The sequence below is a fragment of the Lactobacillus helsingborgensis genome (genome assembly GCF_003173695.1).
Classification (GTDB): Bacteria; Bacillota; Bacilli; order Lactobacillales; family Lactobacillaceae; genus Lactobacillus; species Lactobacillus helsingborgensis.
In genome coordinates, this window is the sequence record NZ_CP029544.1 from 980416 (window position 1) to 1038086 (window position 57671).

General features: G+C 36.9%; 58 protein-coding genes and 3 other annotated features (1 of these 61 running past the window's edge). Of the genes, 11 read left to right on the forward strand and 47 right to left on the reverse strand.

Features of this window, described 5'->3' with window-relative positions:
• The 7 genes from glyQ to rpsU all read right to left on the reverse strand — a co-directional run.
• Positions 1 to 255, reverse strand: partial view of a glycine--tRNA ligase subunit alpha gene (gene glyQ, locus DLD54_RS04635; RefSeq protein WP_046327155.1) — the 5' end (the start) only. Its footprint begins 663 nt before the window's first position; the window shows 255 of its 918 coding nt (coding positions 1-255); its start codon is at positions 253 to 255; its stop codon lies off the left edge, out of view.
• A 243-nt stretch (positions 256 to 498) separates the two neighbouring features.
• Complete coding sequence (recO, locus tag DLD54_RS04640; protein WP_109918405.1) at positions 499 to 1254, reverse strand: DNA repair protein RecO; 756 nt, start codon at positions 1252 to 1254, stop codon at positions 499 to 501.
• A complete protein-coding gene (gene era, locus DLD54_RS04645) occupies positions 1255 to 2163 on the reverse strand; it encodes a GTPase Era (protein ID WP_109918406.1) in 909 nt (302 codons plus the stop codon).
• Complete coding sequence (gene ybeY / locus DLD54_RS04650; protein ID WP_109918407.1) at positions 2163 to 2687, reverse strand: rRNA maturation RNase YbeY; 525 nt, start codon at positions 2685 to 2687, stop codon at positions 2163 to 2165. The genes era and ybeY overlap by 1 nt, the downstream gene beginning before the upstream one ends.
• Positions 2687 to 3643: a PhoH family protein gene (locus tag DLD54_RS04655; protein WP_038522748.1), complete on the reverse strand. Its 957-nt coding sequence runs from the start codon at positions 3641 to 3643 to the stop codon at positions 2687 to 2689. Before DLD54_RS04655 ends, ybeY begins: the two co-directional genes overlap by 1 nt.
• A gap of 24 nt (positions 3644 to 3667) precedes the next feature.
• Entirely contained in the window at positions 3668 to 4111 is a 444-nt protein-coding gene (locus tag DLD54_RS04660) for a GatB/YqeY domain-containing protein (protein WP_109918408.1), read from the reverse strand.
• Positions 4112 to 4251: 140 nt separating this feature from the next.
• Positions 4252 to 4428, reverse strand: a complete 177-nt coding sequence (gene rpsU / locus DLD54_RS04665) for a 30S ribosomal protein S21 (protein WP_009560161.1) — start codon at positions 4426 to 4428, stop codon at positions 4252 to 4254.
• Between the two features lie 177 nt (positions 4429 to 4605).
• Here rpsU and DLD54_RS04670 point away from each other — a divergent pair, with 177 nt between their 5' ends.
• The 4 genes from DLD54_RS04670 (at position 4606) to DLD54_RS04685 (ending at position 8937) form a co-directional block, all read left to right on the forward strand.
• On the forward strand, positions 4606 to 5433 hold the full coding sequence (locus DLD54_RS04670; RefSeq protein ID WP_046327160.1) for a pyruvate, water dikinase regulatory protein: 828 nt from the start codon (positions 4606 to 4608) through the stop codon (positions 5431 to 5433).
• 95 nt (positions 5434 to 5528) lie between these two features.
• Positions 5529 to 7136, forward strand: coding sequence for an ATP-binding cassette domain-containing protein (locus DLD54_RS04675; protein WP_109918409.1), 1608 nt, complete (start codon positions 5529 to 5531; stop codon positions 7134 to 7136).
• Between the two features lie 132 nt (positions 7137 to 7268).
• A complete protein-coding gene (gene msrA, locus DLD54_RS04680; protein WP_109918410.1) occupies positions 7269 to 7805 on the forward strand; it encodes a peptide-methionine (S)-S-oxide reductase MsrA in 537 nt (178 codons plus the stop codon).
• A 253-nt stretch (positions 7806 to 8058) separates the two neighbouring features.
• Positions 8059 to 8937, forward strand: coding sequence for a YitT family protein (locus tag DLD54_RS04685; protein WP_038522761.1), 879 nt, complete (start codon positions 8059 to 8061; stop codon positions 8935 to 8937).
• Between the two features lie 56 nt (positions 8938 to 8993).
• On the opposite strand, the gene msrB is transcribed toward DLD54_RS04685, so the two are convergent.
• Positions 8994 to 9425, reverse strand: a complete 432-nt coding sequence (gene msrB, locus DLD54_RS04690) for a peptide-methionine (R)-S-oxide reductase MsrB (RefSeq protein ID WP_109918411.1) — start codon at positions 9423 to 9425, stop codon at positions 8994 to 8996.
• Between the two features lie 145 nt (positions 9426 to 9570).
• Between msrB and DLD54_RS04695 the strand changes: the two genes are divergently transcribed.
• Positions 9571 to 10755 (forward strand): pyridoxal phosphate-dependent aminotransferase, encoded by a 1185-nt coding sequence (locus tag DLD54_RS04695; protein ID WP_109918412.1) that lies wholly within the window; start codon positions 9571 to 9573, stop codon positions 10753 to 10755.
• Positions 10756 to 10840: 85 nt separating this feature from the next.
• A complete protein-coding gene (gene tpx, locus DLD54_RS04700; protein ID WP_109918413.1) occupies positions 10841 to 11335 on the forward strand; it encodes a thiol peroxidase in 495 nt (164 codons plus the stop codon).
• Between the two features lie 45 nt (positions 11336 to 11380).
• Here the strand turns inward: tpx and DLD54_RS04705 are convergent, their stop codons facing one another.
• The 9 genes from DLD54_RS04705 to prmA form a co-directional block, all read right to left on the reverse strand.
• The gene (locus DLD54_RS04705; protein ID WP_109918414.1) at positions 11381 to 11881 is read right to left on the reverse strand and encodes an NUDIX hydrolase; all 501 of its coding nucleotides are present in this window, start codon (positions 11879 to 11881) and stop codon (positions 11381 to 11383) included.
• Positions 11882 to 11992: 111 nt separating this feature from the next.
• On the reverse strand, positions 11993 to 12217 hold the full coding sequence (locus tag DLD54_RS04710; protein WP_109918415.1) for an IS3 family transposase: 225 nt from the start codon (positions 12215 to 12217) through the stop codon (positions 11993 to 11995).
• Between the two features lie 23 nt (positions 12218 to 12240).
• Positions 12241 to 12822 carry a DDE-type integrase/transposase/recombinase gene (locus DLD54_RS04715; protein WP_109918416.1) on the reverse strand — a complete coding sequence of 194 codons (582 nt, stop codon included), beginning with the start codon at positions 12820 to 12822 and terminating at the stop codon, positions 12241 to 12243.
• A gap of 32 nt (positions 12823 to 12854) precedes the next feature.
• Complete coding sequence (locus tag DLD54_RS04720; protein ID WP_038523504.1) at positions 12855 to 13388, reverse strand: helix-turn-helix domain-containing protein; 534 nt, start codon at positions 13386 to 13388, stop codon at positions 12855 to 12857.
• 80 nt (positions 13389 to 13468) lie between these two features.
• Entirely contained in the window at positions 13469 to 15319 is a 1851-nt protein-coding gene (aspS, locus tag DLD54_RS04725; protein WP_162542258.1) for an aspartate--tRNA ligase, read from the reverse strand.
• A gap of 4 nt (positions 15320 to 15323) precedes the next feature.
• A complete protein-coding gene (gene hisS / locus DLD54_RS04730) occupies positions 15324 to 16610 on the reverse strand; it encodes a histidine--tRNA ligase (RefSeq protein WP_109918418.1) in 1287 nt (428 codons plus the stop codon).
• Positions 16611 to 16881: 271 nt separating this feature from the next.
• A complete protein-coding gene (dtd, locus tag DLD54_RS04735; RefSeq protein WP_109918419.1) occupies positions 16882 to 17319 on the reverse strand; it encodes a D-aminoacyl-tRNA deacylase in 438 nt (145 codons plus the stop codon).
• The gene (locus DLD54_RS04740; RefSeq protein ID WP_109918420.1) at positions 17319 to 19559 is read right to left on the reverse strand and encodes a RelA/SpoT family protein; all 2241 of its coding nucleotides are present in this window, start codon (positions 19557 to 19559) and stop codon (positions 17319 to 17321) included. The genes dtd and DLD54_RS04740 overlap by 1 nt, the downstream gene beginning before the upstream one ends.
• A gap of 417 nt (positions 19560 to 19976) precedes the next feature.
• On the reverse strand, positions 19977 to 20921 hold the full coding sequence (gene prmA / locus DLD54_RS04750) for a 50S ribosomal protein L11 methyltransferase (RefSeq protein WP_109918421.1): 945 nt from the start codon (positions 20919 to 20921) through the stop codon (positions 19977 to 19979).
• A gap of 63 nt (positions 20922 to 20984) precedes the next feature.
• Here prmA and ybaK point away from each other — a divergent pair, with 63 nt between their 5' ends.
• Together ybaK and DLD54_RS04760 are read left to right on the forward strand one after the other, a co-directional pair.
• Positions 20985 to 21485, forward strand: coding sequence for a Cys-tRNA(Pro) deacylase (ybaK, locus tag DLD54_RS04755; protein ID WP_109918422.1), 501 nt, complete (start codon positions 20985 to 20987; stop codon positions 21483 to 21485).
• Positions 21486 to 21616: 131 nt separating this feature from the next.
• The gene (locus DLD54_RS04760; protein WP_109918423.1) at positions 21617 to 22561 is read left to right on the forward strand and encodes a sugar-binding transcriptional regulator; all 945 of its coding nucleotides are present in this window, start codon (positions 21617 to 21619) and stop codon (positions 22559 to 22561) included.
• Here the strand turns inward: DLD54_RS04760 and citX are convergent.
• The 19 genes from citX to DLD54_RS04855 all read right to left on the reverse strand — a co-directional run bounded on the left by citX (position 22558) and on the right by DLD54_RS04855 (position 46911).
• On the reverse strand, positions 22558 to 23115 hold the full coding sequence (citX, locus tag DLD54_RS04765; RefSeq protein ID WP_109918424.1) for a citrate lyase holo-[acyl-carrier protein] synthase: 558 nt from the start codon (positions 23113 to 23115) through the stop codon (positions 22558 to 22560). The two genes, DLD54_RS04760 and citX, sit on opposite strands and share 4 nt — an antisense overlap.
• Before the next feature lie 89 nt (positions 23116 to 23204).
• A complete protein-coding gene (gene citF, locus DLD54_RS04770) occupies positions 23205 to 24743 on the reverse strand; it encodes a citrate lyase subunit alpha (protein ID WP_109918425.1) in 1539 nt (512 codons plus the stop codon).
• Positions 24733 to 25647 (reverse strand): aldolase/citrate lyase family protein, encoded by a 915-nt coding sequence (locus DLD54_RS04775; protein WP_046327174.1) that lies wholly within the window; start codon positions 25645 to 25647, stop codon positions 24733 to 24735. Before DLD54_RS04775 ends, citF begins: the two co-directional genes overlap by 11 nt.
• Positions 25648 to 25944, reverse strand: coding sequence for a citrate lyase acyl carrier protein (gene citD / locus DLD54_RS04780; protein ID WP_109918426.1), 297 nt, complete (start codon positions 25942 to 25944; stop codon positions 25648 to 25650).
• Complete coding sequence (citC, locus tag DLD54_RS04785; protein WP_109918427.1) at positions 25934 to 26989, reverse strand: [citrate (pro-3S)-lyase] ligase; 1056 nt, start codon at positions 26987 to 26989, stop codon at positions 25934 to 25936. Before citC ends, citD begins: the two co-directional genes overlap by 11 nt.
• Positions 26990 to 27009: 20 nt before the next feature.
• Entirely contained in the window at positions 27010 to 27804 is a 795-nt protein-coding gene (locus DLD54_RS04790) for an alpha/beta fold hydrolase (RefSeq protein ID WP_109918428.1), read from the reverse strand.
• A complete protein-coding gene (locus tag DLD54_RS04795) occupies positions 27805 to 29271 on the reverse strand; it encodes a DASS family sodium-coupled anion symporter (protein WP_109918429.1) in 1467 nt (488 codons plus the stop codon).
• Between the two features lie 18 nt (positions 29272 to 29289).
• On the reverse strand, positions 29290 to 29994 hold the full coding sequence (locus DLD54_RS04800; protein WP_038522814.1) for an RraA family protein: 705 nt from the start codon (positions 29992 to 29994) through the stop codon (positions 29290 to 29292).
• Between the two features lie 20 nt (positions 29995 to 30014).
• Positions 30015 to 30944 (reverse strand): L-lactate dehydrogenase, encoded by a 930-nt coding sequence (locus DLD54_RS04805; RefSeq protein ID WP_109918430.1) that lies wholly within the window; start codon positions 30942 to 30944, stop codon positions 30015 to 30017.
• A gap of 407 nt (positions 30945 to 31351) precedes the next feature.
• Complete coding sequence (locus tag DLD54_RS04810) at positions 31352 to 32746, reverse strand: flavocytochrome c (protein ID WP_109918431.1); 1395 nt, start codon at positions 32744 to 32746, stop codon at positions 31352 to 31354.
• Between the two features lie 30 nt (positions 32747 to 32776).
• Entirely contained in the window at positions 32777 to 34180 is a 1404-nt protein-coding gene (locus DLD54_RS04815; protein WP_109918432.1) for a class II fumarate hydratase, read from the reverse strand.
• Positions 34181 to 34365: 185 nt separating this feature from the next.
• Positions 34366 to 36402 (reverse strand): copper-translocating P-type ATPase, encoded by a 2037-nt coding sequence (locus DLD54_RS04820; RefSeq protein WP_233559198.1) that lies wholly within the window; start codon positions 36400 to 36402, stop codon positions 34366 to 34368.
• A gap of 118 nt (positions 36403 to 36520) precedes the next feature.
• A complete protein-coding gene (gene brnQ / locus DLD54_RS04825; RefSeq protein WP_109918433.1) occupies positions 36521 to 37894 on the reverse strand; it encodes a branched-chain amino acid transport system II carrier protein in 1374 nt (457 codons plus the stop codon).
• Between the two features lie 92 nt (positions 37895 to 37986).
• Positions 37987 to 38238 (reverse strand) — a binding site (T-box leader).
• Between the two features lie 83 nt (positions 38239 to 38321).
• On the reverse strand, positions 38322 to 39707 hold the full coding sequence (gene brnQ, locus DLD54_RS04830; protein ID WP_109918434.1) for a branched-chain amino acid transport system II carrier protein: 1386 nt from the start codon (positions 39705 to 39707) through the stop codon (positions 38322 to 38324).
• A 97-nt stretch (positions 39708 to 39804) separates the two neighbouring features.
• Positions 39805 to 40053, reverse strand: a binding site (T-box leader).
• Between the two features lie 55 nt (positions 40054 to 40108).
• Positions 40109 to 40747 (reverse strand): copper homeostasis protein CutC, encoded by a 639-nt coding sequence (locus DLD54_RS04835; RefSeq protein WP_109918435.1) that lies wholly within the window; start codon positions 40745 to 40747, stop codon positions 40109 to 40111.
• A gap of 58 nt (positions 40748 to 40805) precedes the next feature.
• Complete coding sequence (locus DLD54_RS04840) at positions 40806 to 41714, reverse strand: glycosylasparaginase (protein WP_109918436.1); 909 nt, start codon at positions 41712 to 41714, stop codon at positions 40806 to 40808.
• Positions 41715 to 41846: 132 nt separating this feature from the next.
• Positions 41847 to 43262: a DASS family sodium-coupled anion symporter gene (locus DLD54_RS04845; protein WP_109918437.1), complete on the reverse strand. Its 1416-nt coding sequence runs from the start codon at positions 43260 to 43262 to the stop codon at positions 41847 to 41849.
• Between the two features lie 4 nt (positions 43263 to 43266).
• Positions 43267 to 45102, reverse strand: coding sequence for an FAD-binding protein (locus DLD54_RS04850; RefSeq protein ID WP_109918438.1), 1836 nt, complete (start codon positions 45100 to 45102; stop codon positions 43267 to 43269).
• 12 nt (positions 45103 to 45114) lie between these two features.
• Positions 45115 to 46911: an FAD-binding protein gene (locus DLD54_RS04855; RefSeq protein WP_420812356.1), complete on the reverse strand. Its 1797-nt coding sequence runs from the start codon at positions 46909 to 46911 to the stop codon at positions 45115 to 45117.
• A gap of 193 nt (positions 46912 to 47104) precedes the next feature.
• Between DLD54_RS04855 and DLD54_RS04860 the strand changes: the two genes are divergently transcribed.
• Positions 47105 to 47998, forward strand: a complete 894-nt coding sequence (locus DLD54_RS04860; RefSeq protein ID WP_046327189.1) for a LysR family transcriptional regulator — start codon at positions 47105 to 47107, stop codon at positions 47996 to 47998.
• A 60-nt stretch (positions 47999 to 48058) separates the two neighbouring features.
• On the opposite strand, the gene DLD54_RS04865 is transcribed toward DLD54_RS04860, so the two are convergent.
• The 6 genes from DLD54_RS04865 to DLD54_RS04890 form a co-directional block, all read right to left on the reverse strand.
• The gene (locus tag DLD54_RS04865; protein WP_109918439.1) at positions 48059 to 48778 is read right to left on the reverse strand and encodes an MIP/aquaporin family protein; all 720 of its coding nucleotides are present in this window, start codon (positions 48776 to 48778) and stop codon (positions 48059 to 48061) included.
• A 133-nt stretch (positions 48779 to 48911) separates the two neighbouring features.
• Complete coding sequence (dhaM, locus tag DLD54_RS04870; RefSeq protein ID WP_109918440.1) at positions 48912 to 49283, reverse strand: dihydroxyacetone kinase phosphoryl donor subunit DhaM; 372 nt, start codon at positions 49281 to 49283, stop codon at positions 48912 to 48914.
• A complete protein-coding gene (gene dhaL, locus DLD54_RS04875; RefSeq protein WP_109918441.1) occupies positions 49280 to 49864 on the reverse strand; it encodes a dihydroxyacetone kinase subunit DhaL in 585 nt (194 codons plus the stop codon). Before dhaL ends, dhaM begins: the two co-directional genes overlap by 4 nt.
• A gap of 19 nt (positions 49865 to 49883) precedes the next feature.
• Complete coding sequence (gene dhaK, locus DLD54_RS04880; protein WP_109918442.1) at positions 49884 to 50879, reverse strand: dihydroxyacetone kinase subunit DhaK; 996 nt, start codon at positions 50877 to 50879, stop codon at positions 49884 to 49886.
• Between the two features lie 189 nt (positions 50880 to 51068).
• Positions 51069 to 51551 carry a nitroreductase family protein gene (locus tag DLD54_RS04885; protein WP_109918443.1) on the reverse strand — a complete coding sequence of 161 codons (483 nt, stop codon included), beginning with the start codon at positions 51549 to 51551 and terminating at the stop codon, positions 51069 to 51071.
• Between the two features lie 30 nt (positions 51552 to 51581).
• The gene (locus tag DLD54_RS04890) at positions 51582 to 52295 is read right to left on the reverse strand and encodes an SLAP domain-containing protein (protein WP_109918444.1); all 714 of its coding nucleotides are present in this window, start codon (positions 52293 to 52295) and stop codon (positions 51582 to 51584) included.
• Positions 52296 to 52505: 210 nt separating this feature from the next.
• On the opposite strand from DLD54_RS04890, the gene DLD54_RS04895 reads away from it, so the two are divergent.
• Complete coding sequence (locus DLD54_RS04895) at positions 52506 to 53360, forward strand: glycosyltransferase family 8 protein (protein WP_109918445.1); 855 nt, start codon at positions 52506 to 52508, stop codon at positions 53358 to 53360.
• A 166-nt stretch (positions 53361 to 53526) separates the two neighbouring features.
• A complete protein-coding gene (locus tag DLD54_RS04900) occupies positions 53527 to 53808 on the forward strand; it encodes an HU family DNA-binding protein (RefSeq protein WP_038522851.1) in 282 nt (93 codons plus the stop codon).
• 55 nt (positions 53809 to 53863) lie between these two features.
• Here the strand turns inward: DLD54_RS04900 and DLD54_RS04905 are convergent, their stop codons facing one another.
• The 5 genes from DLD54_RS04905 to DLD54_RS04925 all read right to left on the reverse strand — a co-directional run bounded on the left by DLD54_RS04905 (position 53864) and on the right by DLD54_RS04925 (position 57532).
• A complete protein-coding gene (locus tag DLD54_RS04905) occupies positions 53864 to 54565 on the reverse strand; it encodes a methionine ABC transporter permease (protein WP_038522854.1) in 702 nt (233 codons plus the stop codon).
• A complete protein-coding gene (locus DLD54_RS04910) occupies positions 54558 to 55619 on the reverse strand; it encodes a methionine ABC transporter ATP-binding protein (protein WP_109918446.1) in 1062 nt (353 codons plus the stop codon). The genes DLD54_RS04905 and DLD54_RS04910 overlap by 8 nt, the downstream gene beginning before the upstream one ends.
• A gap of 18 nt (positions 55620 to 55637) precedes the next feature.
• Positions 55638 to 56486 (reverse strand): MetQ/NlpA family ABC transporter substrate-binding protein, encoded by an 849-nt coding sequence (locus DLD54_RS04915; RefSeq protein WP_038522860.1) that lies wholly within the window; start codon positions 56484 to 56486, stop codon positions 55638 to 55640.
• Between the two features lie 45 nt (positions 56487 to 56531).
• Positions 56532 to 56771, reverse strand: a binding site (T-box leader).
• A gap of 61 nt (positions 56772 to 56832) precedes the next feature.
• The gene (locus DLD54_RS04920; RefSeq protein WP_109918447.1) at positions 56833 to 57021 is read right to left on the reverse strand and encodes a hypothetical protein; all 189 of its coding nucleotides are present in this window, start codon (positions 57019 to 57021) and stop codon (positions 56833 to 56835) included.
• Positions 56999 to 57532 carry a dihydrofolate reductase gene (locus tag DLD54_RS04925; RefSeq protein WP_109918448.1) on the reverse strand — a complete coding sequence of 178 codons (534 nt, stop codon included), beginning with the start codon at positions 57530 to 57532 and terminating at the stop codon, positions 56999 to 57001. Before DLD54_RS04925 ends, DLD54_RS04920 begins: the two co-directional genes overlap by 23 nt.
• Positions 57533 to 57671 lie beyond the last annotated feature (139 nt).

A 57671-nucleotide genomic window follows, 5' to 3' on the forward strand; every position in this document is an offset into this window, starting at 1 on the left:
GACTACTTGAAATTGATGGTGTTGGAATAATCTATTAGGGTTGTCACCATACCTACCATCAGCGGGCCGACGTGAAGGCTCAACATAACAAGCAGCCCAGGGTTCTGGTCCAACAGCACGTAAAAAGGTATAGGGACTCATAGTACCAGCGCCTTTTTCAACATCATAAGAAGGCATTACCATACAGCCCTTTGAGGACCAAAACTTTTCCAACTTAAAAATCATATCTTGAATAGTTAATTTTTTATTTGCCATTTATATTTCCTTCCTGCATTAGACCATAAAAAAAGCCTATGCAAAACATGCATAGGGACGAGATTCAGTCGCGGTTCCACCCTAATTCAGGAAATAATTCCTGCTCTTAATTCATTTAGCTAGAGGTGCCTTTTCCTAGGTGCTCTTACACTATGCAGCACTCGCTTATCTAGTACTTTTTTTATCCTCATCATTGCCAAAATACATTATTATTTTATCATAAAAAGCATGCAACCTAAAGGCTTAGTCCATTAATTTCAATTCATCTAAAAATTTTTTAGTTTTAAGATTAATGTCAATTGTATCTTGATAGATACGGTCAATTGCTTTTCGTGTCGCCTTTTTAGTAGAGCTATTAATTTTAATGCTGCCTAAGCGTTCAAATGGTAGCAAAAATATTGTCCTTAAAACAGCAACTTCTTTCGGTTTTAAGTGCATGCGACCTGGATCAGTATAAAAATGTTTTTTACACAAAATACCGCCATTTTTAATTGAGTAATCAAACTCTCCTTGATCTTGACCGCAAATAACACAATGCCGCAATTCAGGTTCAACTCCAAATGCTGCTAAAAGCTGCATCTGGACTATTTGGGTAATCATTTCAGGATCGGTACCACTTGCAATTTTTTGCAATGCGAATTTGGTCAAATCATAATACTTACCCAAATTTTGATATTCCATAAAAGCGTGGTCAACCAAATCTAAAATAAAAGAAGCATAAGCATTTTTAATCAGATCATCGTACAGCCCGTCAAACTGCTTAACATTTTTATAAGTTCTTAAAGTACTTAATCCATGCCCCGAAAAGTATACAACATAAGTTCCATAAGAAAAATTTAGTAATGCAGCTCCTAATTTAGACTTCGGCTTAAGAGCACCATGTGCAAGCATAGTAAATATACCATTTTTTTCTGTTATGATTTTTGCTAACAGGTCAGCATCATGATATTTTTGTCTCTTAAAAATTATGCCTTCTACTTCCTTTAGCTCACGCACCATTTACGTAAAATCCTTTGGATTGTAGCCAATTCGCCTTAAAAATTGCGGGTCTGAACGCCAATTACGTTGGACTTTAACCCATAAGTGCAGGTTGACCTTCTCACCCAATAAATCTTCAATTTGACGTCGTGAATTAATACCGATCTGTTTGAGCATTTTGCCGCCTTTACCGATAATAATCCCCTTTTGACCACTTTTTTCGACATAAATAGTAGCCTCAATTTGAAGTTTATTATTCTCATGCTTATTCATTTGCTCAACCCAAACCGCTGCTGCGTGTGGTACTTCTTCTGCAGTTAATTTTAAAATTTGTTCGCGAATTAACTCAGCAACCATGAAATATTCTGGACGATCTGTTATTTGATCGGAACCAAAGTACTTTGGTCCTTCTGGCAAATATTGATGCAATACTTGCATTAAGTCGCTAATGCCGACACCCTGAGTTGCCGAAACAGGGAGAAATTCTTTAAAAATATTCAAATTGCGGTATTGATCAATAATTGGTAATAGTTCATTAGGATTTACTTGGTCTACTTTATTAATAAGAAGTAAAACTGGTACTTTAACATCCTTGAGCATATCTGCTATGTAAGCATCACCTTTACCCATTTCTTCAGGTTCTACCATGAACAAAATGAGGTCAACATCTTTTAAGCTAGACAAGCTGGCTTTATCCATGTATTCATCTAAATTTAGGTGGGGCTTAAAAATTCCTGGAGTATCGACAAAAACTGCTTGCATATCGTCAGTAGTCAAAATCCCTGAAATTTTATTACGTGTAGTTTGTGGTTTATTAGAAGTTATAGCAACTTTTTGACCAACCAAATAATTCATTAAAGTGGATTTACCAACATTAGGTCGACCTAATAATGCCACAAAACCAGATTTATTATTATTATTTTCAACCATTATTTTCCTCTACCTTCATCAAGCTGGTTCGAATATAAGGGCAAGCCATATTCTTCTAATACCTGACCCTGAATTTTAAACATTTCTTTTGCTTCATTAGGTTCAATATGGTCAAAACCATTGAGGTGCAAAAAGCCATGTACTAAGGTATAACCAAATTCACGATCCCAACCGGTGCCATATTCTTTGCTATGACGCTCAATTACGTCTGGACACATGAACAAATCGCCTATATCTTCATAAAAATCAGGATCGGATTCAAAGGAACTAAAATCAATTAGTTCCTCACCATCTTCAATTGCAAAAGAAATAACATCAGTAGGTCTATCTTTACCGCGATATTTTTTATTAATTTCATTACTATGCTTTTCATCAACGAAATTAATGCTCAATTCCAGATTATTTTTCTTATTAATCTTATCTTTAGCAAGTGATAACAGCTGAAAGATCCAGTCTTTCCAATCACGCTCCTGGTTTGTTAAAAAACCAACTTCATCATTATAGGTAATATCAATTGGGGCCATTAATTCTGCTTTTCTTCCTTTTCATACGCGTTAATAATTTTGGCAACTACAGGGTGACGCACAACATCATTTGCTGAGAACCAAATAAACTTAATCTGCTCAATCTTTTTCAGAATACGTTCGGCATCAATTAGGCCGCTACGCTGTCTTCCTGGCAGGTCAACTTGCGTCATATCGCCATTAACAATCATTTTGGAATTAAAACCAAGTCTGGTCAAAAACATTTTCATCTGTGCATCAGTGGTATTTTGCGCTTCATCTAAGATAACAAAAGCATCATCTAAAGTACGACCCCGCATATAAGCTAAAGGAGCAACTTCAATTACACCACGTTCCATTAGATGGTCAGTAGTGTTAGTTCCCAGTATGGCATAGAGCGAATCATAAATAGGCCTTAAATAAGGATCAACTTTCTCTTTTAAATCACCGGGTAAAAAGCCTAAGGATTCCCCGGCTTCAACAGCAGGGCGGGTTAAAATTATTCTTGAAACTTCACCTTTTTTAAAAGCAGCAACTGCGCAGACTACCGCTATGAATGTTTTACCGGTACCAGCAGGACCAATACCAAATACCACATCATTTTTTTCAATTGCTTCAACATATCTTTTCTGTCCCATGTTTTTAACTCTAATCGGTTTGCCTTTAGCATCCCGAATTAAAATCTTTTTGTACAAGTCAGGAAAATATTCTGTTGTTCCTTTATCTGCCATTTTCATTGCACTTACAACATCGGCAGGACCGATATTAATATTTGCATTAACGACATTATCAAGAGCTTTTAAAACAGCTGAAATTTTTTTAATATTGCCGTCTTCACCTTGAATAGCAATACTATTACCGGTGTCAACAACACTGGCATTATAGCCGGTTGACAAAAGATTTAAATTGTTATCATTAATACCAACTAATTTTTGGATATTCTCAGGATTTGTAGGTATAAAATTGGTTTGGGCCAAATAACTCTGCTCCTTTTCTTGCGCTTAACTTAGCTGATCACGCACTGCGGCCGAAGCTGCTTTTCCATCAGCTTTGCCCTTAATTTTAGGCATTAAAACTTTCATTACTTTGCCAAAATCTGACTTATCATGAGCGTTAACTTCAGCAATCGCTGAAGCCGCTGCTTCATTAAGTTCTTTCTTTGAAAGCTGCTTAGGTAAATAATCCTCAACAATTGCAAGCTCTTGCTTAGTTTCAGCAACTAAATCGTTTCTGTTTGCCTTGGCAAATTCTTCAATCGATTCTTCTCGTTGCTTCTTTTCACGGCTTAAAACTGTTAGTTCTTCTTCAGGAGTCAGATCATGACCTGCTTTAATTTTTTCATTCATTAATGCAGATTTAATCATACGCACGGTGTTCAATTTGACTTTGTCACGTGCTTTCATTGCTTCTTTCATATCTGACATTATTTGTTCAGACAGACTCAAAAAAATTCCTTCTTTCTCACCAAAATCTAGCTAAATTATATCAAATTTGAGAGTGAGTTTAAATTAAATAAAACATTAAAATCAATTAATTGGATTAAATAAAAACGACTCCTATCTCAACGATAAAAGTCGCTTATAAATTAATAATGTCTACGTTTGCGAGCTGCTTCGGATTTTAGTTTCCTACGAACGCTAGGTTTTTCATAAAACTCGCGCTTGCGGTATTCCTGTAAAGTACCACTTCTAGAAACGGAACGTTTAAAACGACGAAGAGCATCATCAATAGACTCGTTTTCGTGAACGACTGTCTTGGCCATATGTGATCCCTCCTTCCATTTCTTGACGTTACCGTCATACATTTAACTAAATTATATCAAACATCAACAATCGGTCAATACAAACGTACAATATTTTTTAAAAAATCATTCAGGAAAAAGTTAATCTGTAAATGATTTTGGTTAAATTGTATAATTAAAGAAAAAAAGGAGCATACTATGGCTGAAGAAACACCAAAAAAAGAAGTTAACATTATTATAATTTCAGATTCTGCTGGAGATACCGCCTTTAACAATGCTGTAGCCGCCGCTGCTCAATTTCCTGATGCGCAAATTAATTATCGCAGATATCCTTTTATAATTAATAAAGAAAAATTAGAAGAAACATTTGCAGAAATTATAAAATACCCTAATCTATTAATTATTTACAGCTTGGTCAAGGATGAAATGCAGATTCCGGTTATTCGTTTTGTAAGAGAACACCAAGTTAAAAGCGTGGATATTCTATCACCAGCAATTGAATCCATCCAGGAATTGACTGGTCTTAAGCCGCAACAAAGAATTGGTGCCCAGCATAAAATGAACCAAAAGTACTTTGATCGCATTTCTGCAATGGAATTTGCGGTCATGTATGATGACGGTAAAGATCCTAAGGGCTTTTTAGAGGCTGATGTGGTACTTTTAGGAGTTTCGAGAACTTCCAAAACTCCCTTATCGCTTTTTTTAGCAAACAAAAATTTAAAAGTGGCTAATTTACCTTTGGTACCAGACACCCATATTCCTAAAGAAATTTATCAAATTGACCCTAAAAAAATCATTGGTCTGACAAATGACATTTCAGTATTAAATGAAATCAGACGTGAAAGAATGATTTCTTATGGTCTAAATCCCGATACTTCCTATTCCAATGTTGATGCGATTAAAAAAGAATTGGATTCGGCCCAAAAGCTTTATGATCAACTTGGCTGTTTTGTAATAAACGTTGCTCACCGCTCGATTGAGGAAACTGCAGCAATTATTATGAATCATTTAGGTGTTCAAAGTTAATTTTTTCTTTATATGTATTGTTTTCATTATTTAACTTCCATATAATTAATTTAATATTAAAAAATTAAATAGTTGCAATCGGTTGAGGCAAAATAATGACAAACAAACAGGAAATTCAACAAGAAAATAAATCAATCAAAAAAATGGTTGCGTTCAGGCTGATCCTAATCGCTATTTTTGGCGGGATCACTGCCTTAGATGGCATTATTAGCCCAATCCTAATTGGTAAATTAATGGACAATATCAGTAAAAAAGAATTCTCCACTTCTTTTATCTTATTAGTGGTGTTTTTACTGTGCTTTGTTTTAGTTAATACTTCTTTTTGGATTTGGCGCTTATTGAGCCTGAATATTAGGAAAATTATTAACAAATGGTTGCGCAGCCAGGCAGTAGCCAGCTACAATAACCATCCGCAACTACAGTCAAGTAAAATTTTAAATTTTATCAATGTCACGATCAAACAATTTGAGAACCAGATTATTGATTCGGTAATAATGTTGATCTACTGCATCGAGCAAGCAGTAATCACTTTATTCTTTGTAATTAAGATTAATCCTATATTAGGTCTAACCTATTTAATATTAGGATTTATACCAGCAGTAGTTCCCTTTGTTTTTAAAAAATGGCTGAGCAAATCAACTGACCGGTGGAACAAGTCATACCAGCGCTACTCACTGCACACCACTGAATACTTTAACGGTTTCTATACCATCAAAAGATTTGAAAGCTTGTTAATCTTTAAAGATAAGCTGAACAATCTCTTAAATGACTCGGAAAATAAATATTATCAAATGGATGCGGACAAGGAGCATTCACGGTTTGTTTCTAACTTGCTCTATTCATTATCTACCATTCTTTCTTTAGGTTTGGGCGTTTACTTTGTCAGCATTGGTCAATTGACCGCTGGTGCGTTAATGTCCTTATATTTAGCAGCAGACAGGGTTACAAGTCCCATAATTAGTTCTATTCAATTCACTAACCAGTTACTTTCAAGTCGCCCATTAATTGATTCATGCCAAAAAATTATTTCTACAAAAGAAAAACCAATTAACAATATCGAGCCCCAAAAATTTACAGATAAGACGGTACTTAAAATTGATGATGGCTCATTTGGTTATGATAAAGCTATTATCCATAATCTTTCTTTTAGTGCCAGTAGTGGTGAAAAAATTTTAATTTCTGGTAGATCCGGCATTGGTAAAACAACGATAGTAAAAACAATGTTGAACGAGCTCAAATTATTGGGTGGAACAATTAAATACAGCAAGGAGTTATATGCTAAACCAATTTATGACAATATCGGTGTCTTAGCCCAAGAAACTACCATTTTTACCGGTACCCTGCTTTTTAACTTGTGTCTTGGTCAAAATTATCCGACTACTTCAATTTTACAAGTTTTACATGAAGTCGGATTAACCAAATTTGCTAATGAGAATGCACTGAATATGAGGCTTGGTGAAGATGCCAATGACTTATCTGGAGGAGAAAAAAGAAAGTTAGAATTGGCCAGATTGCTACTGCGAAATAAAAAGTTATTACTGGTTGATGAAGCATTATCGGGTTTAGATAAAGAAAGCTACGGTCAAGTCTTTGACTTGATTCTCAATTTTCCGGGCACAGTAATTGATATTGAACACAATGTGCAACCTGCATTTGCTAAAAAATATGATAAAGTAATAGAACTTGATCAGTATGCTTTATGATAAAAAACAGATTTAAGTTAATTATTTACTAAGTTTTATAATTTTAAGCTCATCAATTGCAGTAAACTACTAGGCAAAATAAAATGGAGTAAAACAGTAATCTAATCTAGCAATAGAAAGCGTGTAGAGTTTATGTATGAAAATAATGAAAAATTAGATACAGCTATTTTCGCTGGTGGTTGCTTTTGGTGCATGGTTAAACCGTTTGACTCTTTACCGGGAATTAAAAAGGTGATTTCCGGTTACACTGGTGGTAGTGTTCCTAATCCAACCTATGAACAGGTCTGCACAGGAATGACGGGACATACTGAAGCAGTAGAAATCACTTACAATCCTGAAGTTATGCCTTATGAAAAGTTGCTTGACTATTATTGGCAAGTAACTGATCCGACTGACGCATCTGGACAATTTCAAGATCGTGGTGATAATTATCGTCCCGTAATTTTTTATAATTCAGATGCGCAAAAAGAAGCAGCAGAAAAGTCCAGAGCAGCTTTGCAAAATAGTGGCAGATTTGATGAGCCAATAGTTACTAAAATTGAACCAGCGAAGCCATTTTATCCTGCAGAAGATTATCACCAAGATTTTTACAAGAAAAATCCAAGACGCTATGCTCTTGAAGAATCAGGTGGTAGAGAGGAATTTATTAAAAAGCACTGGCAAAATTAAAACAATTTTCAAGGAATTTAGCTTAAAAATCGTGCTGATTGTGTTAGTATATTTTAAATTGAATATTATCCCTGCCAGATTTCACGATTAATAAGTTGCCTAAAAGTCTAATAATTTAATTAAGCAATCTGTCTTCGACTGATTGCTTTTTTTTGCAGAAAATTACCTATTTCTCATTTATTTATTGGACACAGCAGATTAATTTGTTAGACTGACATTTAGATTAAATAAATTGATAAAAGGATAAAAATAAATGGATCAGCTTGATGCCTTTAACCGACGTTATAATCTACTTTCAAAAATTTCAGCTTCATTTTTCTACTCGTTGGCTGTAGCCGTTGCCCTAAACTTCTTTTGGACGCCGGGACACATGTATTCTTCAGGAATCACTGGATTTGCGCAGTTAATTAATACCATGAGTGAACGATTTTTACCTGTTGAACTGCCAACTTCTGTTTTATATTTGGTATTAAATTTGCCCCTATTATTGCTTGCTTGGCTAAAAATAGGTCATAAATTTACGTTTTTTACCATTATTACGGTTATATTGGGTTCAATCATGATGCGGGTAATCCAACCTGTCAATATGCATATTGATCCTTTAGTCTGTGCTATTTTTGGTGGAATGATCAATGGACTCGGGACAGGTTTTGCTTTAAAAAACGGCATTTCTACCGGTGGACTTGACATTATTGGCATTGTGATCCAGAGAAAAACGGGTACAAGTTACGGCAAAATCAGCATTTTGATCAACTTATTAATTATCGCGGCTGCCGGTTTAGCTTTTGGATGGACACGAGCTTTATATTCGGCTTTAACTATCTTTATTAATGGCCGAGTAATTGATGCAGTTTACACCCAGCACCAAAAGCTGCAAGTGACGATTGTGACTGAACAACCCCACGCTATTATAGATGGCATTCAAGAGAAAATGCACCGCGGTATTACCATTTTTCATGATGTTGAGGGCGCATACAGTCATAACGAGAAAAAAGTCCTAATCACCGTGATCGACCGTTATGATATGTACGATATAGTCCACATTGTTAAAAAAAGCGATCCCTACGCCTTCATGAGCGTTACCGAAGTTGAACGTGTTTATGGCAGCTTTAAGGAACAAGAAATTGTCTAAATCAGATCACAAAAAAACATGATCCTCTTTGGTCATGTTTTTTTACATAATTTTTATTATTTAAAAAGTTTTTTATATTCACCGTAGCCTCTTTTATCTAAGTCTGCATACGGGATAAAATCTAAAGACGAAGAATTAATACAATATCTCAATCCACCCTGGTCAGCTGGTCCATCGTCAAATACGTGCCCTAAATGCGAATCTGCATCTGGGCTCTTGACCTCAGTTCTTTCCATATTATGTGATTGATCACGATGATAAACCAATTTCTTAATCGGTCGGGTAAAGCTAGGCCAACCACAACCAGCATCATATTTATCTTCACTAGAAAATAAAGGTTCACCGGAAACTATATCTACATAAAGTCCTTTTTGGTAAAAGTCATCGTATTTTCCTTTAAATGGATAATCAGTTGCCGCCTGTTGCGTTACTTGATATTGATCAGGTGTCAGCCCTTTTAATCTTTGCTCTTTTTTGTTTTGGTCCATTTTGCATCACCCTCCTTTCTTAACTATAACAAAATTTGCATTAGCATACTAAAATAAAACTTAATAAAATAATGCTATTCTTATTTTCAAACAGATTAATACTGGGTTATAATATGGTTTCAATAAAAATAGGAAGGTTCTTTTTATGCCAAAATTAGCAAAAAGTTTAAATGCAAAAATAAATACTAAAATCAAAAATTTGCCTAATTCTGCGATTCGCTCTTTTAACCAAAGAATTTCTACGATCCCAGGAATAATTAAATTAACTATCGGAGAGCCAGACTTAAATACACCTGAACATATTAAACAAGCGGCAATTAATGATATTACTGATGATGATTCTCATTATGCCCCAGAAGCTGGTAAAAAGAAGTACCTTAAAGCAGTGAGCAAGTATCTAAACCAAAGTTTAGGCGTAAATTATGATCCTGCAACCGAATTGTGTGCGACTGTTGGAGTTTCCGAAGGCCTGAACATTGCCGCCATGGCCCTTTTAAATCCAGGAGAGAAGATCATAGTTCCTACTCCGGTTTGGGGAGTTTACTTTGGCATTATCGAGATGGCTGGTGGCATTCCAATTCAGGTAGATACTTCTGCCGATAATTTTTTATTAACGCCAGCCAAATTAAAGGAAACACTGGAAAATGAAGGCAAAGGAGCGAAGGCAGTTGTCATTACTGACCCTTCAAATCCTACTGGACGCGTCTATTCTAAAGAAAACTTAGCAGAATTAGCCCAAGTCATTACTGACTACGACATGTTTGCGGTGAGTGACGAAATTTATGCAGAGTTGATATATGGTGATAAGAAACATTATTCATTGACCCAAATCATTCCTGAAAGAACAGTTTTACTTTCGGGATTATCCAAAAGTTTTGCTATGACTGGTTGGCGAATCGGCTATATTGCCGGACCAGCCGAATTAATGAAGTCAATGATCAAAATTAACTCATTTTTAATTTCTTCTGTAACTGATAATGTCCAAATTGGTGCGGCTGAAGCTTTGGAAAACGGCGAACAAGACTATATTGCAGCGCGTGCTAAATACCAGCGGCGCCTGCAAATTTTACAAGAGGGCCTGGAGAAAAACGGTTATACGTTAGCTACACCTGAAGGTGCTTTTTACATTTTTGCAAAAATTCCAGCTAAGTTCGGTTGTGACGATGTGGCTTTTGCTAATGATCTAGCTGAAAAAGCCAAAGTGGGCGCAACACCGGGCAGCTATTTTGGAGCCGGTGGCCAAGGGTATGTCCGCTTTTCCTATGCTTCTTCCGAAGAAAATATTAAAGAAGCGATCAGACGTATTTCTTCATACACTGAAAATAATTAAAAAGCTAATTTCTTGGGCTTGTACACAATTGTAGTTTAAACTGGATTGTGGAAAGATTTTTATTTATAAAAGAAAGGGTTAAATTATGCAAGTAACAATGAAAAACGAACCACTGTCAACTAACGGAGAGCCACCTAAAATTGGTGAACAATTGCCTAACTTTAAGGTAAAACAGGCTGACGGTTCATTTGCCACAGTAAACGAATTGATTGATAAACCAACTTTAATTAGTGTTGTGCCAAATATTAATACCAGTGTTTGCAGCATTTCTACTAAACACTTTAACGGCGAAGTTGACAAATTCGCTGGTATTAACTTCTATACTATCTCTACCAATACACCTGAAGAACAAAAAAATTGGTGTGCTGCTGAAGATGTTACTAAAATGAAGCTTTTATCTGATGAAGAATTTGATTTTGGTAAAAATATGAGCTTATTTATTGCAGACACCAAATTTGACTCCAGAAGCATTTGGATTGTTGATGCAAACAAGAAAGTTTTATATCGAGAATTAATTTCTGAATTAACTAATGAGCCTAACTACGCAGAGGCATTAGCATTTTTACAAGATTTAAAGTAGTTTAACGAAAAAGCGATTAAGTAAAAACTTAGTCGCTTTTTTATGTTAAAAAACCGGTTTATCTAAAACCTGCCACGTTTTAAAAGTTTGATCGGTTAAATCAAATGAAGCTGGTTCTAATAAAAATTCTTTTGCTTTTAGTACTAAAGGTGAAGAATTTGCAATAGTCAATTTGTTTAATGGAACTGAAAGTGCTCCTAAAGAATCTTGACCAGTAAACTGCTCTACTTCAGTTTTTATGTTACCTTTAACCTCATTGATGCGGTAAAAAACACAAATATGTTGGTTGAAATGCCATTGCTGATAATCCCAGGGATATTTAAATGAGGTTATGCCAATTTGAGCGCAATCCTCTACGACTAACCCCGTTTCTTCGTTTACTTCTCTTTTCACAGCGTCGAGCAGTTTTTCACCGTCTTCTAAACTGCCTCCAGGCAGATCGAAGCGATTAATAAAGGGGCCACCATTCTTTTTAATTACAACTAAACTGTTTGAATTGCCAATAATACCATAACAACCAAACGCGCGATGAAATTTATCTGTCATCCATTACTCCTTTATCTACAAATATTGACCAATAATTAAATAGTAAAATGGAAAAAAAGAGGCATGAAGTACTTACACTTTGAAGTTAACCACTAGAATTGGACGTTAACATTAATTCATGTTTGCTAAGGCCGTATTCCGATATTCAATCGGGGTGCGGCCTTTTAGCGTGTGCCTGATTCTAGCTTGATTGTAGTATTTGATCCATTTTTCCATGGCCTCCTGCAGTGCCTTCTTAGTAGGATAGGTATAGGTGTAGTAGTCTAGCTCAACCTTCATGATGTGAAAGAGACTCTCGCAGGCCGCATTGTCGTGGCAGGTCGCCCGTCGCGACATACTTTGAAAAACGTGGTGCTGCTTTAGGTCTGACAATATGCTTTGGACTGGTATTGAATGCCCTGATCGCTGTGAATCGTCATGCGGTAAGGCAGTTTGGGCCGGATCGCCAAAACCTGCTTGAGTCCATCTAGAACATATTTGGTCTGCGGCCACTGACTGATGGTGTAGCTGATGATTTCACCGCTGTAAAGATCTTTAAAGGGCGAGAAATATAACCGTTCGCTCATGCTCTTATTGCCATAGCGAAACTCGCTGATATCGGTGACTACCTTTTGGTAGGGCCGATCGGTCTTAAACTTCTGGTGGAAGCGGTTCTTCGCCTTCTTGCCTTGCGGACCTTTTGATGAATCATACTTGCCTGCACGCAAGTTGTATTTGCGGGCCAGCAGCTTGTGCTCCTTCATCAGGCGGTAAATGCGTTTATGGTTCACCTGCAAGCCGTACTTGATTTTTAGCGTGTCAGTCATGGGCAGGTAGCCGAAGCTGGGATTATGCCTTTTAACCACTTTAATCAGCGACAGTAAAGCCAGATCGCTGTATTTTTTCCGCCTGCTGCGCGGGTGATACTCGTAGGTGCTCTTGGCTAAAAAGCTATAGTGCAATAGTTCTTGCAGTTGATAGTTGTGCTCATGCCCTAGCTCTTGGATGATGGCCCGTTCTTCTTGCGTTGAGCGTCTTTGCGCCGAGCTAAGGCTTCGACTTTTTTTAGGTAGTCGTTCTCAATGTGGAGCTGACGGTTTTCTAAGCGCAGCCGCTCTAATTCAGATAACTCGCTGCTGGTATACTTAACTGGTTTTTTAGGCAATTTGTTCATTGGTGGTCGGCCTCGTTTGGTAAAGAGCGCATCAAGCCCGCCTTCATCAAAACGTTTTTGCCAAGTACAAATTAAGCTGGGTGTGGCAATTTTGAAGTGAATGGCGGTATTTTGATAGGTCTCGTCATGTTCTTTTCTCCAGTTTAAGACTTGGAGCTTGAATTGACCACGATAATTTTGCGAGGTGTGCCGAATTTCTAGGCCCTTAACACCAAAGTGCTGGTATTGCGCAGCCCAGGTATCAATTAGTTGATGTGATCCGGTGCCAATCATTTGCGCCACAGAACAGCTGCTGTAGCCTTCTTTGAGCAAGTTAAGCGCCTGTAATTTTTGTTTGACGGTAAATTTAACCATAGTAAAACCCTCCAGTTGGATTTTTGTCCAATCTAGAGGGTTAACTTCACTTCGTGCTTCTTTTTTTATTTTGCCAATTTTTAATCCCAAGTAGTATTTCTTGCTGCATCTTTTTCAGCTTGAATCTTCAAATTGTTTTCAATCTTGGCAACACTATCTTGATATTGTTCTTCAACTTCAATACCCAAGTCTGAAAGTTGTTGGTCAGACACTGGTGCCGGAGCATGCATCATCGGCTCTGAGGCGTTGGCATTTTTCGGAAAGGCTAAAACATCGCGAATATTATCTTTTTCAGCCAAAAGCATTGCAAACCGATCAAGACCAATAGCAAGACCAGCATGTGGTGGAAAGCCCATGTCTAGAGCGTCAAGCAAGTAGCCAAATTGTTCATAAGCACGTTTTTTCGAAAAGCCCAGTGCTTTAAGCATTTTTTCTTGAATGGAACGCTTATGAATACGAATAGAGCCACCGCCAAGTTCATCCCCGTTCATAACTATATCATAACTACGGGCGTGAGCTTTATGCGGATCAGTATCTAGTAATTTAATCCCTTCATCATCAGGCATTGTAAACGGATGGTGTGCCGCAATCCATCTGCCAAAGCCCTCATCATATTCAAATAATGGCCAATCAACTACCCATACAAAGTCAAATTCATGTTGAGGAATAATGGCGGTTTCTTTTGCAAATTCCCGTCTTAAATGATCAAGAGAATCACAGCAGACTTTCCATTTGTCGGCAATAAATACTAGTAATTCTCCACCCTGCAAACCAAATTCAGCGATTAAAGCAGACTTGTTTTCAGCAGTTAAAAAGCGGGAAACAGGTCCAGAAAATTCACCATCTTCATACTTGACCCAGGCCAAGCCCTTTGCATGGTAGCGTTTGATATAGTCTTGTTTTTGCTCAATTTGCTTACGGGAATACTTGTGTGCCCCATCTTTGACTGCGATACCTTTAACAAAGCCGCCATCTGCGATTGCTCCAGAGAAGACTTTGAAGTCACTGTCTTTAAAAATACTGCTTAAATCATGAATAAGCATTCCAAACCGGGTATCAGGCTTGTCAGTACCATATTTATTCATAGCGTCAGTCCAAGATATACGAGCAATTGGTGTTTTCAAATCAATATTCATGACATCTTTCATGATTTTTTTCAGTAAGCCCTCGGTATAATCTTGTACTTGTTGTTCATCAGTAAAAGAAGTTTCCATATCAATTTGAGTAAATTCCGGTTGTCTGTCACCACGCAAATCTTCATCACGGAAGCATCTTGCTAATTGATAATATTTATCAAAGCCAGCACCCATCAATAGTTGCTTAAAAAGCTGCGGTGATTGTGGCAAAGCATAAAAGCTGCCTGGATAAATTCTTGAAGGTACTAAATAGTCACGGGCACCTTCTGGGGATGACTTGCCTAAAATAGGAGTCTCGATGTCAATAAAACCATTTTGATCAAAAAATTCATGTGTTGCGCGTAATATTTTTGAACGTAAAATAATTGCTTTTTGTAATGCAGGCCTGCGTAAATCTAAGTAACGGTATTTTAGCCTGGTCTGTTCAGCTATTTCAACATTATCTTTTATTTCAAAAGGAGGGTTTTGCGATTTATTTAGAATTATGATTTCTTTAGCATCAACTTCGACTTCGCCCGTTTTCATATCAGGATTAATGCTAGAACGCTTAACCACCTTACCCTTAACTTGGATAACATATTCGTTTCCCAGAGAATCAGCCATTGCCATTAAGCTTTGACCAGAGTCATGATTTACTACTACCTGAACAATACCTTCACGATCGCGCAAATCAATGAATACTAGGTTACCCAAATTACGTACACGTTGAACCCAACCATAGAGATTTACTTCTTGATTAAGGTAAGCGGTCGTGATGTTGCCACAGTAATCAGTTCTTTTTTCCATTTGTTCCATTTTATTATTCCTTCAATTTTTTCATGACAGCAGTCATATTTTCAAGATCAGTTAATTCTAACTTAAATGTTTTTGCATCAGCAAGCCTTTTGACATTCAGTATTCCTGCCGCCATTTCTTTGGCACCCAATGTGATCACGTATTTTGCTTCAGCTCTATCAGCTTTTTTAAATTGTGCTTTCAATTTCTTCTGGTCAACATCGTATTGCACTTTCAAGCCCTGACTGCGAAGTAAACGAGCAATTTCAACTGCTTTTATTGCTGCTTCTTCACCAATATTTGTGATAAAGAAGTCGATTCCTTGATCTTCAAAAAGTGCAGGATTTTGCTTATGCAAGACAAGCATTAAGCGTTCTTCTCCTATACCGAAACCAACAGCTGGAGTTTTTGGTCCGTCAAATTCTTCAACCAAATTATCATAGCGTCCGCCACCTAAAATGGTTGATGCTGATTCCCAAATGCTTTTATCTTCGACCATAAATTCAAAAATTACACCCGTATAATAATCAAGGCCGCGAACGAGATCATTATCAATCACATATTTAATATCCAGTTGATCAAGCATCATCAATATCTGATCAAAGTTTTCCTTTGATTCTTCATCCAGATAATCAACTATCTTAGGTGCATTTGGCAAGAACTTCTTATCTTGTTCATCTTTAGAATCCAAAATACGCAAAGGATTTTTCTCTAAACGTCTCTTAGAGTCATCTGAAAGTTGATCTCTAACGGGCATAAAATAATTTACCAATGCATCATGATAATCTTGGCGTACCTGAGCATTACCCAAAGTGTTAATGTGCAACTCATAGTTCTTAACACCCAGTTTGGCTAAAAGATCATGAGCTAAAACTATTGTTTCTACATCTGCTAACGGATTAGCTGAGCCGAAACTTTCAATGCCAATTTGGTGAAATTCCCGTTGACGTCCAGCTTGAGGTCTTTCATAACGAAATGTTGATTCTATGTAATAAACATTTAACGGCTTGGCTACCTCTGGTGCATAGAGCTTATCTTCAACATAAGCACGAACGACGCCAGCAGTCCCTTCAGGACGTAAAGCGATGTGTCTGCCGCCTTTATCGTTAAAATCATACATTTCTTTTTCGACTACATCAGACGTTTCACCGCTTGAACGTGAAAAAACATTATAGTTTTCAAAACTTGGTGTCCGAATTTCCCGGTAATTTGCCTGCTTAAAAAAATCACGCAGAATCTGCTCTACTTTTTCCCATGAACCAGATTCATCTGGCAAAATGTCAACTGTTCCTTTGGGTCTTTGCACTCTCATTTAATCATCCTTTTAATTAAAAAACGTCCTTGAATAAATCAAGGGCGCTCTGAATTAGCACGGTACCACCTTTTACCTGCTGCGAATAACGCTCGCGAAGCGAATATTATCTGGTAAAGGGGTCACAGTTAGTTTTTTCCGCCTTTTCAGCGTAATTAGCGGTCTCTGTATAAAAAATACTAAACTTCAGTCTTTGTCATTGATAATTCTTTTTTTAGCTTATAGTTTTCAAGACAAAAAGTCAACCTATACTAGCATTGCGGCTTATTTTTTACAAATCAAGTACTATCGTGAATGGTCCATCATTTTGTAAATCTACTTTCATATCAGCCCCAAATTCACCAGTTTCAACTGTTAAGCCTAGTTTGACTAGTTCTTGATTAAAATCTTGCCATAATTCCTGGGACTTTGGCGGTTTCATAGCTTTAATGAAACTTGGTCTATTGCCTTTTTTAGTATCAGCTAACAAGGTAAATTGGCTCACGCTTAATATTTGTCCGCCAACATCTTTAATTGCCAAATTGGTTTTGCCATCTTCATCTTCAAAAATGCGCATTTTGGCTATTTTTGCAGCCGCCTTTTTGACCACATCAGAGTCGTCTCCGTCTTTTAAACCGACTAAAAGCAGGAGTCCCTTGTTAATTTCTCCCACTACCTTGCCAGCAATATTGACGCTGGCATGATTTACTCTTTGAATAACAATCCGCATTAATTATCTGCTCTCCTTGTTTGATATATATCCGGAATATCGCGTAACTTAGTTAAAATACCATCTAATTGCGCCGAATTATTGACGGCGACTGTGGCGTAAATGTGAGCAATATTATCTTCATTAACCTTACCAGAAATATTATTAATATTAGGAGTTAATGTGTTTAATTTAGTAATGACATCAGTCAGCAGTTTTCCTCTGTTATAGCCAAAAACTTCAATGTTAGCGTTAAAAGCTTGGGCACTATTTTCTTCAACGTTTTCCCACTGAACTTCGATCAATCTGCCCTTGCTTTCGTCATTATTGACTATATTGCGACAATCTGCACGATGAATAGTAACGCCGCGTCCTTTAGTCACATAGCCCACAATTTCGTCGCCCGGAACAGGGTTACAACATTTAGCCAAATGAAGCATCAAGTCACTAATTCCTTGAATCATAACCCCATTTTTGTGCTTGATCTTCATTGCCTTAGAATCTTTTTTATGGGGTTGAGGCTCCGAAACAGATTTCTGACCTGAATTTAATATTTCTTCTTCAAGCTGCTTTTGCTTTTTTCTTTCATCTTCACGCCGCAAGTCTGCTGTTAATCTGTTAACCACGCCAATAGCTGAAAGATCACCGAAACCAATTGAAGCATACATTTCATCAGCGTTGTGGTAATTTAGCTGGTCTAAAAGCGGCTCAATATGCTCTTTTGACATAAACTCTTTAGGCGCAAGACCTTGATCGCGGAGCTTCTCAGCAACCATTTGTTCACCCTGCTCAATGCTGTGGTCACGATCTTGGTTTCTAAAGTAACGGCGAATTTTATTGCGGGCGCGTGAAGTTTTGACCATGTCCACCCAATCACGAGAAGGACTGGCATTAGATTGGGTCATGATTTCAATTACGTCGCCATTTTTAAGTTTATAATCCAATGGTACCAATTTACCATTTACCTTGGCTCCAACCGAATGACTACCGACTTGAGTATGAATTTCATAAGCAAAATCAAGAGTCACTGAGCCTTTGGGCAATTCGTAAACTTCACCCTTAGGCGTAAAGACATAAACCCGATCTGAAAAGATTTCACTCTTAACGCTTTTCATAAATTCATCGGCGTCTGAAGTTTCATCTTTTAATTCTAAAATTTCACGGACCATGTCCAATTTTTCATTAGAGCTAGTCTGCTCTACGCCCTTTAAATTACCTCTTTTATAAGCCCAGTGGGCAGCTACACCGTATTCAGCCACTTCATGCATTTGTTCAGTTCTAATCTGAATTTCCAGCGGTCGACCCCCGGGGCCAATAATTGTAGTGTGGAGTGACTGGTAACCATTTACTTTAGGTACAGCAATATAATCTTTAAAACGACCTGGCATTGGTTTCCATTTAGTATGAACAGCACCTAAAACCGCATAGCAATCTTTCACCGTTTTGACTATCACGCGTACGGCCAACAAGTCATAAATTTCATTAAAGTCTTTATGCTTATTAACCATTTTTTTGTAAATGGAATAAATATGCTTTGGCCGACCATATATCTCGTATTTAATACCTAAGCTATCTAAACTGTCTTTAAGTGTCTTAATTGCATCTTGGATATAATTTTCTCTTTGACTACGTTTAAGACTCATTAAATTAACAATGCGATAGTAAGCTTTAGGGTTCAAATAATGAAAACTCATGTCTTCAAGTTCCCATTTGATCGTACCAATACCTAACCGATCCGCCAAAGGCGCATAAATATCCATTGTTTCAGATGCAATTCGGCGCTGCTTATCAGGACGCAAATGTTCTAAAGTATGCATATTGTGCAGTCTATCAGCCAACTTGACCATAATCACACGGATATCTTTAGCCATTGCGATCAACATTTTCCTGTGATTTTCAGCTAAAAATTCCTGGTGTGACTTATACTGATATTTATTTAGTTTTGTTACCCCATCAACAATAAAAGCTACATCTTTACCAAACTTTTCTTTGATATCATCATTAGTTACTGGTGTATCTTCAACAGTATCATGTAAAAAACCTGCCGCTATAGTATCAGGGTCAAGACTTAATTTGGCAAGAGTTCCAGCAACTTGAGTGGGATGAACAATATAAGGCTGTCCGGAAGCTCTCTTTTGCTCACTGTGCGCATTTTTAGCAAATTCGTAAGCTTCTTCAACAAAAGCAATTTGCTTATCGTTCATATACTTCTTGCAGGTATCTATCACCTGCTCGTGCGTCATCTCAATGTACTTAGACATATAAACCGACCCTTCTAATATTAACCGTATATTTGGTTATCCATTACACCAAAAATCTCTAAAATAAGATAAATTAGTCCAAATAAAAAGTTATAATTAGCATATTTGAATAAAACAATTAGGCAAAAACAGCCTGGCATAAATAGCAGCCAGTAGTGTTTAAGATTAATTGTTTTAATCAACTTACCAATATGATAGCTGATTATACTGTTAAAGAGAATAAAAAGTAATCCTACCCGCCAAATAGTCCCTATTCTTAATAGACTGAAAATAAGGGGTAAGATAACAACTAAAATGCTCCACCATATTACTGGCATTACCTTATAACTATTTAATTTGTTAATTAAAGGTATGTTTTTTAGTTTATCAAGCAACTTACTAATTCCTTACTAATTTAATTATCTATTATAACTCTTTTTAGTTATCTTTTCTTTCTATAATTAATCCAACCCAGCGCCCATGCTCGATTGTCAAGTCAATTTTAAAATCATGCTTTGTCAAAGCGGCTTTGATTTTATCCAGCTGAGTATAATCTATTCCCGAAAAAATCACTTTACCACCTGCATTTAAGTGTTCATTTAATTCAGGAATTAGCTCAAGCAGAATTTCCGCCAAAATATTAGCAATAATAATGTCATATTTGCCTTCTACACCATTAAGCAAACTAGCCTTTTCCACCTTGATATTTGCCAAATGATTAAGAGCGATATTCTCTTTTGCCGCTGTGACAGCTTCATCCGAGATATCGGTAGCCACAACAGAACTGGCTCCCAATAATGAAGAAGCAATGGCCAAAATACCAGAACCTGTCCCCACGTCACAGACAGTCTTTGGCTCAGTTAGTGCTTGTTCTAGTCCCATTAATGCTATTTGCGTTGTCTTATGTGTGCCAGTGCCAAATGCCAAACCAGGATCAAGTTTGACTAACTGCTGATCTTTAAAAGCTGGTTGATAATCTTCCCATTCTGGCACAATTGCCAAATGCCGCGAAAAGTTTATGACATGATAAAATTTTTGCCAAACTGTGTTCCAATCTTCGTCTTTAATATAAGAAGTGGTTATTTTTGCTTTGCCAATTTGCAAGCCATAACTTTTTAACTCAGCTAATTTCTTCTGGTACTTTTCAACCAGTTCAGCTTTATCTTGTTCAATATCAAAATATGCTAAAAATTGTAAATCTTGTGGTAAGTCGTTTATCTCACTGAGGTTAACAATCGTGGAGTCTGATTCCCAGCCAGCCTGCTCAAAATCAGAGCGTTTGCGTGATTCAGTCCCTAAACAGTGCAATACATCTTGACTGTAGATATTTAAAGCATCTTCAACTTCATGGCTGGTTTCAATTTTAATAATTAATAATTTCATTATTTTTTTAACTCCCTTTTTATTTTCCTTTTTATCAATGCTATCATTAAAAAGGTGATATTAATGTCAAAAAAGAAAAATAAGATTGAAAAAACACTAGTAGAAAAAATATTGGATAGAGATAAGATTCCATACCGGCAAGCAGAATTTGCTACACATGAAGATTCAGGTGGTGTAGCCCAAATGGATACATCCATTTTAAACGAGAATGAACATTTGGTCTATAAAACACTCGTGTGTTCCGGCAATAAAATTCCAACTGTTGTTGGTGTAATTCCCGTGACTGAACATTTAAGTTTAAAAAAACTGGCTAAAATTTCAGGAAATAAAAAGTGTGAAATGCTTCCTTTAAAAGATTTAGAAAAAACAACTGGCTATGTTCATGGTGCAAATACTCCGATTGGGATTTACTTTAAACACCACATTCCTATTTTTCTTGATAAAAGTATGCTGCAAGAACAAGAAATTGCAGTTTCGAGTGGTAAAGTTGGTCGGAGCGTTTTTTTAAAACCGCAGGATTTGCAAAAAGTAACTAATGCCAAATTTGGTGATTTGCTAGAATAAAAGAATATTTAGACAATAACACTCCCTTTGAGAATTATTATCTTTTAAAATATTGTTTTGGTCATAGTAATAAAGCGCTTTTTCTAATATAATTAAAACAAATACCAAGTAGACAGAATAGGAATAAATAAATGACATTATTAACAGATGAACAGCTTGCAAATATTGCACATGACTACTTCTTGAGCAAACTGAATATTGCTGAAATCTCAAAGAAGTATAACCTTTCCCGTTATCTGATAGCCAAGGCAATTGATGAAGCTGAAAATAAAGGGATTGTTAAGATTAGCATTTATCAAAGCCCCAAACGAGCACAAAATTTGGAACGAAAATTCCAAAGCCTTTTTGATCTGAAAGAAGTTTATATCTTAGAAGATAAAGAAACTAAAAACCAAGACAATGAAATGATTGTCAATTTTGCGGCAAAACAAATTCAAAATTATATTACGTCTGCCAATGTTGTTGGTCTTACTTGGGGAACACTTTTAAGGGATATTATTGATGATTTTTCAACAGAAACTCGCCCTGACCTGACATTTGTTCAACTATTGGGTCAGGTGGTTAATGCTAGCAAACGCAAGCAGCCACTTATTCAACATGCTGCTGACAAATTTAATGCAAAAAGTCTAACTTTTCCCGCTCCTCTTTATGCCATTGATCCGGGACTAGTCAAAAAAATTCAGCAAGAGCCCTATTATCAATATATTGAAAAGTATTTTTCAAAACTTGATCTGGTGTTTGCAAGCATCGGTACCATGCAATCGCTGGAATCTGGACAATTTTTTATGGATTATTACGCTGATAAGCTATTTACAGGTATTAAAAAAAATCAGTTAGCAGGGATTATTTTTGGCAGACCGTATGATATTAAAGGTCGCTTTTATAGCCCTATTGAGCCCCACATATCTGGCATCAGTCTTTCAGACATTTTAGCAGTTCCTGATCGATTTGTAATTGTTAAAAACCGGTTTAAGGAAGATGCGCTTTTGGGGGCTCTCAGATCCGGCGTAATAACACATTTAATAACCACTTCAGGTATAGCTGAAAGAGTTCTACGCAAAAACGAAGCACTTTAATTGGCGGATTTTTTACAGAACTTCTCTTTATATAAGCTAGTAATATAATTTTGCAGATCTGCAACTGAATGTGTTCTTGAACGAGCGCATTCTTTAGCAGGTTTTGAACATAAAAAGCATTTGCGCACAGGCAAGCCTAGATCTTTGCGGGATATTGCCTGTTTTTGTTTTCTAATTAATACATCGGCATCAAATAACCGATTAATTTTTTGCTTATTCTCAAATTCAACTGCCTTTTTTTTAACTGAACGATAATTAGCATCAACAAGATAAAAATTTTCTGAACCTGTAGCTCTCTCCCAATGTTTATACAAAGTAAAAGGTAACTGGCTATTTTGCAAAATTTCTTCCAAATTTAGAATACCTGAAGCAAAAATTTCTTTTAAATAGTGATTGTTTTTGATAGGGCCAGGAATGTTTAATTTAACATCCAGTAGCGTACATTCAGGAAACTTTTGAAATGTTGTTTGTTGCAACTCTGCTCTTTCATCTTTATTTGCTAATACCTCTGTAATACTCTGTGGTTCTCCTTCAGCAAATATTGTTTTTACCATTTTATCATCTTCTTTCTATTTTTATATTATAACTAAAAAGTGTGAGAACAAGTCTTAGCCTCATTCTCACACTTTATTAAAATAATTAGTTAATCTTTTACTTGCTTAATTGTATCAATAATAGTGCCATCCCGATATTGAATTAAAGCAACAACACGATCAGTATATTCTAGAGGCTTGGGAATTCCAACCTGTTTTTGCGCCATTTCTTGAAGTTCTTTGATGTCAACAATATTGAGCTCAGGAACTTTAGCAAAAGCAGCTATTAAGTCTTTACGGCGGGGATTAATCGCAATTCCTCTTTCGGTCACTAAAACATCAATTGAATCTCCTGGTGTAACAACTGTTTCCACTTCTGGTACTACTGTAGCATTGCGTCCACGTACTAGCGGAGCAGTGATAATAGTCATTTTTGCTGCAGCCGCATCTTGGTGACCACCTATGGCACCACGAATAACACCATCGGAGCCTGTCATTACGTTAACGTTAAAATTGGTATCAATTTGCAAAGCTGAAAGAATAGCCACATCTAAGTTATTTACTACAGCTCCTTTATTATGAGGATCAGCGTACCAGGAAGCATCAATTTCCTGTTGGTTTTTATTTTGGGCCATTGAAGCTGCAGCACCCTTGTCAAAGTCCTGAACATCCATGATTTTCTTGACCAGGCCTTCCTCAAGAAGATCAGTCGTAGGCTTAGTTATACCGCCTAGCGCGAATGATGCCTTAATCCCATCCTTTAGCATAGATTCTCTTAGGTATCTGGTCACTGCCAACGCAGCTCCTCCAGACCCGGTTTGGAAAGAAAATCCTTGTTTATAATATGGTGAATTTGTAATTACCTGATTAACAGTTTGTGCAATTTTCAGTTCTTTAGGATCTTTGGTGAAACGAGTTGCCCCTGAACCAATCTTATCAGCATCACCAATTTGATCAACCTGCACAACATAATCGACTTGAGTTTGTTTAATTGAGGCAGGCGTATTCGGATAATCAACAATATTGTCAGTCAACAAAACTACTTTATCCGCATATTGTGCATCAATCAAAGCATAGCCCAAGGATCCAAAAACTGCATCCCCTTCTTGGCCATTAGCATTACCAGCTGGGTCAGCATTTGGGACTCCTAAAAATGCCACGTCAATTTTGATTTCCCCTTCTTCAATAGAACGGGCTCTATTGCCGTGAGAACGGAAAATTACTGGGTTTTCCAGACCACCATGGGAAACAAAATCACCTAAACTACCTCTCATTCCAGAGGATGTGATATTGGTAATGACACCCTTTTTAATTGCTTCAATTACAGTGTCATTCATAACACCAGTTAAGGAAGATGGAGCTAAAGTTAAGTTTTGATAACCCAGTTTAATAATTAAATTCATTACTTTATTGAAAGCAAAATCACCATTTCTAAAATGATGGTGAAACGAAATGGTCATACCGTCTTTTAGAGTTTTCTTAATAACATCTTCTAAAGAATCTACCACTTTTGATTCTCCCGTAGTAACTTGCACTTTAGGAGCCACTCTTTTTACTTCAGGATTACCTATTTCCACAGATTCGAATGGTTTAAGATTCATTTTTGTCATCAAATCATCAGGCAAATTGCGTTTTACTTTATTCTCCAATGTAATTACCCTCCTCATCAATTAAATTCGATGCTTTAGCTGTTTCAATAACACGGTTAGCCTTCTCAACAACTGGTTTGTCGACCATTTTACCGTTCATTGAAATAACGCCTGAGCCTTTTGCCTTTGCTTCTTGAATAGCATTTTGGACAGAAAGAGCATTTTCAATTTCTTCTTTAGTAGGGTTAAATACCTTGTTAACCATAGGTATTTGTCTTGGATTAACTAGAGACTTGCCATCATAACCAAGTTCATAAATATATTTTGTTTCGCGGTAGAATCCTTCAGTATCATTCATATTTGAAAATACAGTATCGAAGGCATAAACATCGGCTGCTCTAGCGGCTTGCAAGACCATGTTGCGGGCAAATTCAAGTTCACGCCCATCTGGATAACGGTGTGTGTGCATATCGGCAGTATAGTCTTCGCCGGAAACAGCTAAGCCCATCATTAACGGGGTTGCAGTTGCAATTTCTGGAGCATTGAGAACACCTTTTGCACTCTCAATCGCTGCCATAACACCAATAGAGCCTTTTTGAATACCGTATTCTTCTTCCGCTTTTTCCATATCCGCCACTAATTTTTTAATCATGGCGGCCGATTCAGTTTTAGGAAGACGAATAACATCTACTCCAGCGCGAACCATAGCTTTGACATCTTGGTCATAAAAGGGAGTGTCTTGACCATTAATTCTAACGACAATTTCAGCACCGCCAAAGTCAACTGTTTTAATAGCCTTAAATACTAACATTCTGGCTGCGTCTTTTTCAGTTAATGAAACTGCATCTTCTAAATCCAGCATAATAGAGTCCGCTCCATAAATGCCAGCGTCTTTAACCATTGCAGGATTATTACCTGGTACAAACATCATTGTTCGACGCAAACGATTTTTAACATAAGTCATTTATTGCAATACCTCCAATCTTGGTGCATCAGTAGTTTCAGTTGCTCTTTGCGCAGCTGCTAATGTTCTTGCAGCAATCACGCAGTCAAGCGCTCCTTTGTCAGTAGCCTTAACTTTTGCGTTAGTAATACCAAATTTATTAAGTGTTTCAGTTATTACCTTTTTAATTTGATCACCGTATGATTTAGCTACCTCTGAATCCAGATCAACTTCAATCCCATTTTGACCAGCAGAGATCATAATCTGAATATCTGAAGATTCTATTGTTCCTGCTACTCCAACAGTTTTAATTTCCATCAATGTTCATTCCTTTCTTGATTCTTTCTTGTAAAATTTGATAATTTTCATTTATAAAATTCATTGTAGTTGGTGGAACTAGAGTGGAAATATCTTTTAAATCACTATTTTTGATCAATTGGCGCACACTAGTTGCCGTAATTATTTTCTCGTTATCACGAAAACGGTGCACGATTTTAACAGCAATAGTGGGACTAAGTATTTTTTGTAAACTTTGATTATAGAAATTAGTCGTCCTTGAAAATGGCTCAGTACCTAGATATCGTTTCTTAATTGTCAATTCGGGTGCAATAATATTTTTAAAAATTAAAGCGTCAATCTCCGTTTGCGTTGTAATTAGTTCATCAGGTGACTTTAAAAAATAAGCTGGAAATGTCGAGCGTGAAACTAGGTAATCTCCACCACTAACTACCACCACATTTTTAAAGTTGGCAGTTCCTTTTTTTACCAAATCTATTCTTTCTGATGTTTTAAATAAAGAAGCATCTGTAGCTACTACAAAAACATAAACTAAATCATTTTCACTACTTACCAGTTGTACTAACTTTTGGTGGCCCAAAGTAAATGGATTAGCATTCATAACAATTGCTGCAACTTCTTTTTGATTTTGGTTTTCAATTCTAGGTATTTTTGCTAAAAAGTCTTGAATACTTGGTGTTCCACTTTCTAAAAAAGCCGCAGTATCAGTATGAGCCAATTCATTAAAACCTAAATGGGCGAAACTAGAAGAATATTTTGCCTTGGTAAATACGAATGAATGATAAATTTTCTGACCAAAAAGGTATTCTTGTAGAGCCGAAACTATTTGATTAAAGCGTGCCCCGTGAACAGCTTCATCATTTGACACAGCTATATATTTAAGAACCTTGCCCGCAATACTACCAGTTCCAACCAAATGGCCATCTTCATCTATTAAGCCAACAGTATGATCGAGCACGTCAACTTCGCGGGAGCTGAAATCTTTAATACCTCGATTAATTAAGAAGTTTTCCCACCTTGCCTTCGTGTCTGGAAAAGTTAAATTAAGGTCTATAGTTTTATCCATTTATTTGGTTCTCACTTTAGCTAAAATTTTTGTAAAAATTTCATAATTTCTTGATACATTTTCAAAGGCTGTTCCGCCTGAATTAAGTGACCACAGTTTGCTATTATTCCTGTGTAAATTTTAGGATTCAATTCCCTCATAGCATAGGCAAAATGATAATCAAAAAAGGGTGAATTTTGTCCTGCTAAAACGAGCATAGGAACTTTCAAGCTAATTAAAATGTCCCGCCAATCCTGCTCAGCATGATCTATTCGACAAAGATAATTTTCTTCAGCATTATACGGATATTTTTGGGCTTCAATTTTGGCCTTTTTAAACATCTCATCATTGATATGAGCAAAAATACCATTGCCCAGATCTGCCTTTAAATAATCCGGATAATTTTTCCAAGTTAGATCTTTAAATCCATAGTGCCAGGTGCTGTCTTGAATCATTTTGGGAGGTTGATCTAAGTCAACAATTGCCTGCAATCTTTGAAAGCCAAATAGTGAAACATAAGCCCAAATGTTTGCGGCTCCCATGGAATTACCAACAGCAATAATATTTTTTAAATCTAATCTGCTAATGAGCTCGGCTAAATCAGCTGCATGGCGACTAATACGTTGCCCCTTAAACGTTCTTTGAGAACGTCCCTGATTTCGAGGATCAATTATTATAAAGCGGTAATCTTCTGTGAAAAGCTTTACAGCCTCTTGCCATAATGTTGCAGAACTACCTATGCCAGGAACAGCTAAAATAGGCTGACCACTTTTTAATGTATCGTAATAAGTTATTCGAATACCATCATTAGTTATAAAATTGTTTGCCTTAAGCATTTACCAAATTCCAATAACTTTCATCCATAACGTGCCTATTACGCCGAAAATCAGTAAATAGAGAATTCCTAAAATAAAGTTATATTTCCACCATTCACTCTGCTTAATGTAACCAGTTGTAGCTAATATAGAGGCCGGTCCGTTAGCGTAATGAGTGGTTGAAGCATTAATTGCCCCGGTAAACGCCAAGAGCATAGCTGATAATCCTAATGGAGCTCCTGTAGCAACAGCAACAGATAAAAATGGCAGGTATAATGCTGTCATATGTGCAGTACCACTGGCAAAGAAGTAGTGGGTGTAAAACATCAATATCACTAAAACAGCTAATACTATTTGCCAGCTTATTCCGTGAAAACTAGTCTGAATAGTCTTGGAGAACCAGTCAATGAAGCCAAAGGAAATAAGTTTACTTGCCATAAATATTAAAATTGATAGCCAAATTAGAATGTTCCAAGCTCCAGTTTGGTTTAAAGCATCTTTCATAGTTAAGACGCCTGTTAATAGCAACAAGCCGACAGCCAAAAAAGCTACAAAAGTAGAATCTAATTGAGGAATTTTGAAGATTCCGGATAAAACCCATAAAATAATAGCCAGCAAAAATACTATTGACATAATCATTTCAGGCTTTGTCACTGGTCCCATTTTTGCTAAACGGTCGCTGGCCCATTTTTTAGCATTGGGAGTTTCTTTAATTTCTGGAGGAAAAATTTTATAAATCACAACCGGAATAATAATAGTTGCAACTAAAACAGGAACTATTGCTGCTGTAAACCAGCTGATCCAGGTCATATTATAATTTTTCTGTGCCGCCATTTGAGAAGCAACCATATTAGGAGCAGCACCTGTAATAAACAGAGCAGTTGACAGAATGTTGGCATGGAAAGCGGTAAAACTAAGATAAGCTCCAATTCTCTTTCTTGAATGATCGTTAGGCTGGGAATCATAATCTTTAGAGATTGATTCTGTTACCGGCCAAACTACACCACCTGTACGTGCACTATTTGATGGTATTAAAGCTCCTAAAACTAATTCCAAACCAGTAATTGCATAGCCGATTCCAATGGACTTTTTACCAAACTTTTTAATCATCCAATACGCTATCCGATTACCTAAACCGGTTTTACTAATACCATATGCCATGATAAAAGCCATAGCAATTAGCCAAGAAGCAGAATTACTAAAGGCGCTAAGAATACCAGTGGTTACTTTACCAGTTTTTGGATCTACAACATCTTTGATTGGAGCCAAACCAACTAAAACTGTCACTATCAGTCCAATCAAAGTAGTACCGCCTATGGGCAAGGGCTTTGTAATACAGCCAACAATAGTTGCTACAAAAACGGCAAACATCTCCCATGCGGGAGCAGACAAGCCAGCTGGACGCAAAGGCGTGATGCACCAAAGGATAACGCCAATCACTAAAGGTAAAATAAAGCCCTTATAATTAACTTTTTCAAGTGTTTTCATAGTAATTACCTATAATTTTTAATTTTCCGGACGATAAAAATCGTCGATAATTTCATAATTCTTATTCTTTAATTCATCATCAAGCCAATCTATATTTCCTGAACCATCATGAAAACTAGCAGCTTTTGCTTCATCTTTTTCATGAAAATCCTGAACAATCGGCAACAATTCAGATGCTTCTTCCAAAGCGATTTTGATAACACCGTCAGCGTCACCTAAAATGACGTCACCGGGGTTAACACTGACGTTACCACAAGAAACCGGTACATTTATTTCTCCCGGTCCTTCCTTGTAGGGACCGTCCGGAGTTGTACTTACCGCATAAATAGGCAAATCCCAGTTGCTTAAACTATCAATGTCTCGTATAGGTCCGTCAACAACTACACCAGCTACATGTCTTTGATCGCGCAGCCATGTCATCATTACTTCACCAATAACCGCCCTAGTATTGTCATTTTCATTATCAATGACAACCACGTCGCCTTCATGGCAATATTTTAAAGCCGCATAAATAGTTAAGTTATCACCGGGACGATTATGAACTGTGAACGCCGGACCACACATTTCTTCATGTGGGTGCGACATCAGTCTAATTCTGGGCGCCATTGCACCTGTCCTATTCATACAGTCAGCTACATTTGATGAGGGCAGCTTTTTATATGCAGCAATTAATTCCTTTTGCGGAAGATTCCTTTGTAAAAAAATTCTTTTTCCAACCTGCATTATTTATGCCTTCTTTTTAATTAATCTAAAGTGATATTATCTAGCACTTCCTGCATTTTGGTAGCCGAGTTCACCATCTTTGCCTTTTCAGGTTCTGAAAGTTCAGTTTCAATAACCTGACTGACTCCAGACCCGTCGATTACTGCAGGAGTGCCCAAATAAAGATTGCTTTTAATACCATACTCACCATTAATTGGTGCAGATAAAGGCAAAGCAATTGAACGATTAGTCAATATTGCAGTAACAATTTGCGTTAACATCATCGCAATGCCGTAAAATGTTGCACCTTTATTTTCAATGATTTTTCCACCTTTTTGACGAATATTCAGTTCCACTTGGTTCAGAATATGATCATCAATATTAGCAAATTCTTTTAGTGATTTACCGCTAACAGTTGATTCATCAAAATTTTCAAAAGATGTATCACCATGTTCGCCTAATACCATAGAATTAATTTCAGCTACAGGAACATTTAATCTCTTAGCTAAATCTACTTTTAAACGAGCAGTGTCAAGCGAAGTTCCCGTACCTATTACTTTATTTTTAGGAAAGCCAGATAGTTTTTGGGTTAAAGTTGTCAATATATCAACTGGATTAGCAGAAACTAGGAAAATACCATCAAAGCCCGATTCGACTACTGGTTGAATGATACTTTTCAAGATGCTAACATTCTTATTCACAAGATCAAGTCGACTTTCTCCTGGCTTGCGAGGAACGCCTGCTGTAATCACAACCACAGCAGCATCTTTTGCATCGGAGTATTCACCGGAATGAATATTACACTCGCCTGTAAAAGGCAGTATATCTTCCAAATCCATTGAATCTCCCACCGGACGTTTCTTGAGCACATCACAGATTACTAACTCGTCAACACTAGTATGTTGCAGCAAATCATTTGCAAAAGTTGAACCTACAGCTCCGTCTCCAACCAATAATACTTTTTTATTCATTAAGTCATTTCCTTTCGAATTTTTTAAAAATGTAATCACTTACATAAATATTATAAATTTTATCTCTGCTATTTGCAATATTTAAAATAAATAATTTATTTTTTTAAATTTTTCAAAATAAAAACAGTCTTCCATATTTAAAATTCGGTTTGTCAATAAGGTAAAATTAGTATTTTCGACATAGCGCTTATTTAGGAACCTAAAATAATAAAAAAAGCCCTTCGCCGTTGCTAAACGACAAAGAACTTAAAATTTATTAAATATAAACTTATTTATATAAAGCTATAATTTTAATAGACACATCAGTGCAAAACCACAGCTTACAAAAGTGGAATCTAGCAAAATACCTAACAATATTGCCAATGGCTGACAATTCTTTTTCAAACACTAATTTAGTTAAATTATAGTTATTGTTTTTTGACGAACTTGCTCATTTGTATTCCTGCTTGCCTACCAAAAATGACTGTTTCAGCAATCGAGTTGCCACCAATTCGGTTATTTCCATGTAATCCACCTGAAACTTCTCCCGCAGCATAGAGGCCTTTAATTATGTTGCCATCTGTATCATAAACTTCGGTTTGGGGATTTATATGGATACCACCCATAGTATAGTGAATGGCCGGGTTAATATGAATTGCAAAGAATGGTCCCTGCGCAATTTTATGCTCCATTCCCGTTGATCTGCCAAATTCTTTATCTGTTTTATTTGTGACAGACTCATTCCAATTAGTAATAGTTTCGTTCAAGTTCGAAGCTGTGACACCAATATTTTGAGCTAGATCAGAAATTGATTCTCCATGACTAACCAATCCTACGTGATCATAAAATTCAACGGCAGTAAAGTTATTTCTAATACCTTGATCGAAAACCAAAAAAGCGCCGTTTTCATTTAAGTTGCTAATTGCGTCAGAAACAATTTTACGTGTACTTAACTCGTTGACGAATCTTTTACCAGATTTGTTAACTAGGATAGCTCCTTCTCCTCTTAAGCCTTCTCCTATCAAGTAGACGTGGTCACTATCAGTTTGTGCAGTTGGATGTACTTGAATAAAGTCCATTTGCTCCAGCTGTGCATCAATTTGACTAGCAAGCTTTAAACCATCGCCAGTAGCACCAGGCTGATTCGTAGTCTTATAATTTACCAGGTCAGGACGATATTTTTTAATTAATTCTTTAGATGAACCAAAGCCACCTGAAGCTAAAAGAATGGCGTTTGCACTCACTTTTACTTGTCCATTCAGAGTATCAACCTGAACACCAGTTACTTGCTGTTTGTTATCTTGTATAAGCTTAGTTACTTTTGCATTATTAAAAACTGGGATTTTATCTTCTTGTATTTGCTTTAAAGCTCCAGTTACTAAATAATTGCCGACTGGTGCCATTGAAGCAGGACGGTGAGCTCTCTTTTTGCTCATACCACCAGTAATAGTTAAATTAGTTAGCTCTATACCGTGATCCATTAGCCAATCTATTGCTAGAGCAGAATGATCGACAAAATAGCGTAAAAGTTCACGGTCGTTCATCATTCCTCCGCCTTTGAGAGTTTCACGGTAAAAATCTTCTTTATCGTCTATAATTCCCTGTTGTATTTGAACAAGACTTTCAGAAGCATTCATTCCAGAAGAAGCCCTGTTTGTGTTTCCACCTAAATCAGAATTCTTTTCAAAGACAGCAACCTTCAGTCCTAATTCATGAGCCTGAATAGCTGCAGTTAAGCCGGCACCACCTGCACCGATTATAATTGCGTCGTAATTTTCTTGTATTTCAGAAGCCTTATTAGGCGTAAAAACAAATTTACCCATTGATTTCTCCTCTACAGAAATTTAAAAGATTTATTTTTCAGGATTAGTCTGAGATATATTGGTCATCTCCATGTAATCCATCCATTCATCATATTCCTTTTCAGTTAATTTGCCACTTTTGAGTGCTGCTTCTTTAAGCGTTGTTCCTTCTTTATCCGCAGTCTGTGCAATCTTAGCAGCTGCGTGATAGCCAATATGAGGTGACAAGGCAGTCACTGTCATCAAAGAACTCTCAAGCAGATCGTCCATTTTTGCAGCATTAACAGTCAAACCAGCAATCATTTTATCAGCAAAGCCTGTAATAGTTCCAGTTAAAATATCACATGAATCTAAAAAGGCGGTGATCATAACTGTTTTGTAGACATTCATTTCAAAATTTCCTTGTGAACAGGCAAAAGTAATTGTAGTGTCATTGCCAAAGACTTTCGCAGCGGCCATTGTTACCGCCTCAGCCTGAGTAGGATTAACTTTGCCAGGCATAATCGAAGAACCTGGTTCATTAGCGGGGATATTAAGTTCGTGATAGCCTGCTCTTGGGCCTGATGCCAAGAATCTTATATCTTGGGCTATCTTAAACATGTCAGCAGCCAAGGTTTTTAAAGCACCATGGACAACATCTATGCCAGAATGGTGAGCTAATCCCCAAAACTTATTGGTATTAACTTTAAAATCATGGCCGTAGACTTGAGACAGTTTGTCAGCAATTTTGACAGTCATTCCCGGTGCAGCATTGAGGCCTGTCCCAACAGCTGTGCCACCAATTGCAAGTTCATATAATGTTGGCTTAAGTTCTTTGATATAGGATAAATCATGTTTTAAAGCTGAAATATAGCCAGAAACCTCTTGACCAAAAGTTATCGGAGTAGCATCTTGTAAATGAGTACGGCCAACTTTAACGGTTTTCCAATACTTGTCCTGTTTAATTTTTAGTTCGTCAATTAAGTGTTGCACAGCAGGTTCAAGCTTATCTAAAGCTTCAACTGCAACAATATTCATTGCTGTGGGATATGTATCGTTTGAAGATTGTCCTCTGTTAACGTCATCATTGGGTAAAATATCCAAATTGGGATGCATCTTGTTAGCTAGATTAGCTACTACTTCGTTAACGTTCATATTGCTCTGAGTACCAGAACCGGTTTGTAATACGTGTAAAGGAAAATCTTGACGCAATTCATGATCATCTAATTTTAATAGTTGATCAATCGCTTCCTCAATAGCTTGCCCTTTTTCTACTGGTTCATCGCCGACTTCTACATTCGATTCAGCTGCAGCTTTTTTTAAATGTAAAAAAGCACGAATAATTGCAAGGGGCATTAATTCACCACTGGGAAAATTGTTACGACTTCTTTCAGTTTGAGGACCCCACAGTGCTTCTTTAGGAATTTTAACAGGGCCAATTGTATCACTTTCAACACGGTATTCTTCTTTACTCATACTAAATCTCCTTTTCAAATGTTATTATTTTAGCTATTAAAAGCAGTAATATTCTCTTGCACTCATAATACAGATTTTTAGTTTTATTTTCAATATTTTAAAATAAAAGGGCTATCATTTTAAAATTTTAAAATTTATTTTATTTTAGCAAAAAAGCACTCTTATTGAGTGCCCTAATTAAATCTTTATATTTTTAGTGTTTCAGCATTAATAGCTACTATTACAGTTGAGAGCGACATTAAGATCGCACCGACTGCTGGGGAAAGTAAAATCCCCCATGGAGCTAGGATACCAGCAGCAAGTGGTAGTGCCACAATATTGTAGCCAGCACCCCACCATAAATTTTGGACAGTTTTTCTTTGGGTATGCTGCGCTAACTTCAAAAAACTAATGATATCCAGTGGTTCACTATTAACTAAGACCACGTCAGCTGAATCCACCGCAACATCAGTACCTGCACCAATGGCTACACCAATATCAGCTTTAGCCAAACTAGGGGCATCATTGATACCGTCACCGACCATCATTACCTTTTGCCCTTTATCTTGCAATTCAGCCACAATTTTTTGCTTGTCTTGCGGCATTAAACCTGAGTGAACTTCTGTAATTCCTAGTTTTTGGGCTATATTTTGGGCAACATTTTCATTATCCCCAGTTAGCATCACGGGCGTGATATTCAAAGCTTTAATTTGTTTAATTAGTTCTGCAGCGTTAGTCTTAATCTCATCCCCCACGGCAACGTAACCTAAAAGTTCATTGCCCGCAATCAAGTAACTCGAGGTATAGTTTAAAGCATCAACTTGCGGAAAATTATTGACAATACTTCTAGCTGTTTTTTCATTTACTAACTGGTAATCTTTACTGTTTAAAGTTCCAGCAACGCCTTTGCCGTCAAGTGTTTTACTATTTGACAATGGATAGAGCTCAATATTTTTTTCCTTAGCAAACTGTAAAATGCTTTGCGCAATCGGGTGATTAGAATCTTGCTCAAGTGAAGCGATCAGTTTAATTACTTCATCTGCATTGTACGACTTATTCAAGCTGTCACATTTGCGCACTTGAAACTTGCCTTCCGTCAGAGTGCCAGTTTTATCTAAAAGCAAATAATTAATTTTAGAGCTGACGCTGATCACGTTGCGATTTCTGATCAATAAGCCATTTTTAGCACCGATTGAGGTACTCTTAGCATTTACCAGCGGAATTGCCAACCCTAAAGCATGCGGACAAGCAATTACTAAAACGGTAACCATCCGTTCTAGCCCACCTGCTATTCCCCGCAAACTAGTCCAGACAATTAGAGCAATAATACCGAAAATTAACGCGGCGTAAAACAGCCAGCTTGAAACTCGATCAGCCAAATTTTGTAATTTTGACTTGTTCATTTGTGAAGACTCGACAAGTTTATTGACGTTTGCTAAAAAGCCTGAATTAGCTGAATTGGTGACCTTGATAGTTAATGTGCCAGAACCATTAATAGAGCCGCCAATTACTTTATCACCTTTTTTACGAGTAATTTCGCGTGATTCACCAGTCACTAATGATTCATTAACTTGGCTTGAACCGGTGATGATGACACCGTCTAATGGAATACTTTCACCAGCTTTTACCAATATAACTGCATCTTTTTGTACATCATTGATTGCCGTATCTTTAACTTGATCACCCGATTGTACGTGAACTTTATCAGGTAAAAGTTTTGCTAAATCATGAACAGAACTATTGGCATTCATGACAGATGTCATCTCTATCCAATGTCCTAAAAGCATAATTAAAATTAACGTTGCCAGCTCCCAGAAAAAGTCCATTACATGAACTTTACTGTTTAGCAAATCATTTTTTACAAAAGCATACAGACTATAAATATAAGCCGTAGTGATACCCAAGGAAATAAGGGTCATCATTTCGGGCTTTTTATCTTTTATTTCGTAATACGCCCCGGATAAGAAAGGCTCTCCGCCGTAGAAATACAGCACAGTTGCGAAGATCACCACTACCCATTCAGAACCCGGAAAAGAGAACTGAAAAGGCAAATGGACTCCCATCGCTGGTGATAAAAATATAATCGGTAAAGATAAAATCACAGAAACCCAGAACTTTTTCTTCAAATTGCCCATATGCATCATGTGCCCGCCATGCATCATCATATCATGGCCACCCATTTGCATGGATGAATCATTGTTATTCATTGAATGATTCATATTATGATTGTCGTTCATATCCATATTGTTCAAATTGCTCAGTCCCATCTATTTAAACCAAATTTTGCTCTTTAGTTTAATCTACTTTTATAAACAGATGGTGTCAAAAAATTAGCTTTAATAACATGAACTATATGTTGAGCTACTTGTTTTTGGCTGCGTGATAAAAATGGATGGCAAAACCTATTGCCAAACCCACAATAGCTGGAAATACCCAGTCCATTCCGATATCTGCAAAGGGTAAAAAGCGCATTTGAAATGATTTTAACTGCAGTGCCCACGGCTGCTTGCTAACAACAGCGGGAAAAGAGGCGATCATATCCAAGATAGCTGGAATGAAGGTTAAAGCGATCCCCCAGAAATAGACAATTGGATCACGGTCAAAAAGAGAGCCGGAAATAGATAAAATAATCAAGACCATTGCTATAGGATATAAAAACATCAGCATTGGTGTTGACCAGGAAATAATAGTATCTAGACCAAAATTAGCAGTAATAAAGGAAACGAGCGTCATTATTGTCAACCAACCATGATAGCTGATTTTATTAAAACTACGGTGAAAATCTTGGGCAAACGCTGCAATCAAGCCAACTGCAGTAGTTAAACAGGTTAAGGTAACCAATGTAGCCAGCAAAGCATGACCGAAGTTACCTAAATAATAAGTCACGATTTGATTAAAAACAGTGCCGCCTTCTGCTGAAACTTTAAAATGGTTTAAAGTAGTTGCTCCTAGCCAAATTAAGCCCACATAAATTACTCCGATAGCGCTGGTCGCAATGACCCCTGCCCTAGCTGTAACTTCAGCGTTGCTTTTAGCCGAGGTTTTTCCCAGTTGTCTGACAGCAGAAACGATTGTATAACCGAAAGCTAAGCCCGCTAGTGCATCCATCGTGTTATAGCCTTCTAAAAAGCCATTAAAAAATGGAGCGGTTTGGTAAGCAGCAGTTATGTTTTGCTGCTTTGCCGCACCCATAGGTGAAAAAGCTGCTAACAAAAAGACGGAAAACAGCAACAACAAAAATAATGGGTTTAGAATACGACCTATACTATCCAAAATGGTGGATTGCTGGTATGAAATAATAAACGCCAATATAAAAAAGATTGCAGAAAACACCAGTAATGCCGGTTTCGCCACAGATTTGGGCAAGACCGGTTGCAAACCAACTGAAAACGAAATACTTGCAGTCCGCGGCGTTGCAAATAATGGTCCTAAAGTTAAATGAATCAAAACCATAAAAGCTAGGGCAAAAACATTTCCCAGTGGTTTACCAATGTCGTAAACACCTTTGGCATGACTGGCACTGATTGCGAGCACAGCTAAAAGTGGTAATAAAACCGCAGTCACTAAAAAGCCAAAAGTAGCCATCCCCCAATTAGCTCCTGCAATTTGCCCCAAATGAATAGGAAAAATCAAGTTACCAGCACCAAAAAATAATCCGAATAACAAAGAAGCAACAACTAAATATTGTTTCCAAGTTAATGGTTTGGTATTTACATCTTGTTCAATTTCTTCCATCATGATTCCTCCTAAACAGAAAATCAAACACAAATTAATATGATAAAAAACTTTGATAAATAATAGGGCAATAAAAAAGCACCCTTGATTAAATCAAGGGTGCTGTCAGCACGGTACCACCTATATTACTGTAAACATTTTTTCTGCTAAAAAATCTCACAGTCACTTCACGTACGGTAAAAATTACGATACGCTAACACGTTAATGGGTGTCACCAATATAAGCTACTAATCATTCACCATATAGCTCAAAGTTACTTTCAGTTTGCCATCACGGTCCATTTTCAGCTACAGGACTCTCTAAAACGCTACATGCAAACTTACTTATCTTTTCATCGCTTTATCAATATTAATGATATTTTAATCAATGCCTTTTTTCATGTCAACTATAATTTTGAAAATATCGTTAAAATTTAGATGGTACATCACTAATTTTGTAAAGATTTGACTTTTCTTGTTACCACATAATGACATGCTAAACCAATTACTAAACCTAGCAAGGCTGGAATAATCCAATCCATTCCAATTGCTGCAAACGGCAAGTATTTCATTTGCACACCTTTTAAGGCTAGTGCCCACGAACTTTGGCTTACTACGGGTGGAAAAGCAGCGATCATATCTAAAAATGCAGGAACAAGTGTGAACAGTACAGTCCATAAATATACCACTCTATCTTTGTTAAATAAATTCGCAGTAATTGAAAGCAGAATTAAAACCATTGCAAAAGGATAGAGAAACATCAACATTGGTGTGGACCAGGCAATAATAGTGTCCAAACCAAAATTAGCAGTCAAAAATGAAGCTAATGTCATTAAAAATAACCAGGTATGATAACTAACTTTAGGAAAACTCCTGTGAAAATCTTGAGCAAAAGCAGCGATTAAACCGACCGCAGTAGTTAAGCACGTCACTGTAATCAGACTAGCTAGAAGCGCATGCCCCACATTGCCTAAATAGTAAGTCACAATTTGGTTGAAAGTGGTACCGCCATCAGCAGCAATTTGATAATGTTGCAAGGTAGTTGCACCCAGCCAGATCAAGGCTACATAAATGACACCAATAGTTAAAGTTGCCAATATACCTGCTTTGGCAGTGACTTTAGCATTACTTTTGGCAGTGGTTTTGCCCATTTGTCTGACAGCAGTCACAACGGTTACCCCAAATGCTAATCCAGCCAGCGCATCCATCGTATTATACCCTTGCAGAAAGCCATTAAAAAAGGGAGCCTGTTGGTATGCTAAAGTTACTTTTTGAGCTGCAGCTCTACCCATTGGTGAAAAGAATCCCATCAGAAATACGATAAATAGCAGTAACAAGAATAATGGATTTAGCACCTTGCCGATACTAGTCAAAATATTTGACTCTTTATAAGCAATCACAAACGCGCATACAAAAAATATAGTTGAAAAAATTAACAGACCAATTTGAGCCATGCTCTGCGGCAACATGGGTTCAATTCCTACTTTAAAAGAAATACTAGCTGTACGGGGTGTACCAAAAAGAGGTCCGATAGTAAGATGAATTAAGATCATAAAAACTAAGGCAAATGTCGAGCCCAGAGGCAGTCCAATGTCATATACGCCTTTGGCATGTGTCACACTGATAGCCAAAACCGATAATAAAGGCAATAAGACAGCAGTTACCAAAAAACCTAAAGTAGCAACTAGCCAGTTTGCACCCGCCATTTGTCCCAAGTGAATGGGAAAAATGAGGTTTCCTGCTCCAAAAAATAATCCAAATAATAAAGATGCTACAACTAAATATTGTTTCCAAGTTAGTGGTTGCTGGTTAACATCCTGCTCAAGTTCGTTCATGCATAGGCCTCCATTTATAATAAAAATTGTTATTGCTCATTATTCTTCTAGTGAATTTTTTGCCATTTTAAATAAAAAAGCACCCTGAATTTAATGAATTCAGGGTGCTTTAATTGGCACGGTACCACCTTTTTTACTGGCAAATTATCTCAAATTAATTTAACCAATCACTTCACGTACGGCAATATGCGATACGCTAACACAATAATGGGTGTTACCAATAATGGTTACTTTAATTCACCATATAGCTCCAAGTGATTTTCAGTTTGCTTTTGCGGCTCTATTTCAGTTTCCAGAGCTCTCTGTACGTTACCAGTAAACTTACTTTTCTCTTCATCGCTTTTAAGATATTAAAGGTATTTTAGTTTTTAATTAAAACATTGTCAAGTTTTCTTCAAAAATCAACCCACTATTTTTGTGCCATGAACTTGTTGTACGTTTAATTTTTCAGCAATAAAATCACAATTTGAGCTCGTAATACCGCCACCGGGTAAAATCTCTATCTGTCCCTTTGCCCAAGAAATAATTTCCTTAAGGTGGGAAATATTAGCCAAGATAGGTTTGCTCAGCTCACCGCCATGCGTCAAAATTCTTTTAACACCCTGTTCAGCCAACCAGCTTAGCTCTGCCTTTTGGGTTCTCTGGGGAATTTCGTCAAAAGCCATGTGCATGACTACTTCAATGTTCAAAGAATGAGCCAAACTAAGCAGCTGTTTCATTTGTAACTTATTTAAATGGTTTTGGGAATTTAAGCAGCCAAATGCTACCCCCTGTGCTCCTAATTTGGCTGCTACTTCTAAATCGCTAACCATAATCTCAATTTCACTTGCACTATAAACAAAATTGCCACCACGCGGCCTAATCATTACCACTACTGGAATATTGCAGCTTTTAGTATAAGCGAGGGCTTTTTTCATTACACCGTATGTGGGAGTTGTCCCCCCTAACGCCAAGTCATTATTTAATTCTATTCTTTGAGCGCCATTTTTTATTACACGAGCAATGTCGGTAAAATTTTCTACACAGGCTTCTTTTAGCATTTAAATTCCTTTCTCAAAAGTTAGTAAAAATAGCAGAAGCAAACAATTTTATCATTACTTAGTTAAAAGCTGAAATTCGGGTTTTATTATTTGGTGCAGGGTTAGCAGTAAATATCTGGGCTTCGTGCTTATTATCAGCAACACAAAAAGTAAATTCAACATTAGTTGCGACACCCCATTCCCCCTTATTGTTCAGGGCAATTAATGAAATCTCACCAACTTGACCATAGCGCTGTTTTAATTTTTTACAAAAAGAATAAACAGCTGAGTCACATGCTTCTTGCGGGCTTTTACCTGCAGACATTTGCCGCACAATTTCATAAGATAAACAACCTTTCATAATATCTTCACCAAGACCGGTAGCAGCCGCTGCTCCTATATCACTGTCAGCATAAAAACCTGAACCTGATAAAGGAGAATCACCAATCCGACCATTTTTCTTCATAAATAAACCAGATGTTGAAGTTGCTACCGTAACAGCACCATTTTGATCTAAAGTGATTGCGCCAACAGTGTCGTGACCAGCATAGGGGTGAACATCATGCTCATGAGTCTCTTTAACTTTTTGCCGCCATGTTTTCTTGGCATTAGCAGTAAGCATGTTAGTCATTTCAAAACCATTTTTCATCGCGTAATTGGTAGCACCTTCACCTACTAAAAAACTATTGGTTTTGTTTGAACTCAATTTGCGCGCCACAGAAACCGCATGCTTGACATTTTCAATAGCGGCTACAGAACCTTGTGCGAGTGTATTACCATCCATAAAGGCAGCATCCATTTGCACGATGCCGTTTTCGTTAGGCAATCCGCCATAACCAACAGAAGTATACTCGGCATTAGATTCAACCTGATTAATTAGTTTTTCAACTGCGTCTTTGGCATCTGTACCCTTTTTTAACAAGTCTGCTGAGGTTTTTAGGCCCTCATAAGACATATTCCACGTTGAAATTACCGCCCAATTATTCATTTTTAATCTTCCTTTTAAATTAGTATAGTAATAATACTAAACTAGAGCCGAAGAAGTAACAAGTGCCATCATAAAAATCTTTGGCGGGCAAAATAAAAAAGCTTTGAATACTACTATTCAAAGCTTTTTTGATTACCACATGCCGATAACTTTAGTCCAAACCAGACCGCCGCCTAACCAGATAATGTTAAGTACAACACCAATTATGGCGCTTAGTTTCCACCAATCTTTGTTAGAAACGTAGCCTGTTGAAGAAAGCAAAGCGGCAGGACCTGCCGAATAGCTTGAAGTTGACAAGTATAAAGAACCGTCTAAAGCTAGCATTAACGCTGCCATCATAGGTGGCACTCCGGCACCGATCGCAATTGAGAGAAATCCTGCATATAGAGCAGAAATTTGTGTAGAAACACTTGGAAATAAATAGTGCAGGTAGAAGTAAGCCAAGAACAAGATTACCAGTACCAAAACCCAATTCATACCATTAAGTGCACTACCTAAAGTCTTTGAGAACCAAGGGAAAAAGCCCAAAGTCATTAATTTTTGAGACATCAACATGATAATTGAAAGCCAAGTTAAGATGTTCCAAGCAAAACTCTGACCTAAAATATCCTTAACATTGATAACGCCAAATACCAATAGTAATGCAACTGCAATAAAGCTGACTAAAGTAGCGTCAATGCCAAACTTAGAACCTACTAACCATAATGCAACTGACAGGACAAAAACCACACCCATGATTTTTTCTGCAGCTGTCATTTTGCCTAATTCTTGTAATTTTTTGTCTGCCCAAGCATGAGCATTAGGTGTTTCTTTGATCTTAGGCGGGTAAATTTTATATAGAATAAAAGGTACTAATATTAAGGAAATTATGCCTGGTACGATTGCAGCTACAAACCATTGCATCCAGGATATAGTAACGTTTTGGGTCTTTGCTATTCCTAATGCCACCATGTTACCGGCTAAACCAGTTAGAAACATGGTGGAAGTAACGATGTTAACTTCGTATTCTGTAAAGACAAGGAATGAACCCATGTCACGCTCAGTTCCCTTTTTAGGATCTGAACCCATTTCTCTTGATAAGTTATCAATAATTGGGTACATAATACCGTTAACACGAGCGTTGTTACTTGGAATACCAACTGCCAGAACAGTCTCCACTAGGGATAAGGCATAAGCCAAACCTAAAGTTCTCTTGCCAAAAGTTTTGACAAAGAAGTAGGCAATTCTTTTACCAAGACCTGATTTAATAAAGCCGGCCGCCATAAACATACACATAGCGACCATCCATGCCGTGGAATTACCAAAGCCGGCAGTGACTTCTTCCATCTTAAAAATACCGGTTAATGTAGCAATCACCACCGCTATTATTGTAGTTGCCATCATTGGTAATGGTTTAGTTACACAGGCAATTATAGTTGCAATAAATATGGCAAATAGGTGCCAGGCTTGAACGTTAATTGCCGCTGGTTTTAATGGAGTTAACAGCCATAAGCCAATGCCAATAGCTAGTGGTAAAACCCACTTTTTCCATTGTATTTTATCTAACATTTCTTTATTCTCCTTTAGAGCTATTTTGTGCTTTCTTAATCGCCGCATTCACGGCTTCCTTTAAAGCATTAGTTGTGGTAGAAGCTCCTGAAACTGCATCAACATCCGTAGAATTATTGCTTACCATTTCCTGGGGTATACGGCCAATGGCTACAGCTCCAATTCCTTCCGTTTCATGATTTTCTAGTACTTCGATTTTTTTGATTTCATTATCAAAATAGGTCACGCGAACCAAAATCCTACCGCCAATACCTGCTTCAGAAGATCCTAGAAACTGATTTTGTCCCAGCTCAATTTGATCGTCCTTTTCTCCATCCAAAAGATCATTAATTCGCGGTAATTTCTCCGTTAAATTAATCGAATCCTCAATTGGCTCTAACTTGGCAGCATTTTCTCCAGCAATTTTGCCAAAAATCAAGCATTCAGCTAAGTTGCCACCGCCCTGGTAACGATTGACGCACATTCCGCCAAGCTCACCAGCTGTGTAGAGGCGTTTGATTGGTTGATCGTTGACATCAAGTACACGGGCAAACTCATCATGTTCTGGCCCACCTTGGGTATTAAGCACTGCGGGAGCCAATTTAACTGCATGGACGTCATCTTTTAAATCGAAACTAGTCATTGACTCAGGTGCACGACCAAATTCCAAATCCTTGCCGTTAGTGGCAAACTCGTTAAATTGCAAAACAGTATTTTCTAGATTTGCGGCTGGTACATTCATCTTTTGGGCTAATTCAGTCAGTGAACCGGCACTAACAACCTTGTCAAAGAACTTACCGTACTTGAGCTTTCCTTGCTTCTGTTCTAAGACAAATTTTTGATATTGCTGATTATCAAAGACCAACCAAGCATTGTCGTAAGCGTGAGGCAATAAATAGTCCCCGTGTTTAGCGATATGACCATGTCTGAATTTAGCATCTTCGCGCATAAAGCGAGTGCCGTCGTCTGCCACCGCAAAAATCGCACCTGATTTGACATTTTGCCAGCCGCTAACTTGCCGACCACGCTCATTTTCACCTTCAGCAATTACATAGCTGGGGACGATGCCTAATGACTCATAATTGCTCATGTGCCACATTTTTGCTCCAACTTCACTAGTCATTTTAATCCCGTCACCCTTATTATAGAGAGTGCCCAGCGGGGTTAATTTAGTGACGTGCAGGTAATCCTGCTGCATCTGCTTATTATTTTCAAAGCCACCTGTAGCAACGATTACTCCTTTGCGAGCATGAATATAATATTGTTTCTTGTTGCGATTAATAATTACTCCAGCTATTTCACCAGTTGTCTCGTCCTGCAATAAATGCTCTGCTTTAGAATTAAGCCAGACATCAATGTTGGCAGCATTTTTGACGACTTGAGCACGAATTACTTTCCATAATTCAGCATCAAAGTCTTGATTATGAACCAGAGCAAAATCAAAGGTTTCAGAGCCGCGATATTCAGGATACTCACATAAATTCTTTTTCTTTGCTAAATGGTCACCCGGTTGATTATCACGTGACCAGATAAAAGGATCAATACCAAAATACTTTTTAAAATATTGCGGCATATTAACAAAGCCATCAAGATAAGCAGCCATTGTTTTCTGATCAAAATTATATGGCGCTGCCAGCTGCTCATAATATTCAGCAATCTTCTTTCTATCATGTGCCATAGCAACATGCTGTGCTGAATAACGGGTGTTACCACCCTCATGACCATAAGGAGCAGCGTCAACTAATAAGACTTGAGCACCATTTTCTGCCGCAAAACGAGCTGCCGTGCCTCCGGCTCCACCAAAACCTAAAACGACTATATCATACACACCATTCCACTTAGTTTTTTCGTTGATTTTCATTTTTGCACTTCTTTACTGCTTTTCAGCGTTCTCAATTGCTTGGTTGACCGCTTCTTTAAAAGCAGCACTAGTTGTACTTGCGCCACTGACCGCATCAACCTCTGTAGTTTGCTTTTCAATCATTTCATTAGTTAGAACGGGAATTGCTTTGCCTCCCAAATAAGGCGTTTCTTTTTCTTGCAGTGTTTCAATTTGAGAAATCTTATCACCTGACATCGTGACGCGTACCACAATTGGGACATCATTAATGCCATTTTCACTAATTCCAATTCCCTGATTAGGTCCAGCTTCAAAATCAGTTGAAGAAGCATGGGCGTCAGATTTTAGATCAGGGTTTTTTGAGGCACCTGTAACTACATCAACTTCAGCCATTTTTCTTTTTGGCCACGCAGCATTTTCTCCTGCAATTTTGCCAGAAATTAACAAATCAGCAATACTGTTTGCACCAACATATTTAGTAGCAAAAATATCTCCTAATTCGCCAGCTTCATATAAATGAGGAATAACATTATTCTCCATGTCTAAAACTTCGCAATTTTCATTACGACGAGCGCCACCATGTGTATGCAGAATGTTGTGGCGAATTGGGATAGCATAATATGGACCTGCCCCAAAAGCACGCATTGTTTCAATTTTACGATTTAAAAACATATCGCGCTTTTTTTCATTGACTAAAAAGTTAAAATCACTGACAGCTTCGGCCAATTTTGGTGCGGCAATCTTGTCAGCTAATTCAGCAATAGTTTCACCTTTTATTGCATAGGTAATCAGGCTCTTAATTTGTTCAGCCTTATCTGAATCGTCATTGGCTAGTTGCTCAAATTGCCTTTGATCCATAATGATATGTGGATGATTTTGATTAGGCTGCATAATCCAGTTGCCGTGGTTATATTTGTAACCATGACGGTCTTCTTCGTCTTCACGGTAATACCGCGTGCCGTCATCGCCAGCAACGAAAATACTACCATTAAATAAGCTTTTCCAGTTGATCATATAGGCAAATTTTTCTCTTGGCGCGCCTTCTCTTAAAGAAAAACCATGTGAATCATAGTTAGACATATGCCACAGTCTAGCGCCAGCTTCAACTGCCAAATCAATTCCTTTACCTTGATTATATAAAGTACCAATTGGAGCTAAAGAACCTTGACCTAAAAATGTTTGAACCATATCTTGGTTATTTTCAAAGCCACCACATGACAGAACTACACCATTTCTGGCAGCCACATTTCTATTTATACCTTGATGTTTAATTTGCACACCCAAAATGGTTTTAGTGTTGGGATCCTGAATTAAATGTTGTGCAGGACTTTCAAACCAAACATCAATTTTGTCTAAACGCTCGTAAACTTTTTTACGTAATAATTTCCAGAATCCGCCATTATACATACCAGCAGTCATGGTTTGTGAGCGCATTGTTTCTGCATGCTTGTATTCTGGATATTCTCCTTGAGGTCTTCTCCCGGTATATTGTGCTTCAATGCCAAAATATTTTTGAGAGTACTCCTTCATCTTCAAAACATTATTGACAAAAGCGTCTAAATCTTTGGGATCATACTTAAAGGGATAATAAGTTTGCTTATAATATTCACGGAGATCAGCAAAATTATCGCTCCAAGCAAAAGCACCACCAGCATACCTGGTATTGCCACCTTCATGACCTTCGGGAGCTGAGTCAATGAGCAGAACGTGCGCATTGTTATCTGCCGCAAATCTTGCCGCTCCGGCACCAGCTCCGCCGAATCCGACTACAATTACGTCGTAAACGGCGTCCCATTTGAGTGTTGAATCGTAGATCAAATTTTTCACCATCACTTTCTTATAAACTATTCTTAACGTAAATATATCTTGACCAACTTTTTAAGTCTAATTAAATTTTTTGAAAAAATATTTCAATTTCATAATACAAAAAGTTATTACAGCAACTTGTTATTGTACATTAAAGCTAAATTTAATATAATTTAATTAGATATATTTATAAATTTTATTTATTTAGGAAGTTCTCATGAATGAAAAAGACTTATTATATTTTTGTAAATTAGTCGAAACTGGTAACTATACCACTACAGCCGCATTCTTTGACGTTACCCAGCCCACAATTTCCATGGCAGTGAAGCGGTTGGCAGATAAGTTCGATGATCCACTTATATTGCAAAAAAATCGCAAAAGTAAAATAACTTTGACCGATGCCGGCGACTTACTTTATAAAAGAGCAAAAATTCTATTGCAAGATATCGCCAGCATTAATTATGATGTGATGCATGCCAGTGACAAAAAAATTCGGCTTGCCTTTTCTGGAGAAGCCGGTAGCCTTTACATTGCCGATATTATACAAAAATTTTATCAAGCAAATATTGCTAATTTAATTGAATCTAGAATCGAAAGATCGGCTAACGCATTCTCTGATTTAACTGATGGCACTGTAGATGTGGCAATATATTCGTGGATGGTTCCTATTAATGATCCCGAATATTTTATTCATAACCTGCAAAGAACTGAACTAGTCATTATTACCAGTACAAGCGATAAGTGGCGGGATGTCCACCAAATTAATGCATCCGACTTACGCAACCGCAAGTTTGTGGCTCGTAAAAGAGGCTATTTAACTAGAGAATGCCTGGAACAGGAAGCAAAATTAGGCGATTTTACGCCACAGATTTCATACACTGCTACTACAATGAGAATGATGATTGAATTAGTTAAACGCAATGTAGGCATTGCTCTTGCTATGGAAAGCAGTCTAAAAGAGGTTTCTGATATTCACGTCATTCGGTTAAAACCAGGGCAAAAATTGTGGGCATACATGCAGATAGCAATGAGAAAGAGTTTTATACCAAACAAGTATCAGCGCAAAGGGATCGAAATACTGCGACATTTTAAACCAGATGAATATCAATAATTTGGGCATAAAAAAACTCATGACTTTTCAGTCATGAGTTTTTGATATTACAGTTGAACTTTATGATAAAAGATTAAACAATAATGCAGCTAATGTACCACCAAGAAACGGACCAAAGACTGGAACCCAACTATAAGCCCAATCTGAGTCTCCTTTGTTAGCTATTGGCATAAATTGATGTGCTAGTCTTGGACCAAGGTCACGAGCCGGGTTAATAGCGATTCCAGTAGGTCCTCCCAAGGAAAGACAGATTGCTGTAATCAAAAATCCGGCTAATAGTGGATTCAATCCAGGAGCCAACTTAATATTGGTCAATCCGAGTAAACCGTAAACTAAGACAAAGGTTGCAATCATTTCTGTAAAGAAATTCCAACCATAGCTTCTAATTGCCGGTTCCGTAGCGAAAGAACCTAAAATTCCTCCTTTATCAGTTGTTTCTGCCCAATGTGGGTAGTATGTCAACCAAACTAGGATACCACCAATAAAGCCGCCGGCTATTTGTGCCACAATATATGGCAAAACTGAAGACCAAGGTAATTTATTTGCAATTGCCATACCTAATGACACTGCTGGGTTAAAATGCCCTGGACAAAGCCAACTGACACAGAACACGCCAAATGTTACAGCGAAGCCCCAGCCAAAAGAAATTGCGACCCAGCCGCTGCCTTCAGCTTTTGACTTTTTTAGATTGACACCGGCGCAAACGCCATCTCCTAGCAATACTAAGATGATAGTTCCGAAAAACTCACCCATTAATTGCATTGTTAAGTTACTATTCATTTTTATCTCCTACTATGATTATTGAGCCCTTTAAAGTCTCAAAATAATTATTAGTAGTAAACTGTCCCCATTTAGAATATATTACTTTATTAGTTTAATGTAAACCCTTTCTGCAATAAAAAATATTGTGAGCTCACTTTTTAATTTTTAATGGTTCTAGTTGCTGTTCAATCTCAGACAGATCAACTCCAGCTTCTACCAAAGCTGCTGCTGTATATGCTCCTTCAATAAAAGAGACATCATACACATGTATTTTCTTAGAAGTCATTTCTTGCGCCAGTTCCAAATTCATTTTGGCACTACCTAAATCATAAAAGGCCAGAATTTCGCTTGCTTGATTATCACTAAATGCTTGCAAAATTTTATCCATACTGGTACCGATGTCTTGATCATTTGTACCACCAGCAATCGTAATAGGAACATCTTTAGCAACTTGCTTTAAGAGCTGGTTCAAACCTTTTGTAATTTCTGGGACGTGTGAAACTAGTGTAATTCCTAAATTCATAGAATACCCTCAGTTTCTAATAATGCCTTAAAAAGATAGCCGCTTGATTGAGAACCGGGGTCAATATGACCCTTCGATCTTTCTCCTAAATATGATGCCCGCCCTTTTTTAGCCACCATTTCTTTGGTGTGAGCTACTGTTTCATCGATTTTAGCGGCTGTTAAAGAATGGTCTTTTACTTCAGGAACTAATTCTGTCCAAACATCAACCATAGTTTTATCACCAGGAACAGCTCCACCACGCTTTTTTATTCCAGTTAATGCTGCTTCTAATAATTCACCGATATCACTAGTGGAGCTGCTTTTTTTAGCCATCTCTAAAAAAGCAGTACCGTAAAGTGGTCCCGAAGCACCACCAACAGTAGAAATTAAAGTCATAGCAATTTGCTTAAAAGCATCTGTAATAGAATCTGGCATCGTACTTAATTTTTGACTAACAGCGCTCATACCGCGGCTCATATTAAAGCCGTGATCACCGTCACCAATTGCAGTGTCAAGATCACTTAAATATTGTTTATTTTGCTCAATTTTAGTGGCAAAATTATTCATCCATTCAACTAAGTTATTAACAGTTAACCCCATATTACAAACTCCTTTGTGATTACCAAGCTATTGTTTCAACCGGCTTATTCAAATATTCCAGCCATTTCTCATCTGCTAATTCAAAAATAGTAAGAGAAATACCAGCCATATCTAAAGAAGTCATATAATTGCCGACTTTCATAAATGCCGGCTTGACGTTAAACTCATTTAGTTTATCAAGTAAATCATTACTAAAGATGTACTGTTCCATTAAAGGAGTCGCACCCATGCCATTAACTAAAACCGCATATTTCTTGTGTCCATCTAAGTGCATCTCATCGTTCAATTTTCCAACTAATTCTGTGACTAAATCTTTTGCCGGTCTAATTTTTTCACGACGATAACCCGGTTCAGAGTGGATGCCAACGCCATATTCAATTTCATCATCTTTTAAAACAAAACCTGGTTTGCCAGTTTCCGGATTGGTTGCTGCTGAAAGGGCAACAGCAATAGTCTTAATATTCGGCAAGACCTTTTTAGCAGTGGCATCAATTTCGTCTAAACTAGCACCTTCTTGAGCTAATGCTCCAACAATTTTATGCATGAAAATTGTCCCTGCAACACCGCGTCTTCCTTGAGTAAAAGTACTATTTTCAACAGCAATATCATCATCAACGACAATGGATTTAACTTTGATATTATCCATATCAGCCATATCTTTTGCCATATCAAAATTCATGACATCTCCGGAATAGTTCTTAATAACTAAAAAAACTCCTTTACCTTGATCAACAGCTTTAATTGCTTCATAAATTTGATCTGGGGTTGGCGATGTAAAGACTTGTCCGCAAACAGCTGCACTTAGCATGCCTTTACCAACAAAACCAGCGTGAGTAGGCTCATGACCTGAACCTCCTCCGCTGACAATGCCGACTTTGCCGCTCATTGAGTCTTTATCTGCTCTTACAACTGCTGCAGTATCTTTTATTTTTTCAAGATATTGCGGGTAGGATCTCACCATACCTTCAACCATTTCTGGTACAACATTAGCAGGATCATTAATAATTTTCTTCATGACTTATACTCCTTAAACAAACTGAAAAAACAATTTAATTGTAACGCTTACATTATTTATTATACCAAGTACAGATTGCATAAACCATTGAGTCTGCAAAAATTATATATTTTGATAGCAAAAAAGCTTTAGTTTTCTTGTAAAAAGATTAACTAAAGCTTTTTAAAAATTTTGTTTTTAAAAGACCTGTTATTTTCTGATAACCTGATACCGATTGGCACGATTATTATCTGGCTGTTCAGCAGCATGTCCGCAAGCTACTATCACACATGTCTGAAAACCAGCAGGAATACGCAATTCTTTTTGCAAATCACTCGCAGAATTAAGAACTAAAGCCGCATTCATCAAATAAACTGAACCTAAGTTTAGCTCTGCAGCTTCAATCATTAAATTCTCTGCCGCTACTGAGGCATCCCTCTCGCCAAAACTACTATCTTTTTTGACGTTAATGACAAACAATAATGGAGCATTATAGCAAGCATTATTTGTTACCTGCTCTATCTTAGACAAGAAGGTTTCATCTTCGACAACCGTCATTTGCATTACATCTGCGTCATGCATGCCGCATGGAGCTGCCTGAAAAGCAGCGATCAATTTATTGATGTCCTCTGGAGCTACCTTTTCACTGGTATATTTTCTAACAGCTACTCTTTTTAAAACTGGATCAGTCATTTGTATGCCTCCTAGAAAACAAAAACTAAATTATTTAATAACCGCTTTACCGGTCTTGTGAACTAAATCAGACCATTTTAAGAATTCTGTATCAGAAATTCCTACAAACTTTTTACCTTTGACCTTCTTGACGCTAAATACATAAACTGTTTTACCTTTTTTAACGTAAGAATAATTATTGCCTTTTACCAGAAGCTTGCCTTTGCTATTGTAGACTTTAGCATTCCGTTTGACTTTATAGCTGGCAACTTTAAAAAGTTTCACATTACCGGGCTTGATGTATTCTTGTTTCTTACTTTTCTTACCATTGACTGATATTTGCAAGTAACTCTTATTCTTAACGGTGGTAAAACCAATAACTGAAAGAATAGTTCCCTTTTTTAGTTTTTTGTTTTTAATTCTTTTACCTTTATTATTATAAACATAGGCATTTTTCTTTAACTTAACAGTTTTACCTACATACTTAAACGCGTTATTGTTATTAGTAGTATTCTTGTTAAGTTCCTTATTAGTATCTGACGGGGACGAAGTATTATTCTTATCTCCTGCTTTATTCGTCTGATTTTGATTAGTATTAGTGCTGGTATTGGTACTTCCTTCAGCTGTATTGGTGCTTGAAACAGTAGTCTGATTTTGACTTGAAGAAGCTGCAGTTGTATCTGCGGCCAAAACCGGTCTGCTCGTACTCAAACCAATAGTCAGAGAAGCAACTCCAACTATACTTAACAATAGTCTTTTCTTCATATTGACACCTCATTATTAAAAAACTTATTTATATACATTCTACTACTTTGAATAAATAATTTCTTGTCTGCCAGTGAAAACAGGCTGTACATAAACTAATTTAACCAATGATTAACACTTTTACCACTTATATTATAAGGTAATAATTTCTTTTTTGCTTTATACTAGTAAAGAATGAAATTGAAACTTACGCTTCAAAGGAAGGACTCCATGGAAAAGCAGCAAAAAGAACCAATCGAAATTTTGGTCACTATTGACCAGAATTATATCAAACCACTTGAAGTAATGATGTACTCACTTAAACTCAACAACTTGAATGAAAATTTTCGGGTATGGCTGATTTACGACAATATCAATCGGCACTCTTTGACTAAATTAAAAAAATTTGGGGCAAAGATAGGCATTGACGTAATGACGCTAACAATGAATAAAAATATTAGCTTCCCCGATTCTCTGCTCAACTTGCATGACTACCCTAAAGAAATGTATTTCAGATTACTATCAAGCAAGATTTTGCCAGCTGATTTGCACCGCATTATTTACCTTGATCCCGATATATTAGTAATTAATTCCATCGTCCCTTTATGGCAATTGGACTTAAAAGGTAAAATGTTTGCGGCCTCGGTACATGAAGGTTTAACCGACATTATGAGTTCAATTAATAACATTAGGCTTGGCACGTCAACTGGGTATTTTAATTCAGGAATAATGCTAATGGATTTAGACCAGATGCGTGTAAAAATAAATATTGAGGATATTACACAGGCAATTGAAGAACACCACGACACTTTAATTTTACCAGACCAAGATATATTAAATTACTTGTACGGTGAGGACATTTTAAAAATACCCGAAACAAGATGGAACTATGATGCGAGGGCATTCTCAGTTTACTTGACAAGAAGTACGGGTGAAATTAATACTGAATGGGTTATGAAAAACACTTCGATTTTGCATTTTTGTGGTAAGCCAAAACCCTGGCAAAAAGAAAAACATTCTCGTTTCAAACCCTTGTATTTGAATTACCAACAAATGGTCAATCGCCTGTTAAAACAAGAAAAATAAATATAACATTTAGCGTTTTACTGTTGAAGGAAGCTATATCTGTGCTAAAATAATAAAAGTTGCCGAATATCAAGCGACACAATGCTTGACGTGGTCTAGGTATAGAAAATACTCGGCTATTTTTAGCATTGAATGTGTAATATTTTTTATAGAAAAGAGAAGAATTATGGCTTCAATTAACAAATCTGAACTTACTAAAGAAGTTGCAGCAAAAACTGACCTTAAGCAAAAGGATGCTGAAAAAGTTATCGACGCTTTGATTGAATCAATTAAAGATAACTTGGCAAAAGGCGAAAAGGTACAAATTATTGGTTTTGGTTCTTTTGAAGTACGTGATCGTGCTGCTAGAAAAGGTAGAAACCCACAAACTGGTAAGACTTTGACCATTCCTGCAACCAAAGTACCAGCATTCAAGCCTGGTAAAGCATTAAAGGATGCAGTTAAATAATTTCTATTAATAAATACGAAAAAACAACGAGTTTTTAGCTCGTTGTTTTTTATATTTAATGATTTTGATGATTTAACTTGGTAGCGAAGAAGTCACCAATCACTTGAATAATAAATATCAGAATAATGACTAAAGCTGTCGCAACAAACGTCACGTCATTATTAAACCTATTGTAACCGTATGAAATAGCTGTATTACCTAATCCTCCTGCTCCAATAGCACCAGCCATTGCTGTCAGTCCAATTAAACTAATAATTGTAACTGTAGAAACACGTGCAAGCTCTGATCTTGCTTCATTAATATAGACATTAAAAATAATGTCCCAAATTGTAGCTCCCAAACTTTGAGCAGCTTCAATTTTACCGTGATCAACACTTTCAAGTGCGACTTGTACTTGACGGGCGTAAAAAGGGAAAACTCCCAAAGTTAGAGGTACAAGTGCAGCCTTGACACCAATCTGAGTGCCCACTATTTTTTGAGTGACTGGTGCGATAAATGCCAGCAAGATAATAAATGGGATTGCCCTGAAAATCGAAACTATTTTGTCACAAATATTAAACCAGAATTTGTTTGGTCTAATACCATCACTTTTAGTTAAAACTAGAATGACTCCAAAGATTAATCCTAATATGCCACCAAAAATACCAGACCAAAATGTCATAAATAATGTTTGAATAATGCTGGTACCCCAGCCGGTATCACCTAACCAGCCTAATTGCACCACATTAGGAAAAACACTGTTAAACCAACTACTCATATAGGTCCCCCTTTTCGTTTAGTCGAGTAACTGCCACTTTTTCTTTTCTTAAAAAGTGCACTGTTGCTTGTTGTTTGTCTTTGTCGCCTTTAACTTGTACTAGTAATGTACCAATTGGCTCGTCATCTAATAATTCCACGTTACCATATAACATACTTGCTTCAACGCCAATTTGCCGGTACAAATCAATGATGATGGTTTTGGTCACATTTGCCATACTATAGACTAATTGGTAAATTGCTTCGTTATCATTAAGTTCGTCCAAATTAAGTGACTTAAGCGTATTAATGACTTCAAGGGAGCCACCAACAAAACTTTTAGTAAGATCATTTTGAGGATGAAGCACCACATCACGCAAGTTACCTTTTTCAATTATTTGACCAGATTGCATCAAAGCAACTTTATTGCAAATTTTCTTAACAGCACCCATTTCGTGTGTGATTAAAATGATTGTCAAGTTAAGGTCTTTTTGTAATTTCTTTAGTAAAGATAAAATTTGTGCAGTATTTTGAGGGTCAAGAGCACTAGTAGCCTCATCAGAGATTAGAATATCTGGTTCATTTGCAAGTGCGCGGGCAATCGCAACCCTTTGCTGCTGCCCACCTGAAAGCTGAACGGGATAAAAGTTGGCCTTCTCTTTTAAATCGACCAGATCCAATAAATTTAGTGATTTTTCCTTTATTTCTTTTTCTTTCAGACCAGAATGCTTTAGGGCAAAGGAAACGTTGTCAACCACACTAATCTCATTTAGCAAGTTAAAGTTTTGAAAAATCATGCCGATCTTTCTACGCGCTAATTGTAAATTTTTATTAGCTATCACTTGCTTGCCGTCTTTGACAAAATCAGTATCATTGACTCTAATGTTTCCGGCAGTTGGTTTCTGCAACAAGTTAACAGTTCTTACTAAAGTAGACTTGCCTGCTCCAGAAAAACCTACGATGCCATAGATATCACCCTTTTCTACCGTTAAATTAACGTCGTGAACAGCATGTACAACCTTTCCTTTTTTGTCAGCGAAATCAACATTAACATGTTCTAATTCAACAATCCCCATTACATTCTTCTCCGATCATTAAAACTTAACATCCCAAGCTGGTTTACTCATATCACCATAAAACTTCTTGTCTAAGCGCTTAGTTTCAGCTGTTTGATATGACTTAACCACTGCTAGATAATCTTTATTCTTTTCCTGACCTTTCTTTGCACAAATGATATTTACCCATTGTAGAGAATCTTTATTAACCGGTTCAATGAAGATGGTTTGCTTCTTACCTAAACCTGCAGGACCGGCAAAGTCATTGTTAACCACAGCGGCATCAACAGAATTAATTACTCGACCACATTGATCAGCACTAACTTCTTTAACTTTGATGTTCTTAGAAGTTTTAATTACGTCTGCAGCAGAAACTAAAATTTTACCTTTGCGTAACTTAATTAAACCAGCATTTTTAAGAACAAATAATGCACGTGATTCATTACTTGCGTCATTTGGAACAGCAATCGTAGCGCCCTTCGGTATCTCACTTAATTTATGGTACTTCTTGGAGTATAACCTAATTGGGTTAATTTCAGTCCGACCAATTGCAACTACACCGCCTTTATTGGCTTTGTTCCAAGCTTTAAGAAAGGCATAGTGTTGAAAAGCGTTGAGGTCAATATCACCACTTTTAACAGCTTTATTAGGTTGGTTATAATCAGTAAAGTTTTTAATCTTAATTGTTACCCCGTACTTTTTCTTTGCCAAAGCAGCAGCATGTTGCCAAATAATTTGCTTGGGCTTGGTTTCACTAACAATACCCACAGTGACAACGTGATTGCTCTTTTGATTATCACCTTTTTTACCAAAACTAAACCAAGCAATAGCTACTACAACAATAGCTACCACAACTCCAATAATTATATTGCGACTTTTCTTTGTCATTTGAAAAACCTCCCAATTTTTCAATAAAAAAAGCACTCATCCTAACATAAGGACGAGTGCTTCGTGTTACCACCTTTATTTTATTTATTACTCACGTAATAAATCTCACTAGCTATCTACCAATAGCTTGCAATTCTAACGGATGCAACTCCGCCACTAGCTAAATATCACCAGCAGTCATCATTTCGAGCCCATGTTCACTACACTTCGTTAGCTAACTCTCACCAAACGTTAGCTCTCTTTATTAACTTGAGTAATAGTTACTCTGCTTTTCAAGATGTATTAATTATTTAATTGTTTATTAATTTAGCATTTAAAATTTATTCTGTCAACCACAAAATTAAAATTATTTGCCTTTTTCATGGTATGACTTTACTTGGTCAAAATAAAAACGTCCGACTGCAAAAGTAACTATTCCCATACCGATTACTTGCCACCAATAATTATGATTCAAGTTCTCTGCTAAAATAAAACTGCTTATCAAGGTTAGGATACAGATGATTAAAATTAGACTAGATGTTAATATTCGTCTCATTAGATTGCTCCTTTCTTTTATATGTTAAAAAGTCAAATGAATATTTATTCTGCTTATCAGGGTAATGACTTTCTTTTTTAACCAAACTAAATTCATCATATTTGATTGGAATCATTGTTGTGTCAGCAGTGAATGTTGCTTTTATTGCCGTTTTTTCCAAGTAGTCTGCCTGTTTAATTAAAGCTTTAAAAACCGAATTGCCCCCTATCACACATAAATTTTGGTTTTTATGTTTTTCAACCCATTCTTGTAATTCATTCTTTGACTGCACAATTACGACATTTTTATAATTTTGATATTTTCTTTTTAATTCTTTACTAGTTGTTAGAACCACATGTTTTCTGCCAGGCAAGATTTTAGGCAGGCTCATAAAAGTTTTACGCCCCATTATTATTGGGTGACCATAAGTTATTTCTTTAAAGTGGTGTAAATCCAAGGGCAATTTCCACGGTAAATGCCCCTCTATACCAATTTGATGTTGTTGATCTTCAGCCCATACAAAAGTAATCATTTGTTCTCCTTTAACTTAATTATACCGTTTTTGAGTGCACTTTGGGAAATACTCGCATATCTGCCTTTTATTTTTAAATGACAAATCAATTTACACATGATTTTCGCTTTTAATATTGCTATAGTTATTTAAGTAGATA

Bases quoted from the DNA above. Each gene is read 5' to 3' on its own strand.
- recO (WP_109918405.1), bottom strand. From the start codon at position 1,254: ATGGTGCGTGAGCTAAAGGAAGTAGAAGGCATAATTTTTAAGAGACAA.
- era (WP_109918406.1), bottom strand. From the start codon at position 2,163: ATGGTTGAAAATAATAATAATAAATCTGGTTTTGTGGCATTATTAGGT.
- ybeY (WP_109918407.1), bottom strand. From the start codon at position 2,687: ATGGCCCCAATTGATATTACCTATAATGATGAAGTTGGTTTTTTAACA.
- rpsU (WP_009560161.1), bottom strand. From the start codon at position 4,428: ATGGCCAAGACAGTCGTTCACGAAAACGAGTCTATTGATGATGCTCTT.
- DLD54_RS04670 (WP_046327160.1), top strand. From the start codon at position 4,606: ATGGCTGAAGAAACACCAAAAAAAGAAGTTAACATTATTATAATTTCA.
- DLD54_RS04675 (WP_109918409.1), top strand. From the start codon at position 5,529: ATGACAAACAAACAGGAAATTCAACAAGAAAATAAATCAATCAAAAAA.
- msrA (WP_109918410.1), top strand. From the start codon at position 7,269: ATGTATGAAAATAATGAAAAATTAGATACAGCTATTTTCGCTGGTGGT.
- DLD54_RS04685 (WP_038522761.1), top strand. From the start codon at position 8,059: ATGGATCAGCTTGATGCCTTTAACCGACGTTATAATCTACTTTCAAAA.
- msrB (WP_109918411.1), bottom strand. From the start codon at position 9,425: ATGGACCAAAACAAAAAAGAGCAAAGATTAAAAGGGCTGACACCTGAT.
- DLD54_RS04695 (WP_109918412.1), top strand. From the start codon at position 9,571: ATGCCAAAATTAGCAAAAAGTTTAAATGCAAAAATAAATACTAAAATC.
- tpx (WP_109918413.1), top strand. From the start codon at position 10,841: ATGCAAGTAACAATGAAAAACGAACCACTGTCAACTAACGGAGAGCCA.
- DLD54_RS04705 (WP_109918414.1), bottom strand. From the start codon at position 11,881: ATGACAGATAAATTTCATCGCGCGTTTGGTTGTTATGGTATTATTGGC.
- DLD54_RS04710 (WP_109918415.1), bottom strand. From the start codon at position 12,217: ATGTCGCGACGGGCGACCTGCCACGACAATGCGGCCTGCGAGAGTCTC.
- DLD54_RS04720 (WP_038523504.1), bottom strand. From the start codon at position 13,388: ATGGTTAAATTTACCGTCAAACAAAAATTACAGGCGCTTAACTTGCTC.
- aspS (WP_162542258.1), bottom strand. From the start codon at position 15,319: ATGGAACAAATGGAAAAAAGAACTGATTACTGTGGCAACATCACGACC.
- hisS (WP_109918418.1), bottom strand. From the start codon at position 16,610: ATGAGAGTGCAAAGACCCAAAGGAACAGTTGACATTTTGCCAGATGAA.
- dtd (WP_109918419.1), bottom strand. From the start codon at position 17,319: ATGCGGATTGTTATTCAAAGAGTAAATCATGCCAGCGTCAATATTGCT.
- DLD54_RS04740 (WP_109918420.1), bottom strand. From the start codon at position 19,559: ATGTCTAAGTACATTGAGATGACGCACGAGCAGGTGATAGATACCTGC.
- prmA (WP_109918421.1), bottom strand. From the start codon at position 20,921: ATGAAATTATTAATTATTAAAATTGAAACCAGCCATGAAGTTGAAGAT.
- ybaK (WP_109918422.1), top strand. From the start codon at position 20,985: ATGTCAAAAAAGAAAAATAAGATTGAAAAAACACTAGTAGAAAAAATA.
- DLD54_RS04760 (WP_109918423.1), top strand. From the start codon at position 21,617: ATGACATTATTAACAGATGAACAGCTTGCAAATATTGCACATGACTAC.
- citX (WP_109918424.1), bottom strand. From the start codon at position 23,115: ATGGTAAAAACAATATTTGCTGAAGGAGAACCACAGAGTATTACAGAG.
- DLD54_RS04775 (WP_046327174.1), bottom strand. From the start codon at position 25,647: ATGACTTATGTTAAAAATCGTTTGCGTCGAACAATGATGTTTGTACCA.
- citD (WP_109918426.1), bottom strand. From the start codon at position 25,944: ATGGAAATTAAAACTGTTGGAGTAGCAGGAACAATAGAATCTTCAGAT.
- citC (WP_109918427.1), bottom strand. From the start codon at position 26,989: ATGGATAAAACTATAGACCTTAATTTAACTTTTCCAGACACGAAGGCA.
- DLD54_RS04790 (WP_109918428.1), bottom strand. From the start codon at position 27,804: ATGCTTAAGGCAAACAATTTTATAACTAATGATGGTATTCGAATAACT.
- DLD54_RS04795 (WP_109918429.1), bottom strand. From the start codon at position 29,271: ATGAAAACACTTGAAAAAGTTAATTATAAGGGCTTTATTTTACCTTTA.
- DLD54_RS04800 (WP_038522814.1), bottom strand. From the start codon at position 29,994: ATGCAGGTTGGAAAAAGAATTTTTTTACAAAGGAATCTTCCGCAAAAG.
- DLD54_RS04805 (WP_109918430.1), bottom strand. From the start codon at position 30,944: ATGAATAAAAAAGTATTATTGGTTGGAGACGGAGCTGTAGGTTCAACT.
- DLD54_RS04810 (WP_109918431.1), bottom strand. From the start codon at position 32,746: ATGGGTAAATTTGTTTTTACGCCTAATAAGGCTTCTGAAATACAAGAA.
- DLD54_RS04815 (WP_109918432.1), bottom strand. From the start codon at position 34,180: ATGAGTAAAGAAGAATACCGTGTTGAAAGTGATACAATTGGCCCTGTT.
- DLD54_RS04820 (WP_233559198.1), bottom strand. From the start codon at position 36,402: ATGGATATGAACGACAATCATAATATGAATCATTCAATGAATAACAAT.
- brnQ (WP_109918433.1), bottom strand. From the start codon at position 37,894: ATGGAAGAAATTGAACAAGATGTAAATACCAAACCATTAACTTGGAAA.
- brnQ (WP_109918434.1), bottom strand. From the start codon at position 39,707: ATGAACGAACTTGAGCAGGATGTTAACCAGCAACCACTAACTTGGAAA.
- DLD54_RS04835 (WP_109918435.1), bottom strand. From the start codon at position 40,747: ATGCTAAAAGAAGCCTGTGTAGAAAATTTTACCGACATTGCTCGTGTA.
- DLD54_RS04840 (WP_109918436.1), bottom strand. From the start codon at position 41,714: ATGAATAATTGGGCGGTAATTTCAACGTGGAATATGTCTTATGAGGGC.
- DLD54_RS04845 (WP_109918437.1), bottom strand. From the start codon at position 43,262: ATGTTAGATAAAATACAATGGAAAAAGTGGGTTTTACCACTAGCTATT.
- DLD54_RS04850 (WP_109918438.1), bottom strand. From the start codon at position 45,102: ATGAAAATCAACGAAAAAACTAAGTGGAATGGTGTGTATGATATAGTC.
- DLD54_RS04855 (WP_420812356.1), bottom strand. From the start codon at position 46,911: ATGGTGAAAAATTTGATCTACGATTCAACACTCAAATGGGACGCCGTT.
- DLD54_RS04860 (WP_046327189.1), top strand. From the start codon at position 47,105: ATGAATGAAAAAGACTTATTATATTTTTGTAAATTAGTCGAAACTGGT.
- DLD54_RS04865 (WP_109918439.1), bottom strand. From the start codon at position 48,778: ATGAATAGTAACTTAACAATGCAATTAATGGGTGAGTTTTTCGGAACT.
- dhaM (WP_109918440.1), bottom strand. From the start codon at position 49,283: ATGAATTTAGGAATTACACTAGTTTCACACGTCCCAGAAATTACAAAA.
- dhaL (WP_109918441.1), bottom strand. From the start codon at position 49,864: ATGGGGTTAACTGTTAATAACTTAGTTGAATGGATGAATAATTTTGCC.
- dhaK (WP_109918442.1), bottom strand. From the start codon at position 50,879: ATGAAGAAAATTATTAATGATCCTGCTAATGTTGTACCAGAAATGGTT.
- DLD54_RS04885 (WP_109918443.1), bottom strand. From the start codon at position 51,551: ATGACTGATCCAGTTTTAAAAAGAGTAGCTGTTAGAAAATATACCAGT.
- DLD54_RS04890 (WP_109918444.1), bottom strand. From the start codon at position 52,295: ATGAAGAAAAGACTATTGTTAAGTATAGTTGGAGTTGCTTCTCTGACT.
- DLD54_RS04895 (WP_109918445.1), top strand. From the start codon at position 52,506: ATGGAAAAGCAGCAAAAAGAACCAATCGAAATTTTGGTCACTATTGAC.
- DLD54_RS04900 (WP_038522851.1), top strand. From the start codon at position 53,527: ATGGCTTCAATTAACAAATCTGAACTTACTAAAGAAGTTGCAGCAAAA.
- DLD54_RS04905 (WP_038522854.1), bottom strand. From the start codon at position 54,565: ATGAGTAGTTGGTTTAACAGTGTTTTTCCTAATGTGGTGCAATTAGGC.
- DLD54_RS04910 (WP_109918446.1), bottom strand. From the start codon at position 55,619: ATGGGGATTGTTGAATTAGAACATGTTAATGTTGATTTCGCTGACAAA.
- DLD54_RS04915 (WP_038522860.1), bottom strand. From the start codon at position 56,486: ATGACAAAGAAAAGTCGCAATATAATTATTGGAGTTGTGGTAGCTATT.
- DLD54_RS04920 (WP_109918447.1), bottom strand. From the start codon at position 57,021: ATGAGACGAATATTAACATCTAGTCTAATTTTAATCATCTGTATCCTA.
- DLD54_RS04925 (WP_109918448.1), bottom strand. From the start codon at position 57,532: ATGATTACTTTTGTATGGGCTGAAGATCAACAACATCAAATTGGTATA.